Origin of the sequence: Achromobacter sp. (assembly GCF_032113835.1) — a bacterium.
Taxonomy (GTDB): domain Bacteria; phylum Pseudomonadota; class Gammaproteobacteria; order Burkholderiales; family Burkholderiaceae_B; genus Achromobacter.
On the sequence record NZ_DAMCTG010000042.1, the window covers coordinates 1 to 44,573 of the forward strand.

Genomic DNA, 44,573 nt, shown 5'->3' on the forward strand with positions numbered 1-44,573 from the left:
CTCCGGACCGCAATCGTAGCCCCGCGCACCCCAGGCCGACGCCGCGCCGGGCGTCAAAAGAACCATGCCCGCCGCCCAGCCCGAGTTACTAACCAACTCAACCCCGCGACTGCAACCATCAGCAGGCCGCCCCGCCAATCACCATCGCCGCAGCAACCACCGAACCGCGAGGCGGATTCAGCGCCATCTCCGCCGTCGCGGCGCCGATGCCACTGCTCGCCCCTGCGATCACGATCACCTGCTCACGTATCGGTTTCAGTCTCAGTTTCATTGAATGCTCCCGGTTGGCAACGCGAGAATCGCGCTGGGGATCGGGCAGCAATCCCCATTACTGGACGTGTCGCGCGGCCTGTCGTCACCCAAGCGTGCTTTCCCCTCCCCGCCCTGGCGGACGGGCGGGTTTCATTTTTTGCCGTCGCGCGGCTGCCCCTCTCCGGACCGGTTGTCCACGGGCGGCGCATCCGGCGTGGCGCGACCAGGATCCCAAACGTCCTCGGGATCCATGCCCGGCGGAAACTGCCGCCCCGCGCCGGTGCGGTTCGGATCGGCCGGGCGGTCCGACAGCGTGCGTTCGCCAGGCGGAACGGGCTTGCGGTCCGCGTCGGCGGGGGCGTCCTGATGGGAATGGGGCTTGGTGCTCATGATGCATCTCCTTGGGTTGTAGTCACGGCCAAGACGTTTCCTTCATCGGCAACACCATCACCTCGGGCACCACGGTCTCCGGCGGTTGCGTCAACACGAAGCGCACTGCGCGCGCGACGTTGGCGGGATCTTGAAGCGAGGCGTTGTCGATGTCCGGAAACCGGTCCAGCAGGAACGGGGTGCGCATACCGCCCGCGATGACCGCACTGACCTTGATGCCCATGCCGCGCAGTTCGGCATGCAGGGCATGCGACAGGCCAAGCAACCCCCACTTGCTGGCGTGATAAGCGCTGGCGTTGGGCCACGCACGCCGCGCGGCGGTCGACGCCACGTTCACGATGTGACCGCCGGGGCTGAGCCGGTTCTTGCCCAGCTTGGCCATCAGGAACGGTCCCGTCAGATTCGTGCGCAGCACGCGCTCCCAGATGTCCGTGTCAAGCTGGTCGATGGAAGCCGTCACATCGATGCCTGCGCTGTTCACGATGGCGTCCAGCTTGCCGAACTGGCGCACAACCGCGTCCATGCACTCGGCGACGTCCGCCGCCACGCCCACGTCCATGATGCAGGCCATGACGTCCGCGCCGCCTTCCTTCAGCTTGCCCGCGACAGCATTTGCGCGCTGCTCGTCGATGTCGCTGACCGCGACACGAGCGCCTTCGGCCGCAAGCTGCTCGCACAGCGCCGCGCCCAGTCCACTGCCGCCGCCCGTCACCAGGATTACTCGCCCGTCAAGGCTTTCGAATTCATGCATGGTTGCGCTCCTTTTAAGCCACGATGCGTGCGGCGATCCGATCTTCCCAGGGCGCATCGGCCACCATGCGTCCCTTCACGCCCTGTCGGATGCTGCGATGCGTATTGACCACGCAGAGACCGCATGCACCAATATCCCGAACGGCGAACAGGAGGCACAAATGGCAAATCCAACATATAAGCGTGTCATGGAGGTGGTGGCAGCCGCCGCCGATGGCAGCACCTACCGTATCGACAGATACTGCTCGCAGCCCCAGGGCGATGCGAAGACCAATTCCTATTGCTGCCTGCCTGACGGACAACTTGTGACATGGGAAGGCGATGGGCATTACAAGCTGCCGGACGGCACAGTCGTCACGATGGTGGCATCAAGACTGTGCCAATAGCGCGCGACGCAGTCGCGCCTGGCGCCAACCCGCGGCTACATCCCGCGAATCAGCAGTCCAACGATGAACAGCACGGCCACGGCGCCAATCCAGACGGCTAGCATTAGCCAGGGTCCCCGGCCAGTCTTGGCGCCGCGCCGCGCCGGACGGGCGCGGGTAGAAGAATCGTCAGCAGGTTTCATGATGCGCTCCCGGATACCCGCCCCCGGCTCGTGACCCGATCACGGCCCTGCGCCACGAAAGACACAGGGCCGCAATCAACGCCACAGCTTCATGCAGGTTGCAATTACTTTGCCTTGCCCGCCTTGGCCGCTTCAGCATTGGTATGCTGCAGCGCCAGCATGCTCAGCTTCTCGTCGGTGGCCTTTTCTTCAGCCAGCGTTTCCTTCAGCAGCCTCAGCGCCTCGGCCTCGCCCAGTTGCTTGGCAAAGGTGCAGAGCGTGCCGTAGCTGGCAATCTCGTAATGCTCGACCTTCTGCGCGGCCGCGATCAGCGCAGCATCGCGCACCGGACCTTCTTCAACGTCTTCAATAACGTCCTTGCCTTCCTCCACCAGACCTTCCATGGCGGCGCACTTGATGCGCTTGAGCCGGAAGTCGGCACCCTCTACGATCTTGTCGATGCGTTCGATCTGACCGCGCGTTTCTTCAAGGTGAGTGGTAAACGCTTCGGCCAAGGCGGGGTCAGTAGCAGCACGAGCCATCTTCGGCAACGCGCGGGTCAATTGCTTTTCGGCGCTATAGACATCCGATAGCTCGTGAATAAACAGGTCCTTCAACGTCTTCTGGCTCATGATCACTCCTGTGTGCGGATCGAGGGGAAAGCGGGCCTTGTCCACCCGGTGTGAGCAAGGCGCAAGGCGCATGCCGGATTGCCTTACTGCAAGGGTGCAAGGACAGGCCCGCTTGAATGGTCAGGCGCCGGTGGCGACACCGGCGCTTCTGAACTCAATTACTTTTTGGGGGACACGCTTTGCTGCAAGGTTTTGGCGGCCTGCAGGTGCTGCTGCAGGCTGGGCAGCGTTTCGATCGCGAACTGCTTGACCTCCGGATCCTTCACCTCCTTCGAGGCCTTCTCAAACAGCTTGACCGCGTCCTCGTGCGCGTCCACGCCGATCTCATCGGCGTACGCCTTGTCGAACCCTTCGTCACGCAGTCCCAGCGCCTTGAGCTTGGCCGTCTGCATCATGGAAGGATCCTTGGGCGGCTCAAAGCCCTTGCTCTTGGCCAACGCCTCGAGTTGCTGCCCCACCTTGGTGTGATCGTCGATCATCTTCTGCGCAAATTGCTTGACGTCGGCGTTCTGCGACTTCTCCAGCGCCATCTTGCTGCCGGCAATCTCAAGATGGCCGGACTCCGCCGCGTCTGTCAAAAAGCCGCGCGCCTCGCTGTCCAGCTTGTTCGTGGCAGCCGGCACCTGAGCGCTGGGAGCGGCCGGGGTTTGCGCAAGCGCAACCGAACTCATGCCAAGGACAATTGCAGCGCCAAGCCCTGCTTTCAAAAGACGGTTTTTCATTCGGACCTCCAGTAGTAAATAAGTCGCCGGCTGTCGGCCTGATGCCGCCCGGCGTACAAGGAACATCCAGCAATCGTCATGCCCGCCGAAGCCGCAGGGCGCTGCCCGCAAGTGTCGCCGCCGGGTTCTCCATCAACCGAAATCGCCCTCGCCCACCTGGATGGGGCCGTCGGTCGGCACCCACTGCGTGCGGTGCGCCAGCTCGCGTAGGGCGTCGGCCCCGCTTTCGAATGCGCGCAGCAACTCCGGCGCGCTGTCGTCCGCGGCGCCGAACCGCTGGCGCAGCACATCACCCGATATCTCGAATTGCCGCGTTACGCCGGCCGTCTCCATCTCGAACACAATGGCATCGCCTTGCGTTTTCGCGTTGGTCGCTTTGGTGAATTTCATTTCATTCCCTCCTGGCGCGTGGTTGTCGGAGACGCGCCGCAGGGCGGCGCGCCTGCGGTAAAGGCCAGCAAGTCGTGTTCCGTCACGCCGCGCACGTCAAATCTTCCGATCGTGTAGAAATCGCATCAGTGCATGCGCATCAACAAACTGTGCATCGTCTCGCCCACTCGCTTGGCCATAGCGAAGCGCACGGTTCACAGTCATCTCTCAGCCATGCGCGACGGGAACAATAGTTGCGGCGTTTCGGTTGTCTCAGCGGCAGGGTTACCGGGTTCTGGTTGGGGAATCTGGTGGCTGGCACGGCCTCGCCACGTCGCTGGGACCACTGCGTTTTATTGGACCGTGAGTCTTCGCCCCGCACAGCGGGGCGCTTTTTTGAAGCAGAAATAGCGAGTTTTACGGCGATGTAACAAGGAAACGCCGCGTTACACGCCCTTCGTTGCGCGAGCGCTGTGCCATCGGCACACTAGCCGCTCGCATCTTTTGGGAGAGTTGCCATGCAAGTGGATATCCAGGAGTTGGGAGCAGACGCCGCGCGCCAAGGGTTGACCCTTTTGGATTGCCCCTACCTTCGCACCGCAGCCATGCCTGCGCAGACCGGCGAATCAGTCACTGAGTGGCGCAGCCGCGTCGAGATGTGGAAAGCCGGCTGGAAAGACGGCGTCAGATCTCGCGTTGTCGGCCGTGCGCCGTCATCCCCCTTCATGATCACTCGCAGGTAGCGCACTGCCTGCGGTGCCTATCCCGCCAGGCGTTTGGCGGTGGCATTCATCAGCGCGAAAAACGCCTGCTGGCGTTGGTCGGGAATTCTTGCACTTTGTTGCACCCACCCGGAGGCCGATTTTGGAAAATCCCGGGCAGGAAATTTCCGAACCCCACTCTTTGGAGCGCACGATGAATACTGAAAATGGTATTTGCGTAGATGGATTCAAAGTCCACTGCGATGTCATTGAGTTGCCGAGCGGCAAGTATCGGCTCGACGTCACGACCCGGCGTGACGGCGACCACGACGGGAAGTCCGTCTGGCCCATCCCGAGCGGCAAGCTGTTCGCGGCGCAGCATGAAGCCGAACGCCATGCCAAATGGATCCTCAAAGGCATCCGGCGCGTGGACGCCAGCGGCACACCGCAGTTCTGCCTGACCTGATCTTTACCTGACCTGGCGCCTTGCGGGCGTCGATCTTCTGGAGCGCCCGCGGGCGCTCTTTTTCGTAGATCGCCGCCACGCCAGCGCCCCGGGCACGCGCATTGCTCTGGCGTCACAGGCCTGTAGTGTCAGCGCGCCAGGGCAGCATCGCACGACCACAGCACGGCAGGCCGGCGGCCCACCAAACGGTGTGCCGGCCCTTCAAACCCGAGGAGCATCATGAAACGGCCACGCCACCGCACGCAAAAGGATTCAGTGCTTACGGCATACGCAAGGCCATTCTGGGCGCCGACGTCGCGACGTTTTCCGGGAACGCCTTAAGTGCCCCAACCCGCCGTGCAGGACGGCCAAACCCTGCCGGATCCGCGCGCTTCCATGCTGAAGGGCCTGCTCGGAACCTGTCTGCTCGCACTCAGCGCGTTCGGCGTCTTCGCGCTGTGGCGATATCTCGACGCGTCGCATCCGGCGGTGGGCGCGGCGCTGCTGGGCGGCTTGTTCGCCGCCGGCGCGACCGCACTGGGCGCGTTGCCGGTCGCCTTCTCGCAACGGGTGCCCGAACGTGTCCAGGACACGTTGCTGGGATTCGGCGCCGGCATCATGCTGGCCGCCTGCGCCTTTTCCCTCATCATTCCGGGGCTGGACGCCGCCCGCGATCTTGGCAGAGGGCCATGGGGCGCGGGACTTTCCATCGCCGGCGCCATTCTGCTCGGCGCGCTGGCGCTGCTGTTTCTGGACCGCGTCCTGCCGCACGAGCATTTCATCAAGGGCAAGGAAGGCAAGCCCGCCCGCAACCTGCGGCGAACGTGGCTCTTCGTGTTTGCGATCACGCTGCACAACTTTCCCGAAGGCCTGGCGATCGGCGTCGGATATGCCGGTGCAGATCCCGTGCAGGCCGGCTCTTTGGCAATGGGCATCTCGATTCAGGACGTGCCAGAAGGCCTGGTGGTGGCCATCGCACTGCTGGCCGCCGGCTACCGGCGCGCATTCGCGGTCGGCTTCGGCATGGCCTCGGGCCTGGTGGAACCGCTGGGCGCGTTGCTGGGTGCGGCCATCGTCGGCTGGTCGGCGTCGCTGCTGCCTTGGGGATTGGGCTTTGCCGCGGGTGCGATGCTCTTCGTCATCAGCCACGAAATCATCCCCGAGACTCATCGGAAGGGACATGAGGTGCCCGCCACCTGCGGCCTGATGTTGGGGTTCGTGTTGATGATGGTGCTGGACACCGCGCTGCAATGACGCCCGGGCTGGCGATACGACGTCACCGGTATAAATGTCTCACTCCATCTTTGGATGCACAGTTGCGTTGACGACGCTCATCCGCTTTCAGTAATTTAGGCCGGTGAGCTGCGCTCACGTTTTTGTACATGCCGTTTTTGTCTGTGTCTGAGTAAGCCGTTTCGTCTGCAAGCCAACCCCAGGAGCTCGAATATGAAGAAGCACCTACTGATGATTGGTCTTATTGGCTCATTGACCTTCGCGGTCACCGGCCAGGCAGCTGATGCGAAAAAGCCTCTCGCGCTATGGCAATGCCAGGATTTCCTGGGCGTGCAAGAGACCTATCGCCCCGTCGTCGTCAGCTATGCAGAAGCGCTCAACAACAAGGGCAAGCCCGAAGAAGCCGTTCTCGACGTCGAGGGCATCAGCACCCGCACGCCGATGCTGGTCAAGCAGTGCAACGAAAACCCTAAACAGATGCTGCGCGACGCCCTGGCGGGTCTGAAGAAGTAATTGTTCGCGCTCCCCTGGAGCTTGCGCTCCGGGGGCTACAACCCCAACGTCAGCAACATCAGGAACGCGCCAAACAGCACGAAGTGCGTCAGCCCTTCGATCGCGTTGGTCTGGCCGTCGTTCAGGTTGATGGCCGCGACGACCAACGTCACCAGCATCATCAGCGTCTGCAGCGGCGTCATCGCCATGTCGATCCGCTGCCCCGTAAAGAGGGCCAATGCCTCCATCGCCGGCACGGTCAGGATGACCGTCGACAACGACGCGCCGAGCGCAATGTTCACCACCGATTGCATGCGGTTGGCCAGCGCCGCCCGGAACGCCGTCAGCATCTCCGGTGCGGCCGAAATGCCCGCCACCACCAGCGCGATCAGCCCGATCGGAACGTCCATCCCTTCCACACTGCGGTTGAGCGCATGCGACATCAGCTCGGCCAGCGCGCCCACCGCAATGATGCCGACCGCCATCACCGCGGCCGAATGGCGCCAACCGGGACCGCCACCGGGGGGCACGGGCGTGCGCGTCTTTTTCTCGGGATAGCTGTAGCTGAAAAAATAGCTGTGAGGCCCGGTCTGCATCCGCACGAACACGCCGTACATCAGCAGCATCGACACCACGGTAAAGGCGCTGTAGGCGCGCCAGCTGGGCTGCGGCACGAACTCGGGAATGATCATCGACACGGTGACGGCAGTCAGGATCATCACGCTATATGTGCGCGCCGAATCGTCGTTGTAGGCCTGCTCGCCGTGCTTGAAGCCGCCGATCAGGGCGGCCACGCCCAGGATGCCGTTGATATCCAGCATCACCGCCGAATAGATGCTGTCGCGTACCAGCGTCGGCGAGCCCGCCTTGGACGACACGATCACCAGCACGATCACTTCGACCAGCACCGCCGACAACGTCAGGATCATGCTGCCATACGGATCACCGAGCTTTTGCGCGATGCTTTCCGCGTGGCGCGCGACGCTCAGCGATGCCGCAAGAATCGCGGCGATCAGCACGGCCGTTTCCGTCAGGCTTGCGGCTTGGCCAAGCCCCTCGAGTTGCGGTTCGATCACGAACCCTGCGATCGCGAGCACGCAGGCGAGCAGCAGGAACTTTTCGGATTGCAGTAGGGATTTCATCGCAACCTGACGGGCCGGAACACCGAGAGCCTAGCACGCGCCGATCCGGCCGCGGCGCGGATCATCGGGCACGCGATTTGCTGTGCATAAGGTCCGTGCGTGTATGGATGGAGCGCCATGCCGAAAAGGAAAGCAGCGAAGCGGCAAACCAGATCCAAGCCGCAACCACGACCCGGAAAGGCCGGCAAACGCAATCCGGTGTCCCATTTTTTTGACCGCTTCGCGTCACTCGTCACCAAGTGGGCGGGTTCGCCAGTCGCCTTCGGCATCGCGCTGATCGCGGTCGTGGTGTGGGCGACCTCGGGACCGGTGTTTGGCTTTTCCGAGACTTGGCAGCTGGTCATCAATACCGGCACCACCATCATCACCTTCCTGATGGTTTTCCTGATTCAGCAGAGTCAGAACAAGGACAGCGAGGCGCTGCATCTGAAGCTGGACGAGCTGCTGATCGCGGTCAAAGGCGCTGACGAGCAACTGGTCGACGCAGAGCGGCTGGACGAGGACAAGCTGCTTGCCTTGGCGTCCGCGCTAACGGCCCGCGCACGCAAGCAGCATCGCCAGCGGGCGCGCAGCCGGCGCCGGGATTGACGGATTCAAGGCGGCTTGGCGGCCGCCTTGACCGTCTCCAACTACGGAATCGCTGACACATCCCGTCCGGTAGGCGCCTCGAGACTGCCCGATGGAGGCGCCGGCCGCGACAGGTGCGCCGGACTTGAGGAAATCGCCGGACCCGACGGCGGTGACGGATCCAAAGGTCGCAACGCGCGCGAGGCTTGCGTGGCCTGCAACGCGCGCGCCGTCCGCAGCCGCCTCACCTGGTCGTCCAACTGCGCCCGCAGGCGCTCGATCTCCGCGTCATCGGCCAAACGCACGGCCGCAGCGCGCACCTCCTCGACCATCTTCTCCAGTTTCGCCATGTCGGGATCAGGCATCGGATTGCTGACGCGCCGCACCTGCATGCGGCCCATCAACTCGTTGACGCGATCGCGCATCGCCACCGCAGCCATCGCGCGCAGCGGCTGGCGCAAAAATCGCGGCCATCCCAGCGCCGCCCCCGCGGCCAGCGCAGCGGTCCGCGCCCACGCCCCGCCAACCGCATTTCGGGGAGCGCTGCGCCCCATCGGAACGGCGAGCGCTTGGCGGTCGCGCTCCATCTTGGCTAGCAGGGCTTCCTTGTCAGCGAGTGTGGTCATCTTGGGCATAATGGCTCCGTGCCGCAGCGGTATCGAGGCGCACCTGATGGCTCAGCTCCGCAAAGGGCGACCCCTTCGGCGCGCTACGTGTCGAAATGGCGAGCGAAATGAGCGTGATGAGCAGCCACGCGCCGGCGACGAGCCACGCCGCCAGCTTGCGATGCTCCGTATCCCAGAAGCTCACGATGGCGGCCACCGATACGAAACCCAATGTGCCCAGCCCGCAGAAAACGAGGGCCACACTGCTGATCACCGTGGCAACCAGCGCGGCTCGGTATAGGGACAGTTCGATCCCCACCAGCTCCACATAGTCCCCCGAGCGTTCGGCGGCAAAGGCCGCGATGCGGCGCAGTCTGCGCAATCGTTCCGAAATCATGGCGTCTCCTTGGGCTTGGCAACCCCCGTCAGCAAATTGCATTCCGGGCTGCACAGTCCCTTATGCCCGCCCGGCAGCTCGCCTTCCAGTCAGGCGCAGCAATAGCCCCGCCAACTGCTCCAGCCGATACGGCTTGGACAACAGCGGAATACCCTCTTGCCCCGCCCTTTTCACTTCCTCGCCCAGAAAGCCGGTCATCAAGGCAACCGGCAGATCGGGCCGTCGGGCGCGTACTTCGCGCGCCAGTTGAATGCCGCTTTTACCGCCGGGCATCATGGCATCCGTAAGCATCACGTCGATGACGGCGCCCTTATTCAACACGTCCAAGGCTTCGGCGGCACTGGCGGCGGGCGTCACCACATAACCCAGCTCTTCCAGCATGCTGGCTGTCAGGGTCGCGACTTCCGCGTCGTCTTCGACCAGCAGCACGTTCAGTGCCGTCTGCTGCTCCTGAACCGTGCCGGCCCCAGCCGACCTGCCCTGCGCAGCCAGCCGCCGTTTCGACCGCGGCAGACAGACCGAGACCGTAGTGCCAACGTCCATTTCGGTCGAAAGCTCGATGGCGCCGCCGGACTGTTTGGCAAAGCCATACGCCTGCGCCAGTCCCAGCCCCGATCCCTTGCCGACATCCTTGGTGGTGAAAAACGGCTCAAACACGCGTTCAGCCACCGCCGGGCTCATGCCGGTTCCGGTGTCTGACACCCGCAATGCAATGTGGTCGACCGTCAACTCGCCCTTACCGGATGGGACCACGTTCTCGGTCCGGATCTCGATGACGCCGCCGTCCGGCATGGCATCGCGCGCATTGACCGCCAGATTCAGGATGACGAGTTCCAACTCGCCGGGATCCACTTCGACCGGCCAGAGATCGTCGTCCAGCGCCAACGCAATGACGATGTCGCCGCGCAGGCTGCGCTCGAGCATCTCCAGCATGTTTCGAACGACCGTATTCAGGTTCAGAACTTCCGGACGCAAGGCCTGGCGGCGCGCGAACGTCAGCAATTGGCGCGACAACGACGCGCCCCGGTCCACTGCCTGCCGCATCGAACCATACAGGCGGGTACGCCGCGCCTCGTCGACGGGACGCTGCAGCATTTGCAGCCCGCCGGAGATGACCATCAGCAGGTTGTTGAAATCGTGGGCCACCCCGCCTGTAAGCTGCCCCAACGCTTCGAGTTTCTGGGCTTGGCGCAGCGACTCTTCGATCCTGCTGCGTTCGCGCATCTGCTGCTGAAGCTCGGCATTGGCCAATTCCAGTTCGCGCGTCCGGCTTGCCACGACCGACTCAAGCACCTGCGCGGCCTGTTTCTCGGCTTGGAGCAGCGCGCGGATTTCATACTGCCGCGTCCGGGCACGCGCCGCCGTCTGGACCATGGTGGTCAACGCAAGGCTTTGGACCGGGCGTTCCAGCAGCGAAACGTTGCCGAGCAGTTCTGTCATCCGCTCGCGCCACCGCACGATGGGGCCGGTCTGCGTCTTGCCGGTCAACACGACGAAGGGCAGCCCGGACCACGCGGGCTGTGCCTTCAACCACTCTGACACCTGGTCCAGGTTTTTGCCGAACAGACCTTCCTCGGTCAGGCAGACAGTCAGGGCGCCGGCTTCTACCTGCGCCAGCAGGTCCACGATGTCCCGGCAGACGAACGTGTCGAAACCCGCGCGCTGCAGCAGCCGCGCGCCGGCCTCACCGTCGCGGCCGATCGGTGCGTAAACCAGCACGCGAGATTCAGCGTCCTCAGGCCGGTGCATCGGGATTGTTCAGCAGAAGGCGCAGATCATCGCCCGTGTATTGCGGCGTTCCCGAGAATATGCCGTGGAACGACGTCAACGGCGGGCCAACGACCAGCCCTTCTCCCGACATGCTGAGTTCGCGGATGGCATGTTCGTGCGCGCCACTGCGCTTCTTGACGACGGAGATGGCGCGCCGGACGCGTCCATCAAACTCGAAGTACCGCAGCATGATCACCGTGTCGCTGAGATAGCTGATGTCCATCGGCGTTTCCATCGGCCCCACCAAGCCATGCTGCGCCAGGATCATCACCGTCGTCACGCCCTGCTGTCCAAGGTAGCTCAGCAGTTCGTGCATCTGCAGAATCAGGAAGCGGCCGTCGGGCATGGCGTTCAGATAGCCGTTCAGACTGTCGAACACCACCACGCGCGCGCCATCCTCCTCGACCGCGCGGCGAACCTGCGCAGTGAACTCGCCCGGGGCCATCTCCGCGGGATCGATTTGCTTGAAGGTCAACAGCCCTGCTTCGAGCGCGGACTCCATCGGCATCCCCAACGCCCGGGCGCGCGCGAAAAATGTGGCCCGGGACTCGTCGAAAGCGAAGATGGCCGCATGGTCGCCGCGCTGCGTTGCTGACAGCGCGTACGTCGACGCAAGCGAAGACTTACCCACGCCAGCCGCACCGATCAGCAGAACATTCGTCCCACGGTCCAGCCCTCCGCCCAACAGGCTGTCCAGTTCGGCATTGCCGCTGGGTGTGGGCGTCGGGGCGAACTCCTTGTGATGCTCCGCCGCGACGAGCCGCGGATAGACCTGCAGCCCGCCCTTCTTGATAGTGAAATCGTGGTAACCGCCGCGAAAATCCATGCCACGCATTTTCAGAATGCGCAGCCGCCGCCGCTGTGCGCCGTAGTCGACCGCCAATTGCTCAAGCGCGATCACGCCGTGCGAGATGGAGTGCAACTGCAGGTCGTCCTGTTTGGCCGCCTGGTCGTCAAGCAGGATCACCGTGCACCGGCGACTGGCGAAAAAGTGCTTCATCGCCAGGATCTGACGGCGATAACGCAGCGAGCCCTGCGCCAGCAGACGCAGTTCCGACAGGCTATCGATGACGACGCGCGCGGGATCGAGCGATTCGACCTTGTCCAGGATCAGGCGCGTGGTCTCGGTCAGTTCCATCTCGGCGGGGTGCAGAACGGTGAGTTCGCGCTCCGGATCCAGCACCTCTTCGGACACCAGTTCAAGGATCTCGACACCGTCCAAGGACCAGCCGTGGCGGTGTGCGACCAAACTCAGTTCGGCTGGACTTTCGGACAGCGCGACATAGAGCGCGCGCTCTCCCTGGCGGACGCCTTCCAGCAGGAATTGCATTCCCATGGTCGTCTTGCCCGTGCCAGGCCGGCCTTCGCAGAGATACATTTTGTTGGGATCCAAGCCGCCGCCCAGGATATCGTCAATGCCGATATTTCCGGTCGAAATTCGGGCGTCGGGCTTGAAAGCCGCAGTCTGTTCTTCAATCGTTGCGCTCATGGCTTTCCCGTAAATACGAGTGAGAAAGCAAGCATATCGCCATCGCCAATGTCGAATGGCATCCAGCCGGAAAGATATGTTACGTACTGAATCGCCCCAGCTCGGGGGGGAAACGGCGGCCGATGCCCCGCCCTGGCGTGATGTCAAGTAAGCACTGTCCGGCTTGGGATGCTACGGGCCTTGTAACAGGGATGCGTTGGAAATCCACAAAAGGCAAAACGCCCGCCTTCTGCATATGGAATGCAGAAGGCGGGCGTTTTGCGGGTCAACCAGTTATTCGAACGAAATCTGAAGCTGGGGATTGATCTTCCATTCGAACCGGGCGCTGGCCTCGCCGCCGCCGGCGTCCTGGGCCAGCACCACGTACCGGCCTTCCTGCGGCGTCGGCGGCACCAGACCGCGCAGCGTGCCGGTGGCCTCGTCAAACTTCAGGCCTTCCGGAAGCTTGGCGGGCGTCGTGCCGTCCTTGTCGAACAGCGCGTAGCGCACCGCGCCGCTTCCGCCCGTGGCGTTCACGACCGGCAGCGCCGACGGCATCGAAGCGCCCGCCGTGAGTTCGACCGGGAGGGTGGAGATTTCCAGCGCGGGCGCCAGGTTGAAATCGACGGGAATGGAAACGCGAGCGCCGCCTTCATCGCTGATGGTGGCGGTAAGCCCCACCATTTTTTCCGAGGACTTGGGAACGGCGCCGCTGACACGGCCGCTGCCATCGAGCACCAGACCGGACGGCATGCGCATGGCGCTGCCGTCGGGGTTGGAATAGGAAACGGCGTAGTTGCCGGTGCCGCCGCTGACGTTGATGAACTTGACGGGGCTCTTGATGCGACCGCCCGCCGTCGCTTGAATGGAACCGCCTTCGACATTCAAGGGCGGATTGATGGTCAATTGCACGGTCCGGCTGGCCTTGCCGCCGCCGCTGTCTTCGACCTGGATGAGATACGTGAGCGTCTTGGGGCTGGCGACAGAGGGAGCTGCGCCAGACAGCGAACCGTCGGATCCGAACACCAGGCCGGCCGGCAGTTCGGCGGGCTTACCGCTGGTGTCGAGCAAACGGAAGTTCAATGCGCCCGTACCGCCCGACGTGCGCACCCGGATGAGTTGGGAATTGAGCGTTGCGCCCGAGGTGATGGAGAGACCCTTGTCCGGTGCGGTGGCCGGCGTGCGGGCGCGGGTGCTGTCTTGACCGCCCGTGGTCGCGGCGGACGCTGCCGGCGCGTTCGTGCCGGATGACGGTGCACCTTTGGCGGGCGCGGCACGTTGAGTGATCTTTCCCACGGGCGGCTTGAAGTCTTCGGCAGCGATGGCTTGGCCCGGCTTGACTGCGATCAGTCCAACAGCGACTCCCAAGCACGCGAATCGGGAGATTATCTTTTTATTCATAACGGTCCTTGTGACTTAATCAACGATGCGCTGTGCGCGTTACACGTCTCTCGACAAGCCGGGCGCGGCGCCCGTCCTGCGAGTCTCCAATTGCCTCGTGCCTTTCAAACAGACCTTGGTGCTCCGCTTTGCCTCTTTGCATGTGCATCGCGGCGGTGCGCAAGGCTGCCGGTCACGTTCAGCGTCAACGAGTCGGGCAACTGGGCGACACATTATTTCAAGATCAACTAACCGGGATGCAGAGCAAAACTACCTCTTTGCAGGCACAAAATCGGCGCCCGCCTCAGCGAGCTGCGCATCGTTGGCGGGCAATATCAGACCAATGAAAAGGCGGGCCAAGGCGAGCGAGGAGTTGATGTTCAACTTCGAATAAATACGTGCCTTGTGGTTGTCCACGGTTCGGACCGAGATATGGAGATGCGCCGCGATCTCCTTGCTGGAATTGCCCGCGATCACATCTTGAACGATCACCAGTTCGCGCGGCGTGAGCATCGCTTTGCGCGCTTCCTCTTGGTCCGCCCAGACCCGGTTCAGATGTGCGCGCCGGCTCAGGCGCAGCGCATAGTGAACGGCTTGGCAGAGTCGGCTGGAGTTCAAAGGCTTGGAAAAAAAATCGACCGCGCCGCGTCGAAGGGCTTCAACCGCATCGCCAAATTCGGGTTCGGCCTTGATGAAGATGGTTGGCAAAGCGGCGTTCGCCTGGATCAGGTCGCGCTGCAAGGCGGTCTCGGCAGCCGGATTCCCAAAATCCATGATCAGGCAATCGCACTCGCCCGCCGAATAGTTGGACAGGAATTCGCCGACTGTGCGGCTCTGCACGACATCGATGGAAAAATCCGCAAGAATCCGGCGGACCGCCCACGCCGAAGATTCGTCCTCGTCAACGATATAAGCTTTCGCGCCGGGGGGACTGGGACTGGGCTCGGCTGCGGATGCAGCCTTGGCCCGCGGCGCGTGGCGGGCGTCATGGAAGATACGCGGGTAATACTGCCCCCACCTCGGCGACTGTTCGAAATACGGCATCATCAGTAATGGCAAGAATGCAAAGCGTCCAACACGGCGGCACGCCGCTGCAGACCACACTGACGTTTACTTGAGAAGCGCATCCGGCAATCTGGATCAGCCTGCACACGGTGGACGAAGTATAGGAACGAGGTGGAAGGCGCTCCCATCAGAAGATTTCTAATTTTGGGCGGGCGTGCTGTCCAATCTTCATGGTGCGACACCGCTGAAGGGAACGTTCTTTCCGGCCCATGCGTTCACCACCGCTTCGTGCCGGGCGGCGCACTCCGTGTACTGAAATGCCAGCGCGATGTGCGCCTGCGCCAGGTCGTCCCAGGACGAGGATTCAACGCGTGACACTGGCGGGCACGGTGCGCTCAGGGTGACGGGCAGCGTTGGCCGCGTCGATGGCGTCGTTTGCGGCGCGCACCCGGCCAGGGTCGCGCACGCAGTCAGCAGGCAAAGCGCTTTGGACGACTTCACGGGTGTACCTCTGGATGACGTGGGGCCGCGTGGCGGCGAGCTGATCAATACGGGCCTGCAGGTCTCCAGACAGCCCGGTCAGGCGCTCGGCTTCAAACCTGAACTCCTCCAAGCCCGCCACGCGGTGGGCCTCCAGACACTCGGCCCGGCCGGCTTCGCGCTCGCTGTGGCCGTACCACGCTATCCCCGCGCCGGCGAAACTTAGCGTCACGGCACCCGCCACACCCGCCGCGGCGTATCCTTTCCAGCCCGTCAGTGCTGCGAGCAGACCCATGTGCCGGCCTCCCTGCGCGTCACCAAGCCGGGCAACGTCACCAGCACGCCGCCTTGACGCCCCTTGACCCACCGATTGAGCTCCGCGCAGCCGCCGTCATAGTCGCGCGCATTGAACTTGCGGCGCATGGTCGACGCGGCCAGGTTGCCGGCGCCGAGGTTGTAGGTGAAGTCGATCAGCGCGGCGCGCTGCCAGTCATTCAGCGGCACGGTGATCAGGCGGCGGACCGCGGCGTCCGCAATCGCCAGATCGGCCTCTCGCCATGCATCGCACTGGGCGTCCGTATAGATCCGACTCGGATCGATGTCCGGCCCCGTGTGGCCGTCGCACACCGTAAGCACGCCGACCGGGTCAATGTAGGGCCTGCCCCGCACCTTGCCCGGCTCGAAGTGCGCCACCAGCACGCCCGCGATGGCAACGGCGCCCGCGCCGCCCGCCGCGAGCAACTTTCGCTTGAGGCTGTTTCCGATCATCTGATTCCTCTCCACGCCGAATAGGCCGTGATGATTGCGGTGCCGAGCCCGACCAGGTAGGCCAGCGGCCTCGCCACCTTGCCCAGTCCCTGCAGCACCTTGAATCCGCCGGCCAGCGCCTGAAACGTGTCGACGATGTCCTGCGTGTTCTGCCGGATGGTCTCGATCGAGGCGGTATTGCGGGCCGTGGCTTCGGCGGTCTGGGCCATTTCCTGCTCCATCTGCACAACCCGGTCGCGCAGCGACTTGACGAAGGCGTCCGGCGGAGGTTCGCGAGCCATGAGATTTCCTTTGAAGCGACAATTTCAGCGGGTCTTACTCCTACCCGTGCGTCAATTCCCGATCGCAAAGTAGTAGCAAGTCGGCGACTGCTGGGACTCATTGGACGTGCAGCCGACGAACGAAATCGACCCGTTCACCATGCCGGAGACACTGATGGAATCCATCGCGTTGGGGGTGTTCTGGATCGAAGGAAAAACACCGTAGATCTGATTCGGAAACGGAATGGGAAGCGTGATGGTGACGCCACCCGTGTAGTAATTACCCGACGTCGTATTCATGACGACCGTGCTCCTTCCCCACTGGAAGATCACGCCGCCCAGCCAGGATGGAAGCGCCAGATAGCCGTTCACGCCCAGCGACATCGATACGCCGAAGCGCAGCTTTTTCGGCGTGACGACGGTCGCGTCATCCGTGCCGGCGTTGGTCTGAGCCTGGGTCGCAATCTTCGACGTGCCCTGCACCGTCTCGCTGGCCTGGTTTCCCGTCACCATCAGGATGGCGGTTCCGTCGCCAAAAATCAGCGCCGAGTTTCCGTTGGGAACCACCACGCCGCTCCCCGCTGCGGTCTTGCACGTGACGCTGAATGCGCCCGAGGCGTTGTTGACCACCAGCCAACGCTGTCTGTTGGCGGGGAAGATCACCTGGACATTGCCGGTCAGGGTGCCGGACAGCGCGACGATCGGCTTTGCGAACTGCGCGGGCGTCAGCGTGACATTTGCGTTCGACAAGGCGGGGATCGCCACGCTTCCTTGATTGAAGGCTGGCGTCCAATTCGCCCCCCCGTCATCGGGATTGGTGGTGTTGTTGTCAGCCAGATTGATCCAGAATCCGTCCTGGGCGGCGTTCAGCAGGACTGCGCCCTTGGGGTATCCGCCTGCGCCCGCGCTGAAGGACGCGTCATAGGAATAGCCGGCGCCCGCCTGACCCCATCGCGTCGCGGCGCTCAGAAAATTCAGGATCCCGTTGAAATCCGCCCCATAAGGCGGCACGCCTCCGGCCGCCAGCGGCGTCATGGTCAGCGGCGGAAATCCGTCGGTAAACGATGCCGCGCCGGGCGTCACGCCGATCTGCGAGTTGACGGGAATGGTGTTCTTGGTGCCGCTCTGCGCGAACGGCACGGCGGACTTGCTGGGTGCATTGCTAGCTTGCATGGATAAGCCCCGAAGATGTGAAAAATGCGCCGGATCCGAAAGGCTGCATCAGCGCCTCGCGGAATCCGAAGGTGGTTGGAAGGTCGACCTGCAGCACGTTGGCCAAGACGGCCGCCGGCTTGGGGATCGCGCCCGATTGGGTCAGGATCGCGAGTTCGTAGGGTTCGAGCGCGAACTCGAACACGTAGCGGAACTCCATGTTCCCCGTGTCCGACACATAGCAGCGCCCGCGGCCGGCAAAGAGGTTGGAGAGCAGCCGGTTCAGGCTGGCCGAGGTGCAGTCGGAGATATTGGCCAGCGCCTTGACCAGGATGAGCTTGCGGTACGCGTCGTCGGCCAGGCGGTAGGTCTGGGTGGCCTGAACGCCGGTGTAGAACGGCGCCTGGTCGAACGGCCGCCAGCTGATCGCCTCGTCAAAACCCAGGTAGGAAACGTCCCCCGGCACGGTCAGCATGCGGCCGATGTCGACGATCCTGCCCCAGATGTCCAGCCCAAACCCCCGCGCCGTCTCCACGTTCCAGACGAAGTCGTAGAACGCGTCGAAATCCGCGTCGGGGTTGATGTAGTCGTCCATGTTGTTGATCAACTGAACGAGCGTCGGGCTGTTGGCGTACTGGCTGATGAGGGTGCGGGCGACGAGCCCCGGCTTGGGATCGACCGTCATACCAGCGTCACCGAAATGTCGTCCGCCGTGACGGTGGGCCGGCGGTCGATGGGCACCGTCAGGCTGGCCGCCGTCGGCGTCGATGTGCCCAGCAGCAGCGACAGGATCGACACGGAAGGGCTCAGCTGCGAGATCGACGCGTAGAACCGGCTGGCGTAGAGCGTCGAGCCGATGCGCGCCCGCTGGCCTCCATCCACCCCGTTGAAGGCGTTGATGATCGCCTGCCGGGTCAGGGCAACGATGTCCGACGGCAGCGCCGGGTTGTCCGCCAACTGCACCGCGAAGCGCACGGGCAAAGCGGCCGGGGTTTCCCACTGCACGACATACGAGGGATAGGGATAGGAATATCCCTCCCGGTCTTCGACCGTGTAGGACGTGTTGCCGTTGTAGTCCGCCCCGTTGCTCTTCTTGCGCCAGATCGCATCGGCGATGTCCGCCGCCTCGCCGCCCGCCACCGCCACCCAGATCGAGTGCGGCTTCAAGACCACGCCGCCGACCGATATCGGCGTCGACTGGGTGTTCTCGGTGACGTAGGCATCGATGACGCCCTCGACGTTCGCCACGTTGGCGTACAGCGCGGGAACCGAGCCGCGGGCGTTCAGCGCCACCGACTGACGCCGGCGCGCTTCGAATTCCGCGCGGCTTTCCACGTGGGCGCCCACCGTCCCGGCGTCGGCGTTCGATATCGAATCCCAGCCGGGAATGGCCTGATAGATCCGGTTCAACGCGCCCGGCGCACAATCCACCGGCCCGTCGACCGAGCAGGCGAACGGCAGGTCGATGCGGCCGCTGGCCGGGATCGTGCCCGCCTGCGTGCACAGGTACAGATGCCCATCCAGGGCTTCTGCGCGCGCGCCGACCGGGATGGTCACGCCGGTGAGGCCGGTGCACGTCGCAATGACGGCCGTGGGCAAGCCGGGCTTGCGGTCCAGAAAATAGATCCGCCCGATGGCATCCTGCATGCGGCCATCGGCAAACGCCGGATCGACCTGGTTCACATACGCCGCGAACTCGTTGTTCTTGTCGCCGATGATGGCGGTCGTGCTGGAGGCCAACTGCCCTTGCGGCGTTTCCAGGGCGTCGTTCAGTCCGCCGCCGAAAGCGGCGTCCATGTCCGATTTAACCCCGGCCAGGATCGCGGATTCGCTGGGCAGCACCAGTCCTTCCGGCGTGAACTGCACGCGCGGAACGTGAGAGATATTCGACATGGTTTCCTCAGAAGCTGACGGTTTGGGTCGTGCCGTCTTGCAAGGTGATTTCAACGTGGCCCGCCAGGGCCCGATCGGAGAAGGACGTGAGCGTGCAGACGGCATCGGCCACGCCAGGCACCGTCAGCGCGGCGCGGCGGACGTGCTCGCGCACCAGCGACAACGGAGGCCGGTGTCCCAGGAATTCCTCCCAGTACGGAACGCCCGGATTCGTGTTGTAGTAGAGCTCGCCGCGGAATAGCTTGATGGCGCTGGCCACGTCCTGCGCCACGGCGTAGGGATCGGAGGCCATCGCGATGTTGCCGGCCGCGTCGAGCACCAGGTCCCACGCGGTCCGATCCAGCAGTAGTGTGTTCAATTGGGCGCTCCCGTGTTGGATGACCCGCCTTGCACGCCGGAATGGGTGTGGGTGCTGCCCACGTCCTTGCCGTTGTTGCGCAGCGTGCCAAGCGTGTTCATGTCGCCCTGCCAGGTCGACGTGCCGCCGAAGGATCCGGCTCCCTGCCGCACCGAGCCGTTCAGCACGATCTGTGGCGCGTTGATCGCGCATTGCGAGCTGGCGTTCAATTCGATGTCCGGCGACGTGACCGTCACCTTCGTCGGCGACACCACATTGATGCCCTCGGCCGTGAACTGCACGTATTGCGCCGGCGCGCCGTTCAGCAGTCCGCCGAAATACAGGCCGTCAGCCATGTCGTGCGACCGCCAGGATCCGGGATTGCTCTGCGCCTTGGCGGCCTTCACGCCGGAGATGTCCCGGTTCGTAAAGGCCGCCATGCCGATGTCCCCGGCTTTGGGGTCCAGGATGATCGCGTCCGCACCGCCTTGAAGGCGGAAGTACGGAAGGCGAAACAGCACACCATGCGGCACGGCGTTCCCGGCGCCATCGAGTTGATTTACGAGCGGCTGCACGTCCACGAAACCCACCGGCGACAGCCCGCCCGCATTGGTCACCGAGACAACCTTGACCAGCGTCGCCGTGTTCAGACGCAGCAGGGCCTGGCTGATCAGGAACTGCAGCGCACCGTACTCGCTGTCGCCCTGCCCGGCTTGCGCCAGGCCTGCGTATCCGTATTGCTCAGCCATCAAGATTCCTTTTGCACATGACCGTCGACTGCCAGACGCCGCCGGGGACTTCCGCCTCCAGCTTGTGGGCGAGGCTTGTGATGATCCATTCGCCTTGGGCGGGTTGGAGGGAGCTGGTGACGTGCACCCGCTTGCCGACGCAGAGGTGGGGGTTGTAGAGCGTCGTGAAAGTGATGCCGGTGCTGTTGAACGTCGGGTAGCCGATAAGCCCGGTTTCCGGCGAAATGTCCAAGACATCGCCATCCCTGAAGCCGTCCGCATGCCAGACCGACACGACGCCGCGGTCGATCGTGTAGTTGATGCGCGCCGCCTGCGCACAACTGCGCAGCTGGTCCATATCCGTCCCGCAAAAATAGGGGTTTGCCAGGACGACGTCCTTTCCCGACTTTTCGAAGGAGTATCCCATCGACGCGGCAATTTTGCTCGCGACGTCTTGAGCGACTGTTGCACCGGGAAAAGATCGGGGAGGCACAGGTTTGCACTCTTTGGCGCCGGCCACTTGGCCCCTTACGTAGAACACCCCTTCAGGGGCCTTCCCAAAGTCAGCCCATGCCGAAGTGATGTCCCCCTCGTAGACCAGATGGGGAACGTCCAAGCCGCTCCTGGCCATCACTCTAATGATGTTTTCCCGGCGTTCCCTCATGTTGGGCCCTACTGTCGTCAGCCGGTTCATCATTTCCAGGCTCAAACCATAAATGCTCAGCTTCGCCTCGGTGCTTTCGGCGGATGCGCTGGACGGAGTTTCGACTGAGACCCGGTAGCCGCTGAGCGTCATATCCGGTCCCGGCTCATCCCCAAGCGCACCCTTCCCCAGGCTGATCGTCACATCTATGCTGCGTTTGACGAAGCTCATAGCTCAAGCGGTTCCATGTAGGCCAGGACGAACCGCGACCCAAAGCCGGTGTACTCCGGATCTGCGTGCCCCAGGGTGTCGACAAAGGTCAGATCGCCGAAAAAGCCCAGGTACTCCGAACGGACCAGCCGCACCCTGTCATGGCAAAGCACCGCCGTGGCGATTGGCGAATTGTTGATGTAAAGATCAAGATAGACACCCGTGCTCTTCTGGAAGACGGAGATCTGGCAGTTCTGCCCGTTCAGCAAGACACTGAGTGTTTGCGACGGCACCGGTTTCAGAGGAATACCTTTCATTGAATTGGCTCCAGTTCTCCCACCATGTTTTGGTCTCGCGTGGGATAAGGATCGATCTTGAACACCTGCACCTGGCCGCCGCTCTCCTGATCGGCGCCACTGGGTTCACGCTGCGCCGTTGGCCGCAACGTCGCCGTCTGTCTCACTTCATTGAACGTCAGCTCGACGACCAGCAGACTGGAACCACTGCTGGCGCTCCGGTTGTACAGATACTTCCCCAGGCTTGCCGACAGGTAGACAATTTCGGGCGTCGCCACCGAGTACAGTTCAGTGCCGCTTGCGATCCGCTCCAGAACGGACAGCATCTGTTTACGCGTCGTCTGGTCGCCGGCATGCGCCAGCTTGATGAGCGCCTGGTACGGGCCAACGACCTTGTTGAACGAGGAGAAACCACCCTGTTCCAAAGGGAAGCTCGATATCGTGCCCGCACGTTCATAGTTGACGCTTAGAAACGTGTCGAATAGCAGAACCGGCTGCCCATCTTCGCCATACACCCCCCAGCGTGGGGCGTTGGCGTTCCAATCGACGAGGCGCTCAAGTCCGACGTTCGCTGGTGCGAACAACGAAGGGACAACGACATCGCGAAAGACTGCGGGGACACCAGGACTCGCCGGCACATCGGGAAAGGAGATAAGCGGCATCAGAAGATCCCCGAGTTGGCTTGTTGAACAAGATGCTGGGAGCCACCGAGCGTGCCCAGCTCACGAGCCAGCCCCTGGCCATCGGTCGCTGGCGTCACAATCGTTATCGGTCCATGAATGTGCGTTTCCGACGTCGTGGTAGTCGTTGTGTTGTTGCTCACAGCGCCCATAACGCCGGCTTGCGCCGCGTCTGTGATCGATGCAGCTGCCGCACTCGCTTGCTCCCGACGTTCCAGATCAGCCACCCCTGCGATCACAGGCGCTGCAACCTCGCGCCTGCGCGCCTCGGCATCATCGACCGTCTGGTAACGGTCGAGACCAAAATAGCGGTAGGCAGCAACGCCGGCCTGAGCGGCATTCGTGGACTCAGCCAGTTTTTCGCGCGCGCCCCGTTTACTGTTCCTCAGTTCCCAATCCACAAATTCCAATTGCTGCTCAAGCGTCGACTGTTCAATGACTACTCCAATCGCCCGCCGAAATTCGGCTTGGCGCGCGCGATCCCACAACGCCACACCGTAGAACCTGCCGTCTTCTGCCTCCGCACGGGGATCGAATCCGCTCTGGATTTGCAAGTGTGCTGCCAGACCGGCGGCCTCGTCGAGGCTATAGCCCTTGCGTTCGAAGAACCTGACCGCATCGCCGACGTCCTTGGTTCTGAGCGCCGGATCGTTAAGCGCTCGCACAATCTCCGTTTCGCCAACGTTCAAGTCTTCGCTATAAAGCGCGAGCGCAATGCCCCCCCCAATCCGTCCAGCCGCCCTCAAGGCTGCAGCCCCCAAGCCTCGCAATGCCGCTAAACCCTGGCTAGCACCGGCGCCACTTAATGCTGCAAGGGCGACAGCCACTTGCCTCAACGCGGATGCCAGACCCAGCAGCGAGTTCGCCCAGGACAGAATCTTGAGCGCCCCCAGGGCGAGCAGCGCGTTCTGCCATCCGCCCACCGCCTGCGCGGCGGCGTCCACCACGTCGATGAATGCCACGACGGCCTTCGCCGCGCCTTCGACCCACTTGGCTATCACGTCCTTGTTTTCAAGGAACCAATCGCCCCAGCCTTGGAGGACCTCAAGCGCGCGTTCGAAAGCCGGGATGAGCGCGACCAGGATCCTCATGGCCACCGATTCAAAGGTGTCGCGCAAATCCAGATAGCGGTCGCGCAGACGGGCGGCCGCTTCCGCGTCCTGCCCGGAAACAGCAGACCGCCGTTCTTGAGCCTGCAACAGCTTTTCCAGTTCAACCGGTCCGCGGCGGAACAGGTCGAACAGGGCTTCATTGATGCCCATTTCCTCAGCGACTTGGGCGGCGCGGATCCGGTCCTTCTGATACAGATCAGCGATGATGCGCGACCTGGCCAAAAGGTACGTATTCCCGTCCCTCAGATCCGTGACATTTCCGCCGTTCTGAAAAAAGGCGGGCACGGAATCCGCAGCCTGTCCACGATTGAATTTGCTGATCTGCCCCGCTGATTCCCTCAATTGGGCGGAGATGGCTTCAGCGGTCCCGCCAGCCCGTTCGGCCGCCTTTTGCCAGGCAGTCAGCCGTTCGGTGCTGATGCCAAGATTCTGTGCCATCTGGCCCAGACTCGCCGCCGCGGCAATGGAGTCCACCGCGAAACGCTTCGGATCGAAGCCAACGGAGGCGGCCAGGGCATCAATAATGGTCGCCATGCAATTACCTCGGTTCAGTTAAGACGCGCCTGTTGTGTGCGTCCACCGCAAACACCTCAAGCAGGTTGTATAGGTCTTCGGCGCCATAGACCGTTTGCAGGTCGTGCAGCAGGTCGGGGCGACGAGAGATCACTACGCCAACATTGCGCGGAATGTTGGCGTAGTGAATCAGGCGCGGGCCGCCACCGGGGACCTGGAGCCCGAAGTCGATGGCGTGGCGGCCGTAAAAAAATTCAGGTGCAGGCCCAGGACTTTCTGGCGCAGCGTGAGCAGGGTCGACACCTCTTCGATATCGCCGGAAATGAGCTCTCGCCGCACATCGGGACTCGGCTGGATCTGCACGCAATCCATCATCTTGTCCAGCAGCGGTTTGGCGCTATCGAAGGGCAGCTTGGCAATCGCCTTCAGGCCCATGGCAGCCACGCCTGCCAGACCGGCCTGCGCGATGTTGGCCGGAACTTCGACGCCGGCGTTCATCAACGCAAACAAGGCTCGGCCCGCCCATTCTTCGGCGTCGTAGGCCGACAGTTCCGTCAGGATGAAGGCCTTCCCCTGATCGCGCCCTTCCGAATTGATGGTGACGGTGATCTGCTTTCTTGCCATGTCACACCAACGCCGGCGAGACGTTCTGCCAGGTGATCTGGAACGTCATGGGTTGAAGGAGCGCCTTGGCGTCCGGCGCCGGCGGGATCTGGGTCAGCACGCCACGCGTCAACGTGTACTTGCGATCGATCGACGGAATGCTGAGCGTGCCGTTTGCATAGAACACTTCCCGGGCCGTTTCGCCAGCCGCAGCCCAGATCTCGAAGATGCGCAGGGAAGGAGAGTCGGGTTGGATGGAAATGGTCTGGACGCGGGGAACCGGCACGTAGCTCGCCGACATTCGCCCATCCACGCCCATGGTTACCTGAGCGGGCTTGGCCGCTTCAAAAGCGAACGCGGTTTCCGAGGCGTAGCCCTCGATCTTCTGCGGCACCGGAAAAATCCCGCCCACTGCAAGCATCAGAACGGAATTGGCACTGGTCAAAGTCGCCATGTTGAATCCTTAAAGAATGGCCAGCGAGGCCAGGGTGATGTTTTGGACGGAACCGCCGTCCATGTACCAGAACGTCATGGGCGGCGTGCCGCGCGCTTCGCGCACCTGCGGGGTGGCGTCCTTGATCTGCAGGTACCAGCCGCGGCTCTGCAGCGTGTCCGAGATATCGACGCCCGCCATGTTGTTGACCTGCGCCTTCTGCTGGCTCGACAGCGTCACGCCGGCGCGGATGGCGCCGAAGTTGACCGCAGCATTGATCGGGTCCAGGCAGGCCGCGTCGATCAGCGTGTAGCCGTCCAGGTTGTAGGGCACCGAATTCACCTGGGTCAGCAGCGACATCAGCGCCTGCTGGAAGGCCGCGTTCAGCCAGATCTGGTTGACGTAGGTGTCGACCCACTTCCAGTTGCCGCTGATCTGGCCCGGGTACAGGAACCGGAAGCGATCGTTGCTGGTCGCGTAATCCCCGTAGAAGTTGTAGCCGTTGTCGATCAGCGTCTGCGCGGTCGTGGCATCGGTCACGGAGAACGCGAGGCCCGACTGGCCCTTGAAGGCCAGCGTGGCGCGGCCGTTGGTGCGTTCGAAATCGAGCGACGCAATGGCGCCCAGGATGAAGGCCGCGTGGCGGACGTCCTGATAGACCGGCACCGAACCCGAGTATTCGTTGGCGCTGACGATGGCGGCCCAGTGGGTCGTGTTGCCCTGCTGGGTGGCGGTGACATCGGTGTCCCAGCCGACGTAGGCGTAGCGATCGCCTTGGGCGTTGGTCCATGCCGAGAACGCCGTCTTGCCGGCGGTGTCGGGCTCGAAGGTCGTCATGAACGCCGCCCAGTTCTGGGTCAGATCGGTGATCTGGCCCATGTTCACGGCCGGCACGCCTGCCGCCGCGCCTTGCGACACGACCGCGCCGGCGGCCTGCGTCAGCTTGAGACCCGACGCGATGGAGCCACTGCCATGCGACACCGAGCTGGCTTCGCCTTCGGTGGCCGACGTGATCACGAAGGCGGCGCGCTGCGCGTCATAGGCGCAGTCCGCGCCCAACGCGGTGAAGGCCGCCTCGATGACGGACGCGGCGTTCGAAAAGCTGGTTGCCGTCGACAGGTCGATGTTGCCGGAGGTCTTGGCCACGCCGTCCACCGTCACGGTCAGCGTGCCGGACAGCGCCTGCAGCGCGGCGAGCGTGACCGCGGCCATGGAGCCGCCGCGCAGATAGGCGGAAACCGGTGCGGCGGGGTACTGCGCGAACAGCAGGTTGCCCGGTTTGCGGGTCGAGTTGTCGAACCCATTGAAGTAGACGTCGGCCAGGCTGGCCTCGGTCGAGGTCGGACCGAAAAAGCGCTGCACGTCGCGCGCCGTCGCGAAACTCTGGATGGCGCCGATGGGGACGGCCGTATCGTTGGTGAGGATCAGGCCGTTCAAGTCGAGGGCCGATCCGCCGGCTGCGATCACGCCCGGTACGACCTGGACGATTTCACTGGCGGGAATGGACATAGCGTTAAGCTCCCGTAGGGTAGGTGGTGTCGACCTCGATGAGGCCCACGTGAAGTTGGTCCGCAAACTGCTGCGGCACGGTGATGGAAGGGTTGAACTGCAAGGCGGTGTCGAATGACCACCGTTCAAAGCGCGGGTGGTCCGCGCTGCCGACGGGCAAATGTGTGATCTCGCCCGAATACAGCGGCTGCGCGTGGCCCAGATCCTTCAGGAAGTCGCAGCCGTGCTGGCTGCGCAAGGCCATTGCCAGCGTCAGCGCGAGGTCCTGCGCCTGTTCGCCGTAGCTGTCCACCCGCGCCGACCATTGCGTGGCCTGCGTGATGGTCCGCGCGCCCGCTTCGGGCGAGGGATCGGCATAGGTCATGAGCGGCAGCGAGAGTCCCAGCGCGGCCATCGGCGTGATGACAATGCACTCGCGCATGGGAGCAGGAAGCTGGTCAGGAAGACCGCGAATCACTTCGCCATCCACCAGGGTCTTGAAGAAGATGACCAGGTCTTCGACCAGCTGACTTTCAGTGATGCTTATCTGAATGCGCATGGCGCTGGATTCCTGCCTGAGAGGGTTGAACCGAAGCTCGCCCCCAAAACAAAAAGCCCCGGCATGGCCGGGGCTTCGTTTGCTTGGGACGCAATGTCCCGGGCCTATTGTGACCGAACGCGTGACCGATGAGGCGAGGGCTTGTGACGGAACCGTCACACGCGATGCCCCATGCGATCCGCGCCCGCCAAGAACGGGCAAATGACGGAACAGTGCTACGGAAAGCAAAAAGCCCCGGCGGACCGGGGCTGCATTGGTGAGGGGCGCAATGCCCCGGGCCCATTGTGACCGATTACGTGACGGCGATGACGGCGCCTTGTGACGGTTCCGTCACACGCCATGCGTACGACCTGCCGTGGCCGCCGGTTTCCGGCTCTTGAATGATCACGCTGCCGGTGTCCTGCAGCGCGTCCATGGCGCGCTGGATGCCGCGCTGCAATCGCGTCTTTTCGGCGGCCGACAAGGTGCGGCCGTGCGACACATGGCGAACCAGCTCCATCAGTCGAAACGCCCGGCCGGGATAGCAGGCCATCAGATCCATCACTTCGTGCGCGTACTTCACGCAAGCCTCCTTTCCACCTGGCTGCGAAACAGGCCCAGGTACAGTTTGTATTCGGTTTCTGTCAGCGCCACGCCGGTCGTGCGGGCGATCCAGTCCAAGGCCTTTGCCCTGCGGTCCCGCGCCGTCAGCTCGCCAAACATGGCGTGCTTCTGCGGGTACTCGGCGATGATGACCATCCGTTCATGCCACGGCAGCGCGGCGTGCATCGCTTCCACCACCTGCGCGTGGTGATCATTGATCGGCCGGTAGTCGTCCTCTTCGGACACGTGCAAGGGCATGTTGCCCACGGACGCGCCTGACCACGTCCACCTCGCCCAATTCCACATCAGGTCGTCACCCGTCAACTTTCGCATCGTCCGCCTCGCAGTGTTTGCATTGCTTTCCGTGTGCCGTTCCCTTGATGGCGCACACCGTCTCTTCGCGCTCGCCCTTGGCCCGCGTGATCATCTGGGCGATGCCCAGGCTGGGGTGATCGCCGCGCGCGATACGCGCCTCCCACTTGGCGATCCAGCTGCGATGCGGACGTCCCTGTTGTCTCAGCAGTTTTTCCGCACCCATGGTTTTCAAGGCCGCCTCGGCTTCGGCGCGCGTGGCAAGCGTTCGGCCCGGCGCGGGAAGCGCCGTCCTCGGTTGCGGGATGTCCGGCCACGATCCTCTGGCCAGCTCGTCGCTCAGTGTCTTTTCCCAGCGCGTCTTGATGGCTCCATAGGTGCAGCCCAGCAGATCCACGGTGCTCACGCCCACCGCGGCCCAATACACCGCCGGATGCGACCACGCGCCCTGCTCTCCCTGCCTGCGGGCGGTCATGCCGCGCACCGCTTCGTGATAGGCCACTTCCGGGACCGTCCACGGGCAGCACAGCTTGATGAACTGGGGCAAGGTCGGCGGCCATTCCTGAGTAAGGCAGGCGACCAGGCCGCGCCGGACCTGGCTCTCGTTCAAGCCCTCGAGCTTCTGGTTCCACGCGTCTTTCAGCTCTCGCGCCGTCAGGCCCTGCCATTGCTGCGCGAATTTCGAGCCGTACATGAGCCACATTTCGTTGACCACCAGCGCGCCCAGGCTCGTGGGCTGGATGTCAGTGGGTTGCATCGATCGTCCCCATGAATTTCTCGCGCGGATGGCGGTCGCTGGCCAGCACGTCGCGCAGATCGTCGGTCCAGTCGGCCAGGCGTTGGGCGCGGCTTGCCGAAGGCCCCGGTCGAGCTTGGACCCGCGGCGGATAGAGACCCTGATACCCGCCTGCGATGCTGTTCGCGATCACGGCGCCCGGTTGATGTCCTTCGGCCAGATAGGCGGCAAGCTGTTGCAGTTGGCGCCGCGCTGCCTCCTGCGTCACCGGCTTTCGGCGAGCCCTCCGGTCAGCAATCCAACTGCACCATTCATCACGATCCAGCCAATCGGGCAGGTCGATGGTGGAGGCATCAAAGCCGCTCGCCCGCGTTGGAGGGCTTGGGGAGGTCTCTTTCAATTCCTGGTTCTTGTTTCCTGGTTCCTGGTTGGCTTGCGATCCGGTTTCCGGTGGGTTTTCACTCGACCCAGCGTTGCCCGCAGTTCCGCCGTAAGACGCTTCCGAGAACGGCGCCTCCTTCCGAGGCCGCCCTCCCCGCTTGCCGTTGGCTTTGGCCGTCTCGGCCTTGACGTGATAGGCGGCGATCTCCGCGTCGGCGCGCTTGTTGCGCCAGTAACCCTCGTGCAGTTGGAAGTATTCGGTGAGGATCTGCGCCGTGGCCTCCTTCTCTTCCTCAGTACGCGCGCCCACCCAGCGACAGATCTGCGTCATGTTGTCCGCGATGGGTTCTTCCTCGGCGTAATACCGCCGCAGCAGGCGGCTGTAGATGGCGTCTTCCACGAGGCTCAGATGGGTCGTCGCCTGGGCGTAGTCGCCGATGTTGTGGCTGTAGTAATTCATGCGTGCTCCAGCAGCCCGGCGGCGAGCAAGGCGCCCGGCGGGTTTGTCGATTGCTTTGATAGGTGCGCTTGCCGAACCCGGCCGCAAGACCGGTGCGAGCGATGGGCCGGCAGCGGGCCCCACCGGGCATCAGGGCGGCCGTTGGTCCTCAAGCCGGATTTGCCTGGTCTCCCAAGCCTTGATTGCCTCGGGGCGAGCCAGCCGCAGAAACTCTCGCCATGCCTTGGGGACGCCATTGGTTCGCCACTGGGATACCGCCCCGGGCGTAATGCCGCACAGGGCTGCCACGCGGCCCGTTCCACCCAGGGCATCAATAAGAGACGAGTCCATCGTTTTTGCTCTCATGGATAAATCTTAGAATGCTAAGATGCTGAAAGCAAGCCACCTAAGAACATTTTTGTTTAGCATCCTAAGATGACCTTTCAAAAGCGAATCACCCAGGCGTTCAACGAGGAAGCGTCCCGCCGCGCGGATGCTGACGAGCCGCGGCTGACCAAGACCGATCTATGGAAGGCTGCCAACGCCTCTTCCGGCGCTGCCACGCACTGGTTCAACGGATCCAACGGAATGGACATGGCGACCTGCATGAAGGTCGCGCCGCTTTTGCGCGTGAACGCGCAGTGGCTGTATGACGGCACCGGTCCGAAGTCGCCCGTCGGCAACGGGACCGGCGCCACATCCCCGCCAATGCCGCCCTCGGCGCCATGGCCTTTCCCCAGCATTCCGGAAGCGCAGGTGCGCGCGTTGTCTCCCGACCAGTTGAACAAACTGCAAGGCGCGTTGGCGTTGGCGATCGCGCAATTGAAGCTGGGTCTGGACGTCTCGCCCGCACCCGTTGCTGCCCCGATCCCGACCGTGTTGCGTAGTGATTCGCTGGTCGACACGTACCTGTCGCGGGACGAGTTTCCAATGCGCATCGAAGGCCTGTCGCCCCCGCCTTGGGACGGTGGCAAGACCACTCACCAGTCCGAACGCGAGCGCCGCATCCGGATCAGCACCGAGACCGGCGTCGTGACGAATGTGGGCGCCGGCGAACCGCCCGCGGCCAACGACAAGTTCGAAAGGGTTCCCGAGTTGGCGGACGTACGCCTGGCCGCGGGCGAGCCTATCGAGAACCACACCGAAGAACAGACCGGAATGATCCAGTTCCGCAAGTCGTTCCTGAAGTCCGTGGGTGCGGCCAATGGAAAGGCCCGCGTCGTTTACGCCAAGGGCGACAGCATGGAACCCATCATCCGCGACGGCGCGGCCCTGCTCGTGGTTCCCAACGAAAGCCTGACCTTGCGCGATGTCGCGGCCGGCGGCGTCTACGCCATCAACTACGACGGCAAGATGATCGTGAAGACCGTATCCAAGGACAGGCTTACCGGTTTGTGGGTAGCGCGGTCGTTCAATCCTTCGCACGCTGACATTCCGCTCGAGAACGGCGTGCCGGTCCGCGTGCTGGGCCGTGTGGTTTGGGCGGGCGCCCGCCTGCGCCACGACGACGCCGGTCAGTGGGTGAAAGCCTAGCCGCAAGATTCGGCGGATCGGGACGGGACGGGACCGAAAATCTTATTCGACTAAGCTTTTCGGCCACGTCCAATATTGCCGAAGTCATTTACATATTAATGATTCACTAATCCCATTTTTGCATCATTAATGAGTCTTTTGATCGCTTTAAGGGTCGCAGGACTCAAGCAGTTTCACCTGCGGCAGCAGACCCGCAAAACACCGCCTGACGGGATCTGGCCGCTCACCGGACAGGATTTCTTGACCCTGCCGGATTCGACTTATAGCCGGGAGTAATATGACGCGTCCGGCGGCGTCATCCCGCCGGCGCAAGCAAGCCGATTCACGCCTGGTCCTTCCCACCCCCTGTCGACAGCGGAGCGCTCCTCCGTGCCTGCCCTCGGTGTCTGCAAGTCCTGGCGCGCAAGCGGCCATAAAAAGACATCGAGGAGAAGAGGATTGGACAAGCAAGAGTCGGGCGGCTGGTATTTCGGCTGGAACATCGTCGGCGCCGCCACGGTACTCACCCTGTTTACGGTCGGCCTGCGCATGGGCATCGGACCGTTCTTTCTGCCCATGGCCGAGAGCCTGGGTTTTTCGCGCAGCCTGCTGTCGAGCATCGTCGCCATCGGCATGCTGTGCTATGGCCTGGGAATGCCGCTCGCCGGCTATCTGGTCAGTGTTCGCGGCACGCGCTTCGTGCTGCTGACCGGCACGGCAATCGTTGTATTGGCCTCCATTTGGACCATCTTCGCGCGCGGGCCCCTCGAATTTTTGCTGGCCTTTGGCGTTGCGCTGTCCGTGGGGCTGGCCTTCACCAGCCCGGTCGCACTGACGCCCGTGATCAGCCGCTGGTTCACGCGCCAGCGCGGCATGGCGCTCTTCTTCCTGTCCACGGGATCGATGGCCGGCATCGCGCTGATGACGCCGACGCTTACCTACGCCATCTCGGCCGTGGGCTGGCAGGAAACGCTGATCGGCTTCGCGGTGCTGTTCGCGCTCTTGACCGTGCCGGTCGCGCTCTTCGTCATGCGTGACGAGGCGCCCGAGCACACCGACCTGCTGCCCCACCAGATCGTCGAAAAGACCGGCGCGGCCAAGCCGTCTGCCAAAGCGCCCGCACCGGGGCTGGGCGAAGCCCTGCGCACGCTGCCGTTCTGGCAGGTCGCGTTGGGTTTGTTTGCCTGTGGTTTCAGCATGAATCTGCTGGGCACGCACGGCATGCCCATGCTGATGGACCACGGCTTTGACGCCACCACCAGCTCGCTGGGGATCGGCCTGATCGGCCTGGTCGCCATTTTCAGCACGCTGGTGCTGGGCCGCATGTCCGATCAGGTCGAACGCCGCAACATCCTTGCCGCCATCTATCTGGTACGGGGCTTGGGTTTCTTCGCACTGGTCATGGTGGGCGCGCATTGGGAACTGTATCTGGCCGCCACCATCGGCGGCATCGTCTGGGCCGGCAGCATCGCGCTGTCCTCGGCCATCCTGGCGGACGTGTATGGCATCCGGCTGGTCGGCGTGCTGTACGGACTGACGTATCTGGGCCATCAGATCGGCGGCATGATCAGCTCATGGCTGGGCGGCTGGGCGTTCGAGACCTTTGGCACGCACTGGGTGGCCTTTGGGTCGGCCGGCGCGCTGCTGTTCCTGGCCGCGGTCATTTCGATGCGCTTGCCACCGCGCGGAATCCTGCGCGCGCCACGCGCGGTGCCTGCCGCCGGACGCTGAATCGCCCGCGCGGAGCCGGTATGCCGGGGGAGCGCCGCCCCCCCGGCATACGGGCTTTAACGGTCCTTCAGCAACGACACCAGCTCGGGTACATAACGCTCGCCGCCGCCTTGCGCGACCGCCTGATCGAACGTTTGCTGCACGGCGGCGCCGATCTCGCGCACCGCGCCGGCTTCAGCGGCCATGGTGTTGTAGTACGAAAGGTCCTTCTGCGCGTTCGACATGAAAAACCGCAGGGACGACGGGTCCTGTTCCAGCAGATACGGCTTGATGCGCTCCAGCGCCACGCCGCCGCCGCCGCCCTTGGCCAGCACTTCCGCAAAGACGGCCGGGTCGATGTCCGAGCGCAGCGCGCACGCCGCGGCTTCGGACAGCAGCGCCACCACGCCCAACGACACATAGTTGTGCAGCAGCTTCATGCGGTGGCCGGCGCCCACCGGGCCGGCGTGCGTGATGTTTTCGGCAAAGCACGCGAGCAGCGGCTTGCATTCCTCGAACAGCGCCGCATCGCCGCCCACCAGCAAATTCAGCCGGCCTTCGGCGGCTTCCTTCGGGGTACGCGTCATGGGCGCGTCCAGGAAGCGCCCGCCGCTTTCGGTGACGGCCTGGGCGACCTTCACGGTCGACGACGGAATGGCCGTCGAGCAATCGATGATGACGGTGCCGGGACGCAGGCCCTCAAGCACGCCGGCCGGCGACAGCAACACGGCTTCGACCTGCGGACTGCCGGTGACGCACAGGATGATCACATCCGACTGTGCAGCCAGCTCGGCGCCGCTGGCCACGCTGACCGCGCCGGCCGCCTTGAGCGCGTCCAGCGGCTGATTGCCAGGGTGCTCCAGCACGGTCAGCGCGTGACCATGCTTGACCAGGTTGCTTGCAATGCCGTGGCCCATGAGGCCGATACCAACCATGCCGACTTTCGCCATCTTCAAATGCTCCTGCCATGTAGGGTGATTGTTGTGCCGTAAATCTTACCCTCAGAAGATGGGGGCTGGGCCGGGGGTCGCACGGCGTGGGAACGATTCGCGTGCGTCCGCGCCCCGATCACCGCGCTATGCCTGAGCCCGTGCGTCTGGAATACTTTCGGGAATCGTCCTCCGGGACTCTTGCATCGCCAGCCATGACAGACTCCCTTCCCGCCGGTTTCACGCCCTGGTATCCCAGCAGCCAGTTCATGCGCCACCTGAACGACCTCGGCCCGTTCTACCGCAGCAAGGCCGACAACGTGCTCGCGCTGCGGGTCACGAAGGCCCACGGCAACATGCATGGCATGGCGCACGGCGGATTCCTGGCTACGTTTGCAGATAGTGCGCTGGGCCTCGTCATTTCCGAAGACGCCCACGTGTCTGTGGTCACGGCGCAGATGTCCGTTGAATTCCTGAACGCCGTCAATCCGGGCGACTGGCTCGAGGCTCACGTGCAGATCGACAAGCAGGGCAAGCGGCTCATCTACGCCACCTGCCGCCTGCAGGTGGAAGGCCGCGTCATGCTCAAGGCGAGCGCCGTGTTCGCGGTGCGACATGCTGCGGTGCCCGCTTCGGACGGCTGACCGGCGACGCTGACATGGCCGGCGTCAGGCTTGCCGGCCGCGAGTCGCGCTACAGATAAGGCGTGGCCAGCCAGATCACCTTGTTGCGCAGGCGTTTCGCAAAAGGCGCCTGCAACAGATCCTCCAGCGTCACGCGGTGCGCATTGGCGATCAACGCGTCAACGCGCGCGCCGATCCAGCGCGCGACCTCGGGATCGTAGATCTCGGTGTCCAGCTCGAAATTCAATCGCAGGCTGCGCGGGTCCAGGTTCGACGAACCGGCATAGGTCCAGGCGCCGTCCACCGTCATCAGCTTGGAGTGATCGAACGCACCGCTTGACCGCCAGACGCGGCAGCCCGTTCGCACCACCTGGTCAAGTTGCGCCGTCATCGCGTAGTCCACCAGCCGCAGGTTGTTCTTGCCTGGAATCACGATGTCCACGACGATCCCCCGTCGCGCCGCCGTGGCCAGAGCGCCGATCAGCGTCTGGTCGGGCAGAAAGTACGGGGACTGGATCCGCACGTGATGCCGCGCCACCGCCAACGCGCCCAGCAGCATGTTGTGCGTGCTGCCCAGCGCGCGGTCGGGGCCGGACGGCACGCAGCGGATCGGCACGCGGCCCGACGGAGGCAGGTAGTCGGGATCGAACCACGGCTTGGCGGACAGCGACTCGTGTGTCGTGAAATTCCAGTCATGCGCGAACACCGACATGAGCTGCGTCACGATCGGTCCTTCCACGCGGAAGTGCGTGTCGTGGTTGGTGGCATCCCCCGCCAGCGCGCTGACAAACGCCGCCCGCACGTTCATGCCGCCCGTGAACCCCACGCGTCCGTCGACCACCAGCACCTTGCGGTGGCTGCGCAGATTGGCGTAGGGCATGCGCAGCACGCCCATCGGATTGGTCATGAACCGCGCCACCGGAACGTTCGCCTTCGCCAGCATGCGCACGATCGGCGGGCGGGAATACTTGGATCCCACAGCATCGATCAGCACGCGCACCTGCACACCGCGCGCCTGCGCTTCGATCAGCGCCTCGGCCACCTCGCGCCCGATCGGATCGTTGTCGAAGATGTAGCTTTGCATCGCCACCGAGTGCTGAGCCTCGCGGATGGCCTGCAGCATCGCGGGATACGTCTCGTCGCCGCCCGCCAGCGGCCGCACCTGGTTGCCGCCCAGCAGCTCGAACCGGCTGACACGGTCGCCCAGCACTTTCAGCGACGCAAACTGCTCGCCCGATATGGGCACCACATCCACCGGGGCCGTCGCCACCTGCCCGGCGTCCTCGAGCATCGCGTCGTCCCGCTGCTGCGACACTCGCGTCTTGCGGATGCGGTTGATCCCGGCCACGAAATAGAAGAGCGCCCCAAGGATCGGCGAGAACATCGCCACCCCCACCCAGCCAATGGCCGCCCGCACATCCTGCTTGGTCATCGCGGCATGCACCGCCGCGCCCGTGCCCGCCACGATGCTGATGGCAAAGGCGACATGAGGCCAGTATTCGATCAAAAATGCGTGTATGCGATCCATGGCGATGGCTTGAGACACGGCCTCCGGTGTTTAACCAAGCGCAAGAATAGCAAGGCTGCCGCCGGTGGCAAGACTGCTTTTCATCTGCGATTTCACACCCTTCAAAAAAACGTGCTAGAATTCGGCCTCTTCGTTGTTGAGCAGCTTTCGAAACAGATTTGAAAGACGCAAAACGACGAAAGCACTGAAGGAAACTGAAGTGCAAAGCAGTACCAGTGGTGGCTGTAGCTCAGTTGGTAGAGTCCCGGATTGTGATTCCGGTTGTCGTGGGTTCGAGCCCCATCAGCCACCCCAAGAATTTCTTAGAAATCAGCCGCCTTGAGCGGCTTTTTTCTTTTCTGGCGCCAATAAATTCAATAATCAAGGCGTTAAATTACAGCGCCGAATAATCAAGGCGCGCATCAAAACGCGCATCCAAACGCGCACCCAAGCGCGCACCCAAGCGCGCACCCAAGCGCACATTCAAGCGCACATCGAGACGCACACTGACCGGACGCGCGCTGCCAGCCGAATTACCGATCACTTGCGCTTTCCTACCGCAGCACGTTGCGCACGAAGCCGACCCGTGGAAACCAATAAATCAATGTTCGCCCTGTCCCGCCAGGAAATCGCCCTGGTGCTGGTCACCATGTTGTGGGGAAGCACGTTCCTCATCATTCACATCGCCATGCAGCACAGCGGGCCGCTGTTTTTCGTGGGACTGCGGTTCACCATCGCGGGCCTGATGGCGTTGCTGGTGTTTCGCAAGCACATGGCCGGGCTGACCCGATATGAAGTGGGCGCCGGCATTGCCATTGGCAGCGCCCTTTTCCTGGGCTATTACCTGCAGACCCACGGTCTGCGCACCATTACGAGCAGCCAGTCCGCGTTCATCACGGCGCTGTATGTGCCGATCGTGCCGTTGCTGCAATGGGCGGTGCTCAAGCGTCCGCCGGGCCTGATGAGCTGGATCGGCGTCGGGCTGGCGTTTACCGGGCTGATCCTGCTGGCCGGACCGGAGGCGGGGACGTTGAGTTTTTCACCCGGGGAAGCGGCCACGCTGGCAGGCGCGGTGGCGATTGCCGCGGAGATCATCCTGATTGGCCTGTTTGCCAGCAAGGTCGACAGCCGCCGCGTGACGTTCGTGCAGTTGATGACGGCGGGGTTGCTGTCGTTTGCATTGATGCCGGTGCTGGGCGAGGCGATTCCGGCGTTCTCGTGGCTGTGGGCGGGCGCGGCGATCGGTCTGGGGCTGGCCAGCGCCGTTATTCAATTGACGATGAACTGGGCGCAGAAGTCGGTGTCGCCAACGCGTGCGACGGTGATTTATGCGGGCGAGCCGGTTTGGGGAGGGATCGTCGGGCGGCTGGCGGGCGATCGCCTGCCGGCGCTGGCGCTGGTGGGTGCGGCGTTGATCGTGGCGGGTGTGATTGCGAGTGAGGCGAAGATTGGGCGCAGGAAGAAGGCGGGGTTGAAGGGGGCTTGACACCCTTGAGGCTTGATTTTTGTTGGGCGGTGTCAGACACCCGTGGGGCGGCGGCGGCTGATGATGGCCATCTCTTAGGGTGTCAGACACCTGGAGCCATCTCTGTATGAGACACCTCACCTGGCGCCATCTCTGTCGGGTGTCAGACACCTGGCGCCATCTCTGTCGGGTGTCACACACCTGGCGCCGGCGGTCTTTGTTGGGTGTCTGACACCCCGGGCACGGCGGGGGGCTATCTCGGCGGCACGGAGATCAGCTCGCCTGCTCCAGAAACGCCTGCAGGGCGGGCACGGTGTTCAGCACGTGCTGGCGCATCGCCGCGTCGCAACGCGCCGCGTCGCGGGTTTGCAGCGCGTCGATCAGTTCCTGGTGCGATTCGCGGACGCGCAGCACACGGCCCGGCTGGGCGGCCCAGAGGCGCATGTAGGGTTCGACGACCGAGTGCAGTTCGGATATCTGGTTCAACAGGCGCGGTTGTTTACAGAAGCTGCACAGGTATTCGTGGAACTCGCGGTGGGCGGCGGTCCAGTCGAGGTCTTCGCTTGCGCCCTGGTCCAGCTGCTCGAGCATGTTGGTCAGGCGGCGGATGTGTTCAGGCCCCATGTTGGCCACGGCATTGCGTGTTGCCAACCCTTCGAGGACCGAGCGCATTTCGAAGACCTCAAGCATCTCCTGCTGATTCAGGCCGCGCACTACCGCGCCGCGGTTGGCGCGGATTTCGACCAGGCCTTCCGAGGCCAGCCGGCGCAGCGCGCCGCGCACCGGCATGCGGCTGGTGCCGATTTCGGCGGCCACCACGTCGGGCACCAGGCGTTGGCCGGGCGCATAGCGGCCCAGGCGGATTTCGCGCTGTAGATGCAGGTACGCCTCGTCTTCGGCGCTGATGGCTGTCTTCTGGAATTGCAGCACTGACGTCCCCGGGCTGGAAAAGCCGCCATGATAGATAAGGGCGAAAATAACACAAACTGGATCCAATGATCCATGGATGCAAACACCAATGGCCGGAGATTCCCCGCTTGCGTTTAATCCAGGGCAGGACGCGGCAGACCGCGCCTGTTCGGCCGGAACGGGCAAGAGATCCGACCCGGCCCATACGCTTTCCATAACGCGATCAAGGGGAATCCATGAAATTTCGTCTCATCCGGGCGCTGGCAGGCGCCGCCGCGATGGCCTTCGGGGCGCAAGCGGCCGCGCAAGCCACGGACTGGCCGCAGCATCCCGTGCGCATCGTCGTGCCCTTCCAGGCCGGCTCGGCCACGGACCTGATCTCGCGCCAGCTTGGCGCGGCGCTGTCCGCCGAACTGGGCCAGCCCTTTGTCATCGAGGCCCGCCCGGGCGCCGCGGCCGCCATTGGCAGCGCGTCGGTCGCGCGGTCGGCGGCGGACGGCTATACGTTGCTGATGGGCGGCCCGGCGGCCGTCGTCACCAACCGCTTCCTGCAAAAGCGCCTGGCCTACGACCCCGACGCCTTCGAGCTGGTGTCGATGGTGGCCTACACGCCGAACATCCTGCTGGCCAATCCGTCGCAGCCGTTCAAGACGCTGCCCGAAATGGTGGCCTACGCGCGCGCCAATCCCGGCAAGCTGACCTATGCCTCGTTCGGCACGGGCACGACCTCGCACATGGCGGGCGAGATGCTCAAGTCCGTGGCCGGCATCGACATCCTGCACGTGCCTTACAAGGGCGCCGGCGAAGCCATCCCCGCCCTGCTGAGCGGTCAGGTGTCGATGTACTTCGACACCATCATGACCGGCCTGCCCCAAGCCAAGAGCGGTTCGCTGCTGGCGCTGGGCATGTCCAATTCGCAGCGCTCGGCCCTGGCGCCGGACATCCCCACCATCGCCGAGCAAGGTTTCTCGGGCTACGACATCGCGCCGTGGTATGGCCTGGTCGCGCCCCAAGGCACGCCCGCCCCGATCCTCGACAAGCTCAACAAGGCGGTCAACAAAGTGCTCGCCGACCCCGCATTGCGCGGTAAGCTCGCCGAAGCCGGCGCCGAGCCGCGTGGCGGCAGCCGCGAGGAATTCGCCGCCTTCATCAAGGCCGAGATTCCGCGCACCAAGCAGTTGATCGACCAGGCCGGCATCACCCCGCAGTAAATTTTTCAACGAGTTCCAGCACCCATGTCCTCCCCCTTCGATTGGTCTTTTCCGTACGCTTCCCGAAAAATGCCGGTCCTGGCCGCCAACGCGGTCGCGACCAGCCAGCCGCTGGCTGCGCAGGCGGGACTACGCATGCTGCTGGCCGGTGGCAATGCCGTTGACAGCGCCATTGCCACCGCGATCGCCCTGACCGTCGTCGAGCCCGTGATGAACGGGATCGGCGGCGACATGTTTGCCCTGATCTGGCACGACGGCCAGCTTCACGGGTTGAACTCCAGCGGCTGTGCGCCAGCCGCATGGACGCCCGACTACTTCAAGGGCCGTGACGCCATGCCGGGCACCGGCTGGGGCACGGTCACCGTGCCGGGCCAGATCGCTGGCTGGAAAGCCTTGTCCGACCGCTTCGGCAAGCTGCCCTTCGCCAAGCTCTTCGAACCCGCCATCGCGTACGCCGAAGAAGGCTTTGCGGTGTCGCCCACCATTGCGCGCCAATGGGCCAACCAGGCGCCTAAACTCGCGGCCGAGCCCGGCTTTGCCGAGGCCTTCCTGCCGCAGGGACGCGCGCCGCAAGCGGGCGAATGGTGGCGCTTTCCCGATCAGGCCAAGACGCTGCGCGACATCGCCGAAACCGGTGGCGAAAGCTTCTATCGCGGTGAACTGGCCCGCAAGATCGCGGACTTCGCCGCCAAGACGGGCGGCGCGCTCAGCGCGGTCGACCTGGCCGAACACCAGGCCGAATGGGTCAAGCCCATCTCGCAATCGTTCCGCGACTACGAACTGCACGAGATCCCGCCCAGCGGCCAGGGCATCTCGGCGCTGATGGCGCTGGGCATGCTGGAACAATTCGACCTGGAAGGCATGGGCCGCGACAGCGCCGACTACTACCACGTCAGCATCGAAGCTATGAAGCTGGCGTTCGCCGACCTGCACCATCACGTCGCCGATCCGCGCCACATGCGCACCGACGCGCGCGCCCTGCTCGACCGTGCCTATCTGGCCGAGCGTGCCCGTCTGATCTCGATGGACCGCGCCAGCGTGCCCACCGCAGGCACGCCTGCCACCGGCGGCACGGTCTACCTGACCGCGGCGGACGCCAGCGGCACGATGGTGTCGTTCATCCAGTCCAACTATCACGGCTTTGGTTCGGGTGTGGTCGTGCCGGGCACCGGCATCAGCCTGCACAACCGCGGCCTGAACTTCGTGCTGACGCCGGACCACGTCAACCAGGTCGCGCCGCGCAAGAAGCCGATGCACACCATCATCCCCGCGTTCGTGACGCGCGGCGGCAAGCCCGTCATGTCGTTTGGCGTAATGGGCGGCTCGATGCAGGCGCAGGGCCATCTGCAGATGGTCACGCGTCTGGCGGCCTTCGGCCAGAACCCGCAGGCCATGAGCGACGCGCCGCGCTTCCGCGTCGAAAAAGGCCCGGTCGTGAATGTGGAATCGCACCTCCCGGCCGACGTGGTCGATACGCTCCGCGCGCGCGGCCACAACGTTGCCGTGGCGCCGGTGGACAGCCTGGAATTCGGCTCGGCGCAGCTCATCTGCCGCCTGCCGCAAGGCGGGTACGTGGCGGCGTCGGATTCGCGCCGCGACGGGCAAGCCGTCGGCTTCTGAGGCGTTGCGGGGCACGCCGGACTTCTCGTCAGGGAAGTTCGGCGACAATCCGTGACCTGCCGGCGCGCGCCCGCGCGCTGGCAGCCAGCCGCCTTTGCGCGCCGTCACATCCCTGCAGCAGCGCCGGCCGATACTGCCGCGTCGCTGCATGAAGGACTGAAATGCCCCACCCGGCTTCACCGCCCCGCCTACCACGCGCGCGCTCGGCGCAGCGTTTTCTTCTGACCCTGCAACGCCTGCCCGCCACGCTGACCGCCGTCACCCTGCTGGCGCTGGCGTCGGCGCCCATGCCCGGCCGCGCCGCGCTGCCCGTGGCCGTCGGCGGCCAACCCCTGCCCTCGCTGGCGCCGATGCTCGAACGCGTCACGCCGGCCGTCGTCAACATCTCGGCATCGAGCGATGCTGCGGCATCGAACGGTGGCCGCTCCGCAGCGCCCGGAAGTCTGCGGCAGAACGTGGGTTCGGGCGTCATCGTCGACGCCAGCCAAGGCAACATCCTGACCAACCATTACGTGGTGCGCGGCGCGTCTGCCATCCGCGTGTCGCTGCAGGACGGGCGCACCTTCAATGCCACCGTGGTGGGCAGCGATCCGGACACGGATCTCGCCGTGCTGCGCATCGCCGCCCCGAACCTGCAAGCGCTGACCTTGTCCGACTCCAGCGACCTGCGCGTGGGCGATTTCGTGGTGGCGATCGGTGATCCCTACGGCCTCGGACAGTCGGCCTCGTCCGGCATCGTGTCCGCGCTGGACCGCTCCAGCCTGCGCGCCGCGGGCTACCAGAACTTCATCCAGACCGACGCGTCCATCAACCCCGGCAACTCGGGCGGCGCGCTGGTCAACCTGAACGGCGACCTGGTCGGCATCAACACCATGATCTACACGCCCTCGGGCGGGAACGTGGGCATTGGCTTTGCCATCCCCTCGAATCTGGCGGGCGAAGTCATGCAGCAACTGCTGCAGCACGGGCAGGTGCAGCGCGGCGGGCTTGGGTTGGACACGCTGGACATCACGCCGCGCAACACCCGCCAACTTGGACTTGCGCCAGGATCGACCGGCGTCGTCGTGGCGCGCGTCGCCGACGGTTCGCCCGCGCAAAAGGCAGGCGTCCAAGCCCGCGACCAGATCCTGTCCATCGACGGCAAGGCGATCGGCTCCAGCGCGCAGTTGCGCAACGCGGAAGGCCTGTTGCCGGTGGGGCGCCAGGTGCGTCTGGGCTTGTCCCGCGCAGGTGCAAAGACCGAGGTCCTGCTGCGCATCGAACCTGAACAGAACGAGCGCCTGCATGCCGGCTCGCTAGACGCCCGCATGATGGGCGTGGAGTTCTCCGAGGTGGGACGCGCGCAACGCGTGCAAGGCAATGACGGCGCCGCGGTCAGCGCGACGTTTCCGGATCGCGGGCCGGTGGCCGCGCGGCTGCAGCGCGGGGATATCGTCATCGGCGTGAACCAGCGCCCGGTCAGCACGCTTGCCGACCTGCGCAACCTGCTGGCCGGCGCGGTCGCACAGCCGCTGGTGCTGACGCTGCTGCGCGGTCGGACCGCCTACACGCTGCAGGTGAATTGAGCGAGGCGCTGTCCGTCAATCGTGGCAGAATGGCCCGATCCGGCGCTTGGCGCCGGTCATCGGGCAAGCCATCACGACATGCCACTGCCATCACGGGCGCGTCCGGCCCGCCACAAGGAGCACGGATGAACGGCTTTTCGACTCACACGCGCCTGGGGTTGCCCCGACTGGTGCTGGCGGCGAGCCTGGCGGCCATCGCGACCGTCGCAGCGGCGCAGGACAAGGCGCCGCAGATCATGCAGGTGCCGGCCGACAATCGCATCGTCTGGCAGGCGCCGGCAGAAGGCGCGATCACGTACGAATGCCGGTTGACGCAAACCGACGGTGCGCGCTACGCATGGATCATCGCGGGCGCGGCGGCCACGTTGGGCGCGGGCCAATCCGGCCAGACCGGCACCTATAAAAGTCCGCCTGAAACCTGGCGCGCGGCCGACGGGTCGACCTTGACCGGCATGGAAACCGTACGCGCCAATGCCGGGCCGGACCGGCTGTACGACCAACTCGTCCTGGCCAATCCGTCGTCCGGCGTCGGGGTGTTGACTGGCGTGACCTATATCCAGCGGTTCGTGCGCGCGGGCGGCGGCGTGCCGCAGTCGTCATGCTCGGCGGCCAACAAGGGCCATCGGGAGCAGGTCAAATACCAGGCCGATTACGTGTTCTGGAAACCGAACTGACGCGGGATTGCTGACTGGACGCACAGAGGCGGACGCACCGCGCAGGACACATCCGCGCCGCCCGCTGCGCGCCCGCATCGGACAGGCGCGGGGCGTCACGGCGCGACTGACATGCCCTGCTTCAAGGCGTCGACCAGCCCGGGATGCCGGGCCTTTTCCTGCGCGAGCGTATAGGCGGAAAACGTCACGACTTTCTTGCCCGACGCGGCGAACAGCGCCGTCAGCTCGGCCGGGCGACCCGACAGCTTGCTGGTCGCGTCCAGTTGAAAGACACCAATGCTGCCGACTTTGAACGCGCCGTCGCCCGTCTTCTTGAACGTCGGAACCGCTTCCTTCTGCTGCGACTGAAAGCCCGCAGCCATCGCCCCCAACGTGAACGCGTCGTCGTCGCCGACGGCCAGTTCGACCGGCACATCGATCACGATGATCGCCTGCATGGTGGCGCGGTTCAGATAAATCTTGCCCGAGACCTCGGGTGTTGCCGGATCTGCCGGAAACTCGGTTTCCGTGAAGCCGGCGGGGATGAGGACCTTGAGCTTGCCGTCCAGCACTTGCAGCGTCTGCGGCTGAGGCGGAGGAGCGGCGGCGGCGTCTGTCGTCGCGCCGTTGGGGTCTTGTTGGGCGGCCGGCGATCCGGCGGCGGGCGATCCGGCGGCGGGCGACCCCGCGGCTGGGGACTTTGCAGCCGGCGCGCCGGCGGCCGGAGGGGACGCCGCTGGCGTAGACGATCCCGGTGGCGGCGCTGTGGGCGCGGGCGCCGCAGGTGCAGGCGATGCAGGTGCAGCAGGCGCTGCCGCAGCTGGCGCTGCCGCAGCAGGCGCTGGTGCTGCAGGCGCTGGGGATGCTGGGGCTGGGGCTGGCGCTGACGGAGCTGGCGCAGCAGTTGCTGGCGCTGCCGGTGCTGCTGCACCAGCCGCCGGCGCCGCAACTGCCGCCGCTTTAGCCGCCGGCGTTCCACCCGCCGCCGCATCCGCCGGCTGAACATTCTGCGCCTGCGCCGATGCGGCCGCGGCCATGGCCAGCGTCAACGCCAATGTCATTTGCGCGAGCCGTGCGTTGTGCGTGTGCATAGCTATCCGATGATTAGGCTGAGCGTTCAATACTACAACGACACTCACCCTGTCCTCGGGTGATGAAGGTCCGCACGTTGATCCAAAATGCTACGCAATCCGGCATCCGCAAATGGCAAAGCCCGCGCAAGCATGCGCGGGCTTTCAAAATGCCATGATCGAAGTTCGGGTGAGCGGACTGGGAGTGGAGCTAGGGAGGTGGCCGCTTTTTTCGCGTCTGTGGCCGGGTAAGACGCCCAATCCGCTCAGTGCAACCGCGGTGCAGGGTGAAGGCGGGCGCGCCAGCCGCGCCCGCCGGATCACGTC

Annotated in this window: 53 protein-coding genes and 1 tRNA gene; 17 read left to right on the forward strand and 37 right to left on the reverse strand. The window is 64.2% G+C overall.

Features of this window, described 5'->3' with window-relative positions; all coding sequences use genetic code 11:
• Positions 1–118: 118 nt before the first annotated feature.
• The 3 genes from RT697_RS15690 to RT697_RS15700 all read right to left on the reverse strand — a co-directional run bounded on the left by RT697_RS15690 (position 119) and on the right by RT697_RS15700 (position 1,393).
• Positions 119–271 (reverse strand): hypothetical protein, encoded by a 153-nt coding sequence (locus RT697_RS15690; RefSeq protein WP_313700037.1) that lies wholly within the window; start codon positions 269–271, stop codon positions 119–121.
• Between the two features lie 131 nt (positions 272–402).
• A complete protein-coding gene (locus RT697_RS15695; RefSeq protein ID WP_313700038.1) occupies positions 403–642 on the reverse strand; it encodes a hypothetical protein in 240 nt (79 codons plus the stop codon).
• 22 nt (positions 643–664) lie between these two features.
• A complete protein-coding gene (locus RT697_RS15700; protein WP_313700039.1) occupies positions 665–1,393 on the reverse strand; it encodes an SDR family oxidoreductase in 729 nt (242 codons plus the stop codon).
• Here RT697_RS15700 and RT697_RS15705 point away from each other — a divergent pair.
• Entirely contained in the window at positions 1,392–1,778 is a 387-nt protein-coding gene (locus tag RT697_RS15705) for a hypothetical protein (RefSeq protein ID WP_313700040.1), read from the forward strand. The two genes, RT697_RS15700 and RT697_RS15705, sit on opposite strands and share 2 nt — an antisense overlap.
• A 286-nt stretch (positions 1,779–2,064) precedes the next feature.
• Here RT697_RS15705 and RT697_RS15710 read toward each other — a convergent pair whose 3' ends face one another.
• From RT697_RS15710 to RT697_RS15720, 3 genes are all read right to left on the reverse strand, one after another.
• On the reverse strand, positions 2,065–2,571 hold the full coding sequence (locus tag RT697_RS15710; protein WP_313700041.1) for a ferritin-like domain-containing protein: 507 nt from the start codon (positions 2,569–2,571) through the stop codon (positions 2,065–2,067).
• Positions 2,572–2,729: 158 nt separating this feature from the next.
• A complete protein-coding gene (locus RT697_RS15715) occupies positions 2,730–3,242 on the reverse strand; it encodes a DUF4142 domain-containing protein (protein WP_313700043.1) in 513 nt (170 codons plus the stop codon).
• A gap of 183 nt (positions 3,243–3,425) precedes the next feature.
• Entirely contained in the window at positions 3,426–3,683 is a 258-nt protein-coding gene (locus tag RT697_RS15720; RefSeq protein ID WP_313700045.1) for a DUF1488 family protein, read from the reverse strand.
• A gap of 497 nt (positions 3,684–4,180) precedes the next feature.
• On the opposite strand from RT697_RS15720, the gene RT697_RS15725 reads away from it, so the two are divergent.
• The 4 genes from RT697_RS15725 (at position 4,181) to hdeA (ending at position 6,554) form a co-directional block, all read left to right on the forward strand.
• Positions 4,181–4,405: a CrpP-related protein gene (locus RT697_RS15725; protein ID WP_313700047.1), complete on the forward strand. Its 225-nt coding sequence runs from the start codon at positions 4,181–4,183 to the stop codon at positions 4,403–4,405.
• 172 nt (positions 4,406–4,577) lie between these two features.
• Positions 4,578–4,829 carry a hypothetical protein gene (locus RT697_RS15730; protein ID WP_313700049.1) on the forward strand — a complete coding sequence of 84 codons (252 nt, stop codon included), beginning with the start codon at positions 4,578–4,580 and terminating at the stop codon, positions 4,827–4,829.
• Between the two features lie 375 nt (positions 4,830–5,204).
• On the forward strand, positions 5,205–6,062 hold the full coding sequence (locus RT697_RS15735) for a ZIP family metal transporter (protein WP_313700120.1): 858 nt from the start codon (positions 5,205–5,207) through the stop codon (positions 6,060–6,062).
• A 192-nt stretch (positions 6,063–6,254) separates the two neighbouring features.
• A complete protein-coding gene (hdeA, locus tag RT697_RS15740; protein ID WP_313700051.1) occupies positions 6,255–6,554 on the forward strand; it encodes an acid-activated periplasmic chaperone HdeA in 300 nt (99 codons plus the stop codon).
• 35 nt (positions 6,555–6,589) lie between these two features.
• On the opposite strand, the gene RT697_RS15745 is transcribed toward hdeA, so the two are convergent.
• Complete coding sequence (locus RT697_RS15745) at positions 6,590–7,675, reverse strand: calcium:proton antiporter (protein ID WP_313700053.1); 1,086 nt, start codon at positions 7,673–7,675, stop codon at positions 6,590–6,592.
• A gap of 117 nt (positions 7,676–7,792) precedes the next feature.
• On the opposite strand from RT697_RS15745, the gene RT697_RS15750 reads away from it, so the two are divergent.
• Positions 7,793–8,263 (forward strand): low affinity iron permease family protein, encoded by a 471-nt coding sequence (locus RT697_RS15750; RefSeq protein WP_313700055.1) that lies wholly within the window; start codon positions 7,793–7,795, stop codon positions 8,261–8,263.
• 41 nt (positions 8,264–8,304) lie between these two features.
• Here the strand turns inward: RT697_RS15750 and RT697_RS15755 are convergent, their stop codons facing one another.
• From RT697_RS15755 to RT697_RS15880, 26 genes are all read right to left on the reverse strand, one after another.
• The gene (locus RT697_RS15755) at positions 8,305–8,877 is read right to left on the reverse strand and encodes a hypothetical protein (RefSeq protein WP_313700056.1); all 573 of its coding nucleotides are present in this window, start codon (positions 8,875–8,877) and stop codon (positions 8,305–8,307) included.
• Positions 8,852–9,244, reverse strand: coding sequence for a phage holin family protein (locus RT697_RS15760; RefSeq protein ID WP_312429936.1), 393 nt, complete (start codon positions 9,242–9,244; stop codon positions 8,852–8,854). Before RT697_RS15760 ends, RT697_RS15755 begins: the two co-directional genes overlap by 26 nt.
• 60 nt (positions 9,245–9,304) lie before the next feature.
• Positions 9,305–10,993, reverse strand: coding sequence for an ATP-binding protein (locus RT697_RS15765; RefSeq protein ID WP_313700058.1), 1,689 nt, complete (start codon positions 10,991–10,993; stop codon positions 9,305–9,307).
• Positions 10,980–12,503, reverse strand: a complete 1,524-nt coding sequence (locus tag RT697_RS15770; protein WP_313700060.1) for an ATPase domain-containing protein — start codon at positions 12,501–12,503, stop codon at positions 10,980–10,982. The genes RT697_RS15765 and RT697_RS15770 overlap by 14 nt, the downstream gene beginning before the upstream one ends.
• A gap of 273 nt (positions 12,504–12,776) precedes the next feature.
• Positions 12,777–13,850 carry a putative Ig domain-containing protein gene (locus RT697_RS15775; RefSeq protein WP_313700062.1) on the reverse strand — a complete coding sequence of 358 codons (1,074 nt, stop codon included), beginning with the start codon at positions 13,848–13,850 and terminating at the stop codon, positions 12,777–12,779.
• Positions 13,851–14,132: 282 nt separating this feature from the next.
• On the reverse strand, positions 14,133–14,909 hold the full coding sequence (locus RT697_RS15780; protein WP_313700064.1) for a LuxR C-terminal-related transcriptional regulator: 777 nt from the start codon (positions 14,907–14,909) through the stop codon (positions 14,133–14,135).
• A gap of 322 nt (positions 14,910–15,231) precedes the next feature.
• A complete protein-coding gene (locus tag RT697_RS15785) occupies positions 15,232–15,642 on the reverse strand; it encodes a hypothetical protein (protein ID WP_313700066.1) in 411 nt (136 codons plus the stop codon).
• The gene (locus RT697_RS15790; protein WP_313700068.1) at positions 15,621–16,115 is read right to left on the reverse strand and encodes a lysozyme; all 495 of its coding nucleotides are present in this window, start codon (positions 16,113–16,115) and stop codon (positions 15,621–15,623) included. The genes RT697_RS15785 and RT697_RS15790 overlap by 22 nt, the downstream gene beginning before the upstream one ends.
• Positions 16,112–16,396 carry a hypothetical protein gene (locus tag RT697_RS15795; RefSeq protein ID WP_313700070.1) on the reverse strand — a complete coding sequence of 95 codons (285 nt, stop codon included), beginning with the start codon at positions 16,394–16,396 and terminating at the stop codon, positions 16,112–16,114. The genes RT697_RS15790 and RT697_RS15795 overlap by 4 nt, the downstream gene beginning before the upstream one ends.
• A gap of 51 nt (positions 16,397–16,447) precedes the next feature.
• Positions 16,448–17,548, reverse strand: a complete 1,101-nt coding sequence (locus RT697_RS15800; protein ID WP_313700072.1) for a hypothetical protein — start codon at positions 17,546–17,548, stop codon at positions 16,448–16,450.
• The gene (locus tag RT697_RS15805) at positions 17,538–18,212 is read right to left on the reverse strand and encodes a DUF2612 domain-containing protein (protein ID WP_313700073.1); all 675 of its coding nucleotides are present in this window, start codon (positions 18,210–18,212) and stop codon (positions 17,538–17,540) included. Before RT697_RS15805 ends, RT697_RS15800 begins: the two co-directional genes overlap by 11 nt.
• Positions 18,209–19,420: a baseplate J/gp47 family protein gene (locus tag RT697_RS15810; protein WP_313700074.1), complete on the reverse strand. Its 1,212-nt coding sequence runs from the start codon at positions 19,418–19,420 to the stop codon at positions 18,209–18,211. Before RT697_RS15810 ends, RT697_RS15805 begins: the two co-directional genes overlap by 4 nt.
• A gap of 7 nt (positions 19,421–19,427) precedes the next feature.
• Positions 19,428–19,778, reverse strand: coding sequence for a hypothetical protein (locus RT697_RS15815; RefSeq protein ID WP_313700076.1), 351 nt, complete (start codon positions 19,776–19,778; stop codon positions 19,428–19,430).
• Complete coding sequence (locus tag RT697_RS15820; protein WP_313700078.1) at positions 19,775–20,506, reverse strand: Gp138 family membrane-puncturing spike protein; 732 nt, start codon at positions 20,504–20,506, stop codon at positions 19,775–19,777. The genes RT697_RS15815 and RT697_RS15820 overlap by 4 nt, the downstream gene beginning before the upstream one ends.
• A complete protein-coding gene (locus RT697_RS15825; protein ID WP_313700080.1) occupies positions 20,499–21,359 on the reverse strand; it encodes a baseplate hub protein in 861 nt (286 codons plus the stop codon). The genes RT697_RS15820 and RT697_RS15825 overlap by 8 nt, the downstream gene beginning before the upstream one ends.
• Entirely contained in the window at positions 21,356–21,655 is a 300-nt protein-coding gene (locus RT697_RS15830) for a phage baseplate plug protein (RefSeq protein ID WP_313700082.1), read from the reverse strand. The genes RT697_RS15825 and RT697_RS15830 overlap by 4 nt, the downstream gene beginning before the upstream one ends.
• On the reverse strand, positions 21,652–22,296 hold the full coding sequence (locus tag RT697_RS15835) for a hypothetical protein (RefSeq protein ID WP_313700084.1): 645 nt from the start codon (positions 22,294–22,296) through the stop codon (positions 21,652–21,654). The genes RT697_RS15830 and RT697_RS15835 overlap by 4 nt, the downstream gene beginning before the upstream one ends.
• Positions 22,296–23,960, reverse strand: coding sequence for a phage tail tip lysozyme (locus RT697_RS15840; protein ID WP_313700085.1), 1,665 nt, complete (start codon positions 23,958–23,960; stop codon positions 22,296–22,298). Before RT697_RS15840 ends, RT697_RS15835 begins: the two co-directional genes overlap by 1 nt.
• 168 nt (positions 23,961–24,128) lie before the next feature.
• Complete coding sequence (locus RT697_RS15845) at positions 24,129–24,563, reverse strand: hypothetical protein (protein ID WP_313700087.1); 435 nt, start codon at positions 24,561–24,563, stop codon at positions 24,129–24,131.
• A 1-nt stretch (position 24,564) separates the two neighbouring features.
• Positions 24,565–24,996 (reverse strand): phage tail fiber protein, encoded by a 432-nt coding sequence (locus RT697_RS15850; RefSeq protein WP_175124346.1) that lies wholly within the window; start codon positions 24,994–24,996, stop codon positions 24,565–24,567.
• Between the two features lie 9 nt (positions 24,997–25,005).
• Entirely contained in the window at positions 25,006–26,484 is a 1,479-nt protein-coding gene (locus RT697_RS15855; protein WP_313700090.1) for a DUF3383 domain-containing protein, read from the reverse strand.
• Between the two features lie 4 nt (positions 26,485–26,488).
• Positions 26,489–27,022, reverse strand: coding sequence for an LIC_12616 family protein (locus RT697_RS15860; RefSeq protein ID WP_313700092.1), 534 nt, complete (start codon positions 27,020–27,022; stop codon positions 26,489–26,491).
• Positions 27,023–27,314: 292 nt separating this feature from the next.
• On the reverse strand, positions 27,315–27,584 hold the full coding sequence (locus tag RT697_RS15865) for a hypothetical protein (RefSeq protein ID WP_313700093.1): 270 nt from the start codon (positions 27,582–27,584) through the stop codon (positions 27,315–27,317).
• Positions 27,581–27,862, reverse strand: coding sequence for a hypothetical protein (locus RT697_RS15870; RefSeq protein WP_312430237.1), 282 nt, complete (start codon positions 27,860–27,862; stop codon positions 27,581–27,583). The genes RT697_RS15865 and RT697_RS15870 overlap by 4 nt, the downstream gene beginning before the upstream one ends.
• A gap of 55 nt (positions 27,863–27,917) precedes the next feature.
• A complete protein-coding gene (locus RT697_RS15875) occupies positions 27,918–28,673 on the reverse strand; it encodes a hypothetical protein (protein ID WP_313700094.1) in 756 nt (251 codons plus the stop codon).
• On the reverse strand, positions 28,660–29,493 hold the full coding sequence (locus RT697_RS15880) for a YdaU family protein (protein WP_313700095.1): 834 nt from the start codon (positions 29,491–29,493) through the stop codon (positions 28,660–28,662). Before RT697_RS15880 ends, RT697_RS15875 begins: the two co-directional genes overlap by 14 nt.
• 414 nt (positions 29,494–29,907) lie before the next feature.
• Between RT697_RS15880 and RT697_RS15885 the strand changes: the two genes are divergently transcribed.
• Both RT697_RS15885 and RT697_RS15890 read left to right on the forward strand, forming a co-directional pair.
• The gene (locus tag RT697_RS15885; protein ID WP_313700097.1) at positions 29,908–31,005 is read left to right on the forward strand and encodes a S24 family peptidase; all 1,098 of its coding nucleotides are present in this window, start codon (positions 29,908–29,910) and stop codon (positions 31,003–31,005) included.
• A gap of 438 nt (positions 31,006–31,443) precedes the next feature.
• Positions 31,444–32,715 carry an MFS transporter gene (locus RT697_RS15890; RefSeq protein WP_313700099.1) on the forward strand — a complete coding sequence of 424 codons (1,272 nt, stop codon included), beginning with the start codon at positions 31,444–31,446 and terminating at the stop codon, positions 32,713–32,715.
• Between the two features lie 56 nt (positions 32,716–32,771).
• Here RT697_RS15890 and RT697_RS15895 read toward each other — a convergent pair whose 3' ends face one another.
• Positions 32,772–33,644: an NAD(P)-dependent oxidoreductase gene (locus tag RT697_RS15895; RefSeq protein ID WP_313700101.1), complete on the reverse strand. Its 873-nt coding sequence runs from the start codon at positions 33,642–33,644 to the stop codon at positions 32,772–32,774.
• Positions 33,645–33,838: 194 nt separating this feature from the next.
• On the opposite strand from RT697_RS15895, the gene RT697_RS15900 reads away from it, so the two are divergent.
• A complete protein-coding gene (locus RT697_RS15900; protein WP_313700103.1) occupies positions 33,839–34,267 on the forward strand; it encodes a PaaI family thioesterase in 429 nt (142 codons plus the stop codon).
• A gap of 49 nt (positions 34,268–34,316) precedes the next feature.
• Here the strand turns inward: RT697_RS15900 and RT697_RS15905 are convergent, their stop codons facing one another.
• Entirely contained in the window at positions 34,317–35,774 is a 1,458-nt protein-coding gene (locus RT697_RS15905; protein WP_313700105.1) for a phospholipase D-like domain-containing protein, read from the reverse strand.
• Between the two features lie 218 nt (positions 35,775–35,992).
• On the opposite strand from RT697_RS15905, the gene RT697_RS15910 reads away from it, so the two are divergent.
• Positions 35,993–36,068: transfer RNA gene (locus RT697_RS15910), tRNA-His, on the forward strand.
• Positions 36,069–36,357: 289 nt separating this feature from the next.
• The gene (locus RT697_RS15915; RefSeq protein WP_313700107.1) at positions 36,358–37,239 is read left to right on the forward strand and encodes a DMT family transporter; all 882 of its coding nucleotides are present in this window, start codon (positions 36,358–36,360) and stop codon (positions 37,237–37,239) included.
• A gap of 252 nt (positions 37,240–37,491) precedes the next feature.
• Here the strand turns inward: RT697_RS15915 and RT697_RS15920 are convergent, their stop codons facing one another.
• Complete coding sequence (locus RT697_RS15920; protein ID WP_313700108.1) at positions 37,492–38,148, reverse strand: GntR family transcriptional regulator; 657 nt, start codon at positions 38,146–38,148, stop codon at positions 37,492–37,494.
• Between the two features lie 215 nt (positions 38,149–38,363).
• Here RT697_RS15920 and RT697_RS15925 point away from each other — a divergent pair, with 215 nt between their 5' ends.
• The 4 genes from RT697_RS15925 (at position 38,364) to RT697_RS15940 (ending at position 43,197) form a co-directional block, all read left to right on the forward strand.
• Positions 38,364–39,338, forward strand: coding sequence for a Bug family tripartite tricarboxylate transporter substrate binding protein (locus tag RT697_RS15925; protein WP_175124358.1), 975 nt, complete (start codon positions 38,364–38,366; stop codon positions 39,336–39,338).
• 24 nt (positions 39,339–39,362) lie between these two features.
• Entirely contained in the window at positions 39,363–40,958 is a 1,596-nt protein-coding gene (gene ggt / locus RT697_RS15930; RefSeq protein ID WP_313700110.1) for a gamma-glutamyltransferase, read from the forward strand.
• A gap of 161 nt (positions 40,959–41,119) precedes the next feature.
• Positions 41,120–42,523, forward strand: coding sequence for a trypsin-like peptidase domain-containing protein (locus tag RT697_RS15935; RefSeq protein WP_313700111.1), 1,404 nt, complete (start codon positions 41,120–41,122; stop codon positions 42,521–42,523).
• A 125-nt stretch (positions 42,524–42,648) separates the two neighbouring features.
• Entirely contained in the window at positions 42,649–43,197 is a 549-nt protein-coding gene (locus RT697_RS15940) for a DUF3455 domain-containing protein (protein ID WP_313700113.1), read from the forward strand.
• A gap of 95 nt (positions 43,198–43,292) precedes the next feature.
• On the opposite strand, the gene RT697_RS15945 is transcribed toward RT697_RS15940, so the two are convergent.
• Complete coding sequence (locus tag RT697_RS15945) at positions 43,293–43,748, reverse strand: hypothetical protein (protein WP_313700115.1); 456 nt, start codon at positions 43,746–43,748, stop codon at positions 43,293–43,295.
• A gap of 182 nt (positions 43,749–43,930) precedes the next feature.
• On the opposite strand from RT697_RS15945, the gene RT697_RS15950 reads away from it, so the two are divergent.
• A complete protein-coding gene (locus tag RT697_RS15950; RefSeq protein WP_313700116.1) occupies positions 43,931–44,140 on the forward strand; it encodes a hypothetical protein in 210 nt (69 codons plus the stop codon).
• A gap of 239 nt (positions 44,141–44,379) precedes the next feature.
• A partial coding sequence (locus RT697_RS15955; protein ID WP_313700118.1) for a hypothetical protein occupies positions 44,380–44,573 on the forward strand: 194 nt, incomplete at its 3' end.

Bases quoted from the DNA above. Each gene is read 5' to 3' on its own strand.
- RT697_RS15690 (WP_313700037.1), bottom strand. From the start codon at position 271: ATGAAACTGAGACTGAAACCGATACGTGAGCAGGTGATCGTGATCGCA.
- RT697_RS15695 (WP_313700038.1), bottom strand. From the start codon at position 642: ATGAGCACCAAGCCCCATTCCCATCAGGACGCCCCCGCCGACGCGGAC.
- RT697_RS15705 (WP_313700040.1), top strand. From the start codon at position 1,392: ATGGTTGCGCTCCTTTTAAGCCACGATGCGTGCGGCGATCCGATCTTC.
- RT697_RS15700 (WP_313700039.1), bottom strand. From the start codon at position 1,393: ATGCATGAATTCGAAAGCCTTGACGGGCGAGTAATCCTGGTGACGGGC.
- RT697_RS15710 (WP_313700041.1), bottom strand. From the start codon at position 2,571: ATGAGCCAGAAGACGTTGAAGGACCTGTTTATTCACGAGCTATCGGAT.
- RT697_RS15715 (WP_313700043.1), bottom strand. From the start codon at position 3,242: ATGAGTTCGGTTGCGCTTGCGCAAACCCCGGCCGCTCCCAGCGCTCAG.
- RT697_RS15720 (WP_313700045.1), bottom strand. From the start codon at position 3,683: ATGAAATTCACCAAAGCGACCAACGCGAAAACGCAAGGCGATGCCATT.
- RT697_RS15725 (WP_313700047.1), top strand. From the start codon at position 4,181: ATGCAAGTGGATATCCAGGAGTTGGGAGCAGACGCCGCGCGCCAAGGG.
- RT697_RS15730 (WP_313700049.1), top strand. From the start codon at position 4,578: ATGAATACTGAAAATGGTATTTGCGTAGATGGATTCAAAGTCCACTGC.
- RT697_RS15735 (WP_313700120.1), top strand. From the start codon at position 5,205: ATGCTGAAGGGCCTGCTCGGAACCTGTCTGCTCGCACTCAGCGCGTTC.
- hdeA (WP_313700051.1), top strand. From the start codon at position 6,255: ATGAAGAAGCACCTACTGATGATTGGTCTTATTGGCTCATTGACCTTC.
- RT697_RS15745 (WP_313700053.1), bottom strand. From the start codon at position 7,675: ATGAAATCCCTACTGCAATCCGAAAAGTTCCTGCTGCTCGCCTGCGTG.
- RT697_RS15750 (WP_313700055.1), top strand. From the start codon at position 7,793: ATGCCGAAAAGGAAAGCAGCGAAGCGGCAAACCAGATCCAAGCCGCAA.
- RT697_RS15755 (WP_313700056.1), bottom strand. From the start codon at position 8,877: ATGCCCAAGATGACCACACTCGCTGACAAGGAAGCCCTGCTAGCCAAG.
- RT697_RS15760 (WP_312429936.1), bottom strand. From the start codon at position 9,244: ATGATTTCGGAACGATTGCGCAGACTGCGCCGCATCGCGGCCTTTGCC.
- RT697_RS15765 (WP_313700058.1), bottom strand. From the start codon at position 10,993: ATGCACCGGCCTGAGGACGCTGAATCTCGCGTGCTGGTTTACGCACCG.
- RT697_RS15770 (WP_313700060.1), bottom strand. From the start codon at position 12,503: ATGAGCGCAACGATTGAAGAACAGACTGCGGCTTTCAAGCCCGACGCC.
- RT697_RS15780 (WP_313700064.1), bottom strand. From the start codon at position 14,909: ATGATGCCGTATTTCGAACAGTCGCCGAGGTGGGGGCAGTATTACCCG.
- RT697_RS15785 (WP_313700066.1), bottom strand. From the start codon at position 15,642: ATGGGTCTGCTCGCAGCACTGACGGGCTGGAAAGGATACGCCGCGGCG.
- RT697_RS15790 (WP_313700068.1), bottom strand. From the start codon at position 16,115: ATGATCGGAAACAGCCTCAAGCGAAAGTTGCTCGCGGCGGGCGGCGCG.
- RT697_RS15795 (WP_313700070.1), bottom strand. From the start codon at position 16,396: ATGGCTCGCGAACCTCCGCCGGACGCCTTCGTCAAGTCGCTGCGCGAC.
- RT697_RS15800 (WP_313700072.1), bottom strand. From the start codon at position 17,548: ATGCAAGCTAGCAATGCACCCAGCAAGTCCGCCGTGCCGTTCGCGCAG.
- RT697_RS15805 (WP_313700073.1), bottom strand. From the start codon at position 18,212: ATGACGGTCGATCCCAAGCCGGGGCTCGTCGCCCGCACCCTCATCAGC.
- RT697_RS15810 (WP_313700074.1), bottom strand. From the start codon at position 19,420: ATGTCGAATATCTCTCACGTTCCGCGCGTGCAGTTCACGCCGGAAGGA.
- RT697_RS15820 (WP_313700078.1), bottom strand. From the start codon at position 20,506: ATGGCTGAGCAATACGGATACGCAGGCCTGGCGCAAGCCGGGCAGGGC.
- RT697_RS15825 (WP_313700080.1), bottom strand. From the start codon at position 21,359: ATGAGCTTCGTCAAACGCAGCATAGATGTGACGATCAGCCTGGGGAAG.
- RT697_RS15830 (WP_313700082.1), bottom strand. From the start codon at position 21,655: ATGAAAGGTATTCCTCTGAAACCGGTGCCGTCGCAAACACTCAGTGTC.
- RT697_RS15835 (WP_313700084.1), bottom strand. From the start codon at position 22,296: ATGCCGCTTATCTCCTTTCCCGATGTGCCGGCGAGTCCTGGTGTCCCC.
- RT697_RS15840 (WP_313700085.1), bottom strand. From the start codon at position 23,960: ATGGCGACCATTATTGATGCCCTGGCCGCCTCCGTTGGCTTCGATCCG.
- RT697_RS15845 (WP_313700087.1), bottom strand. From the start codon at position 24,563: ATGGCAAGAAAGCAGATCACCGTCACCATCAATTCGGAAGGGCGCGAT.
- RT697_RS15850 (WP_175124346.1), bottom strand. From the start codon at position 24,996: ATGGCGACTTTGACCAGTGCCAATTCCGTTCTGATGCTTGCAGTGGGC.
- RT697_RS15855 (WP_313700090.1), bottom strand. From the start codon at position 26,484: ATGTCCATTCCCGCCAGTGAAATCGTCCAGGTCGTACCGGGCGTGATC.
- RT697_RS15860 (WP_313700092.1), bottom strand. From the start codon at position 27,022: ATGCGCATTCAGATAAGCATCACTGAAAGTCAGCTGGTCGAAGACCTG.
- RT697_RS15870 (WP_312430237.1), bottom strand. From the start codon at position 27,862: ATGCCCTTGCACGTGTCCGAAGAGGACGACTACCGGCCGATCAATGAT.
- RT697_RS15875 (WP_313700094.1), bottom strand. From the start codon at position 28,673: ATGCAACCCACTGACATCCAGCCCACGAGCCTGGGCGCGCTGGTGGTC.
- RT697_RS15880 (WP_313700095.1), bottom strand. From the start codon at position 29,493: ATGAATTACTACAGCCACAACATCGGCGACTACGCCCAGGCGACGACC.
- RT697_RS15885 (WP_313700097.1), top strand. From the start codon at position 29,908: ATGACCTTTCAAAAGCGAATCACCCAGGCGTTCAACGAGGAAGCGTCC.
- RT697_RS15895 (WP_313700101.1), bottom strand. From the start codon at position 33,644: ATGGCGAAAGTCGGCATGGTTGGTATCGGCCTCATGGGCCACGGCATT.
- RT697_RS15900 (WP_313700103.1), top strand. From the start codon at position 33,839: ATGACAGACTCCCTTCCCGCCGGTTTCACGCCCTGGTATCCCAGCAGC.
- RT697_RS15905 (WP_313700105.1), bottom strand. From the start codon at position 35,774: ATGGATCGCATACACGCATTTTTGATCGAATACTGGCCTCATGTCGCC.
- RT697_RS15915 (WP_313700107.1), top strand. From the start codon at position 36,358: ATGTTCGCCCTGTCCCGCCAGGAAATCGCCCTGGTGCTGGTCACCATG.
- RT697_RS15925 (WP_175124358.1), top strand. From the start codon at position 38,364: ATGAAATTTCGTCTCATCCGGGCGCTGGCAGGCGCCGCCGCGATGGCC.
- ggt (WP_313700110.1), top strand. From the start codon at position 39,363: ATGTCCTCCCCCTTCGATTGGTCTTTTCCGTACGCTTCCCGAAAAATG.
- RT697_RS15935 (WP_313700111.1), top strand. From the start codon at position 41,120: ATGCCCCACCCGGCTTCACCGCCCCGCCTACCACGCGCGCGCTCGGCG.
- RT697_RS15940 (WP_313700113.1), top strand. From the start codon at position 42,649: ATGAACGGCTTTTCGACTCACACGCGCCTGGGGTTGCCCCGACTGGTG.